General features: G+C 49.5%; 58 protein-coding genes (2 of these 58 cut by a window edge). 23 read left to right on the top strand and 35 right to left on the bottom strand.

The annotated features are described in order from the left end of the window. Together K300_RS0108125 and K300_RS0108120 are read left to right on the top strand one after the other, a co-directional pair. Positions 1–796, top strand: partial view of a flagellar assembly protein A gene (locus K300_RS0108125; protein WP_022851173.1) — the 3' portion only. 743 nt of this gene lie to the left of the window's left edge; the window shows 796 of its 1,539 coding nt (coding positions 744–1,539); its start codon lies beyond the left edge, outside the window; the stop codon is at positions 794–796. Between the two features lie 7 nt (positions 797–803). Further along, positions 804–1,205: a SoxR reducing system RseC family protein gene (locus tag K300_RS0108120; protein ID WP_022851172.1), complete on the top strand. Its 402-nt coding sequence runs from the start codon at positions 804–806 to the stop codon at positions 1,203–1,205. A 2-nt stretch (positions 1,206–1,207) separates the two neighbouring features. Here the strand turns inward: K300_RS0108120 and hisD are convergent, their stop codons facing one another. Genes hisD through K300_RS0108105 form a run of 3 tightly spaced genes read right to left on the bottom strand, consistent with a single transcriptional unit; the run spans position 1,208 to position 5,893 of the window. Continuing rightward, positions 1,208–2,470 carry a histidinol dehydrogenase gene (gene hisD, locus K300_RS0108115; RefSeq protein WP_022851171.1) on the bottom strand — a complete coding sequence of 421 codons (1,263 nt, stop codon included), beginning with the start codon at positions 2,468–2,470 and terminating at the stop codon, positions 1,208–1,210. Beyond that, on the bottom strand, positions 2,460–3,521 hold the full coding sequence (locus tag K300_RS0108110) for a sensor domain-containing diguanylate cyclase (protein WP_022851170.1): 1,062 nt from the start codon (positions 3,519–3,521) through the stop codon (positions 2,460–2,462). The genes hisD and K300_RS0108110 overlap by 11 nt, the downstream gene beginning before the upstream one ends. Further along, a complete protein-coding gene (locus tag K300_RS0108105) occupies positions 3,521–5,893 on the bottom strand; it encodes a DNA polymerase (RefSeq protein ID WP_022851169.1) in 2,373 nt (790 codons plus the stop codon). The genes K300_RS0108110 and K300_RS0108105 overlap by 1 nt, the downstream gene beginning before the upstream one ends. Before the next feature lie 182 nt (positions 5,894–6,075). On the opposite strand from K300_RS0108105, the gene K300_RS0108100 reads away from it, so the two are divergent. Beyond that, a complete protein-coding gene (locus K300_RS0108100) occupies positions 6,076–7,176 on the top strand; it encodes a branched-chain amino acid aminotransferase (protein ID WP_022851168.1) in 1,101 nt (366 codons plus the stop codon). Positions 7,177–7,650: 474 nt separating this feature from the next. Here the strand turns inward: K300_RS0108100 and K300_RS0108095 are convergent, their stop codons facing one another. Next, entirely contained in the window at positions 7,651–8,637 is a 987-nt protein-coding gene (locus K300_RS0108095; RefSeq protein WP_022851167.1) for an NAD(P)H-dependent glycerol-3-phosphate dehydrogenase, read from the bottom strand. A 91-nt stretch (positions 8,638–8,728) separates the two neighbouring features. On the opposite strand from K300_RS0108095, the gene K300_RS0108090 reads away from it, so the two are divergent. Together K300_RS0108090 and K300_RS0108085 are read left to right on the top strand one after the other, a co-directional pair. Continuing rightward, positions 8,729–9,010, top strand: a complete 282-nt coding sequence (locus K300_RS0108090; RefSeq protein WP_022851166.1) for a late competence development ComFB family protein — start codon at positions 8,729–8,731, stop codon at positions 9,008–9,010. A gap of 25 nt (positions 9,011–9,035) precedes the next feature. Continuing rightward, positions 9,036–9,521 (top strand): hypothetical protein, encoded by a 486-nt coding sequence (locus K300_RS0108085; protein ID WP_022851165.1) that lies wholly within the window; start codon positions 9,036–9,038, stop codon positions 9,519–9,521. On the opposite strand, the gene K300_RS0108080 is transcribed toward K300_RS0108085, so the two are convergent. Further along, positions 9,511–9,849: an ArsR/SmtB family transcription factor gene (locus tag K300_RS0108080; protein WP_022851164.1), complete on the bottom strand. Its 339-nt coding sequence runs from the start codon at positions 9,847–9,849 to the stop codon at positions 9,511–9,513. The genes K300_RS0108085 and K300_RS0108080 overlap by 11 nt on opposite strands. A gap of 329 nt (positions 9,850–10,178) precedes the next feature. Between K300_RS0108080 and K300_RS0108075 the strand changes: the two genes are divergently transcribed. Further along, positions 10,179–10,604, top strand: a complete 426-nt coding sequence (locus tag K300_RS0108075) for an arsenate reductase ArsC (protein ID WP_022851163.1) — start codon at positions 10,179–10,181, stop codon at positions 10,602–10,604. On the opposite strand, the gene glgA is transcribed toward K300_RS0108075, so the two are convergent. The 4 genes from glgA to K300_RS0108055 form a co-directional block, all read right to left on the bottom strand. Next, the gene (glgA, locus tag K300_RS0108070) at positions 10,601–12,040 is read right to left on the bottom strand and encodes a glycogen synthase GlgA (protein ID WP_022851162.1); all 1,440 of its coding nucleotides are present in this window, start codon (positions 12,038–12,040) and stop codon (positions 10,601–10,603) included. The genes K300_RS0108075 and glgA overlap by 4 nt on opposite strands. Before the next feature lie 48 nt (positions 12,041–12,088). Further along, positions 12,089–12,967 (bottom strand): Mrp/NBP35 family ATP-binding protein, encoded by an 879-nt coding sequence (locus tag K300_RS0108065; protein ID WP_022851161.1) that lies wholly within the window; start codon positions 12,965–12,967, stop codon positions 12,089–12,091. 77 nt (positions 12,968–13,044) lie between these two features. Then, complete coding sequence (locus K300_RS15070) at positions 13,045–14,082, bottom strand: permease (protein WP_022851160.1); 1,038 nt, start codon at positions 14,080–14,082, stop codon at positions 13,045–13,047. Then, on the bottom strand, positions 14,079–14,447 hold the full coding sequence (locus tag K300_RS0108055) for an ArsR/SmtB family transcription factor (protein WP_022851159.1): 369 nt from the start codon (positions 14,445–14,447) through the stop codon (positions 14,079–14,081). The genes K300_RS15070 and K300_RS0108055 overlap by 4 nt, the downstream gene beginning before the upstream one ends. 249 nt (positions 14,448–14,696) lie before the next feature. On the opposite strand from K300_RS0108055, the gene K300_RS0108050 reads away from it, so the two are divergent. Then, the gene (locus K300_RS0108050) at positions 14,697–15,095 is read left to right on the top strand and encodes a response regulator transcription factor (protein WP_022851158.1); all 399 of its coding nucleotides are present in this window, start codon (positions 14,697–14,699) and stop codon (positions 15,093–15,095) included. Here K300_RS0108050 and thiS read toward each other — a convergent pair. Genes thiS through K300_RS0108035 form a run of 3 tightly spaced genes read right to left on the bottom strand, consistent with a single transcriptional unit; the run spans position 15,092 to position 17,813 of the window. Continuing rightward, entirely contained in the window at positions 15,092–15,292 is a 201-nt protein-coding gene (thiS, locus tag K300_RS0108045; RefSeq protein ID WP_022851157.1) for a sulfur carrier protein ThiS, read from the bottom strand. The genes K300_RS0108050 and thiS overlap by 4 nt on opposite strands. Then, positions 15,289–16,107 carry a sulfur carrier protein ThiS adenylyltransferase ThiF gene (thiF, locus tag K300_RS0108040; RefSeq protein WP_022851156.1) on the bottom strand — a complete coding sequence of 273 codons (819 nt, stop codon included), beginning with the start codon at positions 16,105–16,107 and terminating at the stop codon, positions 15,289–15,291. The genes thiS and thiF overlap by 4 nt, the downstream gene beginning before the upstream one ends. Further along, positions 16,107–17,813: a ComEC/Rec2 family competence protein gene (locus K300_RS0108035; RefSeq protein WP_022851155.1), complete on the bottom strand. Its 1,707-nt coding sequence runs from the start codon at positions 17,811–17,813 to the stop codon at positions 16,107–16,109. The genes thiF and K300_RS0108035 overlap by 1 nt, the downstream gene beginning before the upstream one ends. A 56-nt stretch (positions 17,814–17,869) precedes the next feature. Between K300_RS0108035 and K300_RS0108030 the strand changes: the two genes are divergently transcribed. Both K300_RS0108030 and thiD read left to right on the top strand, forming a co-directional pair. Further along, the gene (locus tag K300_RS0108030) at positions 17,870–21,430 is read left to right on the top strand and encodes a DNA polymerase III subunit alpha (RefSeq protein ID WP_022851154.1); all 3,561 of its coding nucleotides are present in this window, start codon (positions 17,870–17,872) and stop codon (positions 21,428–21,430) included. Then, entirely contained in the window at positions 21,427–22,224 is a 798-nt protein-coding gene (gene thiD / locus K300_RS0108025; protein WP_022851153.1) for a bifunctional hydroxymethylpyrimidine kinase/phosphomethylpyrimidine kinase, read from the top strand. Before K300_RS0108030 ends, thiD begins: the two co-directional genes overlap by 4 nt. On the opposite strand, the gene K300_RS0108020 is transcribed toward thiD, so the two are convergent. From K300_RS0108020 to rpmH, 8 genes are all read right to left on the bottom strand, one after another. Then, positions 22,194–22,427: a hypothetical protein gene (locus tag K300_RS0108020; RefSeq protein WP_022851152.1), complete on the bottom strand. Its 234-nt coding sequence runs from the start codon at positions 22,425–22,427 to the stop codon at positions 22,194–22,196. The genes thiD and K300_RS0108020 overlap by 31 nt on opposite strands. A gap of 149 nt (positions 22,428–22,576) precedes the next feature. Next, positions 22,577–23,221, bottom strand: coding sequence for a fructose-6-phosphate aldolase (fsa, locus tag K300_RS0108015; RefSeq protein WP_022851151.1), 645 nt, complete (start codon positions 23,219–23,221; stop codon positions 22,577–22,579). Next, positions 23,218–23,463 carry a YHS domain-containing protein gene (locus K300_RS0108010; RefSeq protein WP_022851150.1) on the bottom strand — a complete coding sequence of 82 codons (246 nt, stop codon included), beginning with the start codon at positions 23,461–23,463 and terminating at the stop codon, positions 23,218–23,220. Before K300_RS0108010 ends, fsa begins: the two co-directional genes overlap by 4 nt. Continuing rightward, complete coding sequence (gene jag / locus K300_RS15065; protein WP_022851149.1) at positions 23,460–24,155, bottom strand: RNA-binding cell elongation regulator Jag/EloR; 696 nt, start codon at positions 24,153–24,155, stop codon at positions 23,460–23,462. The genes K300_RS0108010 and jag overlap by 4 nt, the downstream gene beginning before the upstream one ends. 7 nt (positions 24,156–24,162) lie before the next feature. Beyond that, on the bottom strand, positions 24,163–25,701 hold the full coding sequence (gene yidC / locus K300_RS0108000; RefSeq protein ID WP_022851148.1) for a membrane protein insertase YidC: 1,539 nt from the start codon (positions 25,699–25,701) through the stop codon (positions 24,163–24,165). A 26-nt stretch (positions 25,702–25,727) separates the two neighbouring features. Further along, positions 25,728–25,970 (bottom strand): membrane protein insertion efficiency factor YidD, encoded by a 243-nt coding sequence (gene yidD / locus K300_RS16570; RefSeq protein WP_081646929.1) that lies wholly within the window; start codon positions 25,968–25,970, stop codon positions 25,728–25,730. Then, positions 25,873–26,274, bottom strand: coding sequence for a ribonuclease P protein component (rnpA, locus tag K300_RS16185; protein ID WP_022851147.1), 402 nt, complete (start codon positions 26,272–26,274; stop codon positions 25,873–25,875). The genes yidD and rnpA overlap by 98 nt, the downstream gene beginning before the upstream one ends. 18 nt (positions 26,275–26,292) lie before the next feature. Further along, positions 26,293–26,427, bottom strand: coding sequence for a 50S ribosomal protein L34 (rpmH, locus tag K300_RS0107990; RefSeq protein WP_026836363.1), 135 nt, complete (start codon positions 26,425–26,427; stop codon positions 26,293–26,295). Positions 26,428–26,736: 309 nt separating this feature from the next. Between rpmH and rplU the strand changes: the two genes are divergently transcribed. From rplU to K300_RS16565, 7 genes are all read left to right on the top strand, one after another. Next, positions 26,737–27,051, top strand: coding sequence for a 50S ribosomal protein L21 (gene rplU / locus K300_RS0107985; protein WP_022851145.1), 315 nt, complete (start codon positions 26,737–26,739; stop codon positions 27,049–27,051). A 15-nt stretch (positions 27,052–27,066) separates the two neighbouring features. Continuing rightward, entirely contained in the window at positions 27,067–27,336 is a 270-nt protein-coding gene (gene rpmA, locus K300_RS0107980; protein WP_022851144.1) for a 50S ribosomal protein L27, read from the top strand. A 277-nt stretch (positions 27,337–27,613) separates the two neighbouring features. Further along, complete coding sequence (locus K300_RS0107975) at positions 27,614–29,029, top strand: DUF4139 domain-containing protein (protein ID WP_022851143.1); 1,416 nt, start codon at positions 27,614–27,616, stop codon at positions 29,027–29,029. Further along, the gene (obgE, locus tag K300_RS0107970) at positions 29,026–30,054 is read left to right on the top strand and encodes a GTPase ObgE (protein WP_022851142.1); all 1,029 of its coding nucleotides are present in this window, start codon (positions 29,026–29,028) and stop codon (positions 30,052–30,054) included. Before K300_RS0107975 ends, obgE begins: the two co-directional genes overlap by 4 nt. Next, positions 30,038–30,478 carry a DciA family protein gene (locus K300_RS0107965; RefSeq protein ID WP_022851141.1) on the top strand — a complete coding sequence of 147 codons (441 nt, stop codon included), beginning with the start codon at positions 30,038–30,040 and terminating at the stop codon, positions 30,476–30,478. Before obgE ends, K300_RS0107965 begins: the two co-directional genes overlap by 17 nt. Positions 30,479–30,524: 46 nt before the next feature. Then, a complete protein-coding gene (gene def / locus K300_RS0107960) occupies positions 30,525–31,052 on the top strand; it encodes a peptide deformylase (protein ID WP_022851140.1) in 528 nt (175 codons plus the stop codon). A gap of 29 nt (positions 31,053–31,081) precedes the next feature. Continuing rightward, positions 31,082–31,222: a CcmD family protein gene (locus tag K300_RS16565; RefSeq protein WP_022851139.1), complete on the top strand. Its 141-nt coding sequence runs from the start codon at positions 31,082–31,084 to the stop codon at positions 31,220–31,222. A 1,110-nt stretch (positions 31,223–32,332) separates the two neighbouring features. On the opposite strand, the gene csrA is transcribed toward K300_RS16565, so the two are convergent. From csrA to K300_RS16560, 14 genes are all read right to left on the bottom strand, one after another. Further along, positions 32,333–32,560, bottom strand: coding sequence for a carbon storage regulator CsrA (gene csrA / locus K300_RS0107950; protein WP_022851138.1), 228 nt, complete (start codon positions 32,558–32,560; stop codon positions 32,333–32,335). After that, a complete protein-coding gene (fliW, locus tag K300_RS0107945; RefSeq protein WP_022851137.1) occupies positions 32,560–33,042 on the bottom strand; it encodes a flagellar assembly protein FliW in 483 nt (160 codons plus the stop codon). The genes csrA and fliW overlap by 1 nt, the downstream gene beginning before the upstream one ends. A gap of 23 nt (positions 33,043–33,065) precedes the next feature. Continuing rightward, on the bottom strand, positions 33,066–37,280 hold the full coding sequence (locus K300_RS0107940; RefSeq protein WP_022851136.1) for a flagellin N-terminal helical domain-containing protein: 4,215 nt from the start codon (positions 37,278–37,280) through the stop codon (positions 33,066–33,068). Between the two features lie 27 nt (positions 37,281–37,307). Beyond that, on the bottom strand, positions 37,308–39,062 hold the full coding sequence (flgK, locus tag K300_RS0107935; RefSeq protein WP_022851135.1) for a flagellar hook-associated protein FlgK: 1,755 nt from the start codon (positions 39,060–39,062) through the stop codon (positions 37,308–37,310). A 9-nt stretch (positions 39,063–39,071) separates the two neighbouring features. Beyond that, positions 39,072–39,554, bottom strand: a complete 483-nt coding sequence (gene flgN, locus K300_RS0107930; RefSeq protein WP_022851134.1) for a flagellar export chaperone FlgN — start codon at positions 39,552–39,554, stop codon at positions 39,072–39,074. Positions 39,555–39,604: 50 nt separating this feature from the next. After that, positions 39,605–39,907: a flagellar biosynthesis anti-sigma factor FlgM gene (flgM, locus tag K300_RS0107925; RefSeq protein ID WP_022851133.1), complete on the bottom strand. Its 303-nt coding sequence runs from the start codon at positions 39,905–39,907 to the stop codon at positions 39,605–39,607. Between the two features lie 111 nt (positions 39,908–40,018). Beyond that, on the bottom strand, positions 40,019–40,426 hold the full coding sequence (locus K300_RS16180) for a rod-binding protein (RefSeq protein WP_022851132.1): 408 nt from the start codon (positions 40,424–40,426) through the stop codon (positions 40,019–40,021). Beyond that, positions 40,426–41,511: a flagellar basal body P-ring protein FlgI gene (locus tag K300_RS0107915; protein ID WP_022851131.1), complete on the bottom strand. Its 1,086-nt coding sequence runs from the start codon at positions 41,509–41,511 to the stop codon at positions 40,426–40,428. Before K300_RS0107915 ends, K300_RS16180 begins: the two co-directional genes overlap by 1 nt. A gap of 12 nt (positions 41,512–41,523) precedes the next feature. Next, positions 41,524–42,285: a flagellar basal body L-ring protein FlgH gene (locus K300_RS0107910; RefSeq protein ID WP_238320643.1), complete on the bottom strand. Its 762-nt coding sequence runs from the start codon at positions 42,283–42,285 to the stop codon at positions 41,524–41,526. A gap of 245 nt (positions 42,286–42,530) precedes the next feature. Beyond that, positions 42,531–43,424 carry a flagellar basal body P-ring formation chaperone FlgA gene (gene flgA, locus K300_RS16175; RefSeq protein ID WP_022851129.1) on the bottom strand — a complete coding sequence of 298 codons (894 nt, stop codon included), beginning with the start codon at positions 43,422–43,424 and terminating at the stop codon, positions 42,531–42,533. Positions 43,425–43,429: 5 nt separating this feature from the next. After that, positions 43,430–44,218: a flagellar basal-body rod protein FlgG gene (flgG, locus tag K300_RS0107900; RefSeq protein ID WP_022851128.1), complete on the bottom strand. Its 789-nt coding sequence runs from the start codon at positions 44,216–44,218 to the stop codon at positions 43,430–43,432. Between the two features lie 11 nt (positions 44,219–44,229). Then, positions 44,230–44,991, bottom strand: coding sequence for a flagellar basal-body rod protein FlgF (flgF, locus tag K300_RS0107895; RefSeq protein ID WP_022851127.1), 762 nt, complete (start codon positions 44,989–44,991; stop codon positions 44,230–44,232). Between the two features lies 1 nt (position 44,992). Beyond that, positions 44,993–45,841 carry a hypothetical protein gene (locus K300_RS0107890; RefSeq protein WP_022851126.1) on the bottom strand — a complete coding sequence of 283 codons (849 nt, stop codon included), beginning with the start codon at positions 45,839–45,841 and terminating at the stop codon, positions 44,993–44,995. Positions 45,842–46,010: 169 nt separating this feature from the next. Further along, positions 46,011–46,259, bottom strand: coding sequence for a flagellin (locus K300_RS16560; RefSeq protein ID WP_081646927.1), 249 nt, complete (start codon positions 46,257–46,259; stop codon positions 46,011–46,013). 184 nt (positions 46,260–46,443) lie between these two features. Here K300_RS16560 and katG point away from each other — a divergent pair, with 184 nt between their 5' ends. From katG to K300_RS15035, 7 genes are all read left to right on the top strand, one after another. Next, complete coding sequence (gene katG, locus K300_RS0107880) at positions 46,444–48,630, top strand: catalase/peroxidase HPI (protein WP_022851124.1); 2,187 nt, start codon at positions 46,444–46,446, stop codon at positions 48,628–48,630. A 218-nt stretch (positions 48,631–48,848) separates the two neighbouring features. Further along, positions 48,849–49,556: a LytR/AlgR family response regulator transcription factor gene (locus K300_RS0107875; protein ID WP_022851123.1), complete on the top strand. Its 708-nt coding sequence runs from the start codon at positions 48,849–48,851 to the stop codon at positions 49,554–49,556. A gap of 117 nt (positions 49,557–49,673) precedes the next feature. After that, the gene (gene cooS / locus K300_RS0107870) at positions 49,674–51,584 is read left to right on the top strand and encodes an anaerobic carbon-monoxide dehydrogenase catalytic subunit (RefSeq protein WP_022851122.1); all 1,911 of its coding nucleotides are present in this window, start codon (positions 49,674–49,676) and stop codon (positions 51,582–51,584) included. Between the two features lie 10 nt (positions 51,585–51,594). Then, the gene (locus K300_RS15045; RefSeq protein WP_022851121.1) at positions 51,595–52,434 is read left to right on the top strand and encodes an ATP-binding protein; all 840 of its coding nucleotides are present in this window, start codon (positions 51,595–51,597) and stop codon (positions 52,432–52,434) included. Beyond that, a complete protein-coding gene (locus tag K300_RS0107860) occupies positions 52,431–53,018 on the top strand; it encodes a 4Fe-4S dicluster domain-containing protein (RefSeq protein ID WP_022851120.1) in 588 nt (195 codons plus the stop codon). Before K300_RS15045 ends, K300_RS0107860 begins: the two co-directional genes overlap by 4 nt. A 1-nt stretch (position 53,019) precedes the next feature. Then, positions 53,020–54,240, top strand: coding sequence for an NAD(P)/FAD-dependent oxidoreductase (locus K300_RS15040; RefSeq protein ID WP_022851119.1), 1,221 nt, complete (start codon positions 53,020–53,022; stop codon positions 54,238–54,240). 174 nt (positions 54,241–54,414) lie between these two features. Beyond that, positions 54,415–56,817 carry a bifunctional diguanylate cyclase/phosphodiesterase gene (locus K300_RS15035; RefSeq protein WP_022851118.1) on the top strand — a complete coding sequence of 801 codons (2,403 nt, stop codon included), beginning with the start codon at positions 54,415–54,417 and terminating at the stop codon, positions 56,815–56,817. 58 nt (positions 56,818–56,875) lie between these two features. On the opposite strand, the gene K300_RS0107845 is transcribed toward K300_RS15035, so the two are convergent. Further along, a protein-coding gene (locus K300_RS0107845) for an alkaline phosphatase family protein (protein WP_022851117.1) crosses the window boundary here: on the bottom strand, positions 56,876–57,258 show its 3' end. It continues 403 nt past the right edge of the window; only the last 383 of its 786 coding nucleotides appear in the window; the start codon falls outside the window, past its right edge — the gene reads right to left on this strand; it ends in the stop codon at positions 56,876–56,878.

Genomic DNA, 57,258 nt, shown 5'->3' with positions numbered 1-57,258 from the left:
TGTCGATCTCTCCGTGGGTAATGTGGAGTTCAGCGAGACTGTGATAATCCATGGCGATGTTCTGCCCGGTTTCCATGTCAAAGGGAGGGATATCAGGGTATTCGGCATTGTGCGTGATGCTGTGCTTGAGGCGGCGGAGGATATCTTCGTTAAGGTTGGAATCAAGGGTGGCAACAGCCGTATCAGTGCCGGACGTAACGTTACTTCGGGGTATATTGAGAACGCCCATGTCTGCGCAGGTGGAGATATTGAGATACTTCGCCACTGCTACAACTCCACATTAACAGCCGGCAGGGGGATCTATGCCACGGGGAGCAAATGTGTTGTATGCGGTGGACACTATTCCGCCTTTGAGTGCTTCGAGGCTAAGTGTATAGGCGCCCGGAGTGTTTCAGGTTTCACCATAGAGGTGGGGATACGACAGGGGCTGGAGGAGCAGGTTCAGGCGTTGATGAAGAACAAGGAGGAGCTCGGCGAGCTTCTGCGTGATGCGGATGGACGGATAAAGGAGCTTGCGGCGAAGAATAATCGAATCCATGAGAATCCAGGGCTCAAGCGTGTTATCTCCGCAAGGAAGCTTCTCCTCTCAAGATACGAAGGGATGAGCGACAGGGTCGCAGAAGCAATTGAGGAATCGCTTCACCCTCAGCCGTATATTGCGGCTCTTGATACTATTCACGAGGGTGTGAGTCTCAGGATATATGGAACAGAGCTTAGGTTATCTAGCAATATGAAAAAGGCACGTTTTTACTTTGACAAAGATAAACAGGGGATTATGTTTACTGATCATGAATAACAGCTTAATGACCCATAAGGGAACAGTAATAGAAGAGGACAAAGGTAAGGGTGCACTCATTGAGGTTTACCGTGATTCCGGTTGCGGATCCTGCACAGAGAAGCATTCCTGCGCCATGAACGAGAGCGGATCGGTTACATTCCGCATCAAGGACATCTCCCTCAGAGAGGGTGATACCGTTAATGTGGAGATCACAAAGAAGGAGTTTTACCGCTCGGTGGGGCTGGCCTATATACTGCCTGTGGCTGTAATGCTTGTTGTGGCTATAGCTCTGGACAGTATACTGGAGGGCAACCCCAGCGGCGAGATTATAACCGCCGGATTCACTCTATTCTCCCTCGCCGCCTATTTCTTCATCCTCTGGAAGTATCTTGGCAAGAAGGAGACCACCCGCTTTACGGTGAAGTAGACCTACTTCCTTCTTGAAGTTGCCGAGTTGCGGTGGGCGATGAGTTCCTCATGCTCTGCGAGGGTGACGATGGCGTCCATATCCTCCATGAGCTGTTCACGGCTGTAGTAGAGGATACTGGATCTTTTGATAAAATCGTAGGCCCCTAGGGGTGAGAAGAACCTTGCCGTTCCCCCTGTGGGGAGCACATGGTTGGGCCCTGCGATATAGTCCCCGACAGGCTCCGGAGTATTCTCACCGAGGAATATTGCGCCCGCATGCTTTATCTTGAGCATAAGCTCCATCGGTGCGGATACGAATAGCTCAAGGTGTTCCGGTGCGATGGAGTTGGAAAGCTCTGCCGCCTCGTCCATATCATCAACGACGATAACTGCCCCGTAATTCTCGATGGACTTCCTTGCTATATCCTTCTTGGGAAGCTCATTCAGCCTCGTATGGACACATTTCTCAATCTCTTTTGCTAGCGCTTCATCGTCCGTTACGGCGATGGAGCTGGCGAGCTCGTCATGCTCCGCCTGGGACAGCATATCGGCAGCCACCTTATCCGGATCCGCAGAGGAATCCGCTATGATAAGGATCTCGCTGGGTCCCGCTATCATGTCTATGTCCACACGTCCGAAAACGAGCTTCTTAGCAAGGGCAACGTAAATATTACCGGGGCCGACTATCTTGTCGACCCTGGGGATCGTTTCGGTTCCGTAGGCGAGGGCGGCCACTGCCTGGGCTCCCCCTGTGCAGAAACCTCTTGTTACTCCAGCTATATGAGCCGCCGCAAGTACAACGGGGTTTACACTGCCCCCTGTAGCGGGGGTGGTCATAACAATATCCTTAACACCCGCAACCTTTGCCGGAAGGACGTTCATCAAGACGCTGGAGGGGTAAACCGCCTTGCCCCCCGGAACGTATACCCCCACCTTTTCCAGAGGGGTTACCTTCTGGCCGAGGAATGTGCCGGGGGATTTCTCGTACATCCATGTCTTTTCGAGCTGGCGGGAGTGGAAATCGGTGATATTGTCTCTGGCCTTTATGAGTGCTTTCTTCAGCTCCGGATCAAGATTTTTGGCCGCATCCTCCATCTCTTCCGGCGTTATCTCAAGCTTGCCTGAGTAACCGTCGAATCTCTCGGAGAGCCTTCTAAGCTCGTCATCACCGTTTTTTCTTACATTCTCTATTATTTCCATAACAGCAGGTAGATACTGTTCATCGAAGCTCTCATCCCTGCCAAGAATCTTTTCAAGTTTTTTATCGTCTCTTCTAATTATCATCTTTAAGCTTAAACCTTCCTTTGCCGCTGCGCTTGGAGTCGTATAGCCTTGTATCTGCGATTCGAACGAGGTTTTCGGCATCACTGGTCTTTTCTGCATCGCCGGGTACAGATGCGCTGCCTCCGCTTATGCCAACCCGGCCGTGATAGCCGTGTTTTTCAAAGACCTCCGTGGCCACCCCCTCTATCTTCTTTACAACCATGTTGAGGTTTATGTTCTCTGTGTCGGGAACGATTATGTAGAACTCATCCCCGCCGAAGCGTCCGACTATGTCGCTTGCTCTTAGATTATCGCGTAAGCCGTCCGCAAGATCACGGATTACCCGGTCACCGGTGAGGTGCCCCTCTGAATCATTAATGGTTTTGAAGTTGTCTATGTCAAGCATTATGAAATGAAACCCGTTGCCGTAGCGTTCATACTGGTTAAGGAGCCGTTTTATCAGCTCCGCCATAGCCATCTTGTTCTGGCATCCGGTAAGGAAGTCTGTTCTGGCCTGACGGTAGATAACCTCGGTGCTGTACATCTTTTTAAGGGCCACCATAACGACAAAGGAGAGCTCACGGAGGAAGTCCACCGAGGCGCCGTCTCCGAAGCGTGTTTTGTCCGAGCTGTACAGGTTAAGGCTTCCGATGATGCGCCCTTCGTCAACGATGGGGGCGATAAGGTATGAGCCCATCTGTTCATAAAAGTTGAACTCGCTTATGACGTTCATTACATCCTTGCCGTAATAGGGCCTTGTTTCGAGGAAGAAATACTTGAAAACCTTTTCGGGGTAGAAGACAACCTTGTTTGTATAGTTGTCCGTTTCTCTGTCGAAATCGAGGATATCGCTGTTAAGAAAGAGCACCGCTGACTCAATGTCGAATATCTCCTCAAGATAGGCAATCGGCTTCTCTATAAGATCAGCTATACTGTTGGAGAGGAGAAAGGAGTATTCGATAACCCTGAAACCGCTGTGTTTCGCTTCGTTCTCACGCACACGCTCAATCAGGCTGTTTATCTCATCCTTGAGTTCTCTGTTTTCTTTGATGATATTTTCAAGTCTTCCCATTACTTCAGTTCTCCGAGGTTTTTTTCTGTGGATCCGTTTACCACAAGGGGAACGTCCAGTTCGATGACTGATTCCATTATAGAGATAATTTTCTCCTCAAATTTATCGGCCAAGTCTGAATTAACTTCAAAAACAAGTTCGTCATGGAGTTGAAGAACGAGGTGTGCGTCCAGTTCCTCTTCCTTGATATACTCATCGCACCGTAGCATGGCAAGCTTTATGATATCCGCCGCCGAGCCCTGCATACGGGTGTTTGTGGCCACTCGCTCGCCACGCATGGCAACTGTGCGGTTCCGGCTCTGTATATCGGTAATGAAGCGTTTACGCCCCAGAATTGTTTCCGCATAGCCGTTTTTTTTGGTTGATTCGGTGGTTTTTGCGATGAAATCCTTAACTCCGCTGTATTTCTCGAAGTAGCGGTCTATGAACTTCTGCGCCTCCTTGGGGCTTACCCCTGTATCACGGGAGAGGCCGTAGGCGGAGAGGCCGTATATAATTCCGAAGTTAACAGCCTTGGCAAGCCTCCGGCTGTTTGAATCCACATCCTCCTCATCCATTCCGAAGACGAGGGAGGCTGTCTGGGTATGGATATCAAGCCCTTCCTTATAAGCCTTTATGAGGGTTTCATCTCCGGTAAGATGGGCGAGTATGCGAAGCTCGATCTGGGAGTAGTCGAAGGAGGCGAAAACGTATCCATCCTCCGGTGTGAAGGCGGAGCGTATCGCCTTTGCGTGCTCACCCTTCTGGGGGATGTTCTGCATGTTCGGGTGGTTGGAGGATAGCCTCCCTGTGGCTGTGCCTGTCTGCTTGAACTCCGTATGCACACGCCCGGTATCTTTGCTTATGTAGTCTATGAGGGGCTTGGTATATGTGGATACAAGCTTGTTGAGTTCCCTGTAATGGAGGATGTTGTCTATGGTTTCTGTGTGATCGGGATTGTATGCCTTCATCTCCCGCAGTGCCTCTTCGGAGGTGGAGTAGCCCGTTTTCGTTTTCTTTGTGGGTTTTATGCCCAGCTCATCAAAGAGAAATGCGGAGAGCTGCTTTGGTGAGTTCAGGTTTATGTCGTGGCCCACTGTATCGGTGAGCGAGCTTTTCAGCTCCTCCAGCTCCTTTTCGAGCCTGTTGGTGACCTCTTCGAGCTTCTCCGCCTCAAGGCGTATGCCCTTATGCTCCATCTCCGCCAGTATGCGGGCAATGGGGAGCTCGAGGGTTTCGTAGAGCTCGTTCAGATCGTTGTCGCTAAGGGATCTCTCCTCTGCCTTGAATGAGTTGAGGCATTTAGTTACGAACTCGCCTGCGGGCTCATCCTTCTGGGGGCGAAGCCCTCCGCCGTCGGGGTCGTTCATCCAGCTTATTAGCATCAGATCACGAACGCCTTCGGGTATCTCGCCTGTTTTTCGGTATATATTTTTAATATCGTAGCACTTTTCTGTTGCTTCCGGTGCTTTGGTCTCGGTGTAGTGCTTGTCGTCCGCAGCATAGAAACTGCCGTTTATGCAGACGGTTATCGCAGGCTTTTCCACATCCCCTTCGCTGAGAGACTCGCTCTCCTTTACCTCGCCGAAGAGCCGTTCCTGTATGGTTCTGAGCTCAAGCTCCGAAAGCTTTGATGCCAGAGCATCGTCATCCTTATCAGGGGAGGGGATTTTAAGATCCTCAACACGGCGGAGCGTGGCGAGGTCACGGCTCAGATACGCCTTCTCTTTATCATTCTCCAGCTTCTCTTTGAGCTTACCCTTTATACTGTCTATATTTTCATACACTCCGTCGAGATCGCCATGTTCCAGCAAGAGTTTAACGGCTGTTTTCGGGCCGACACCCTGAACGCCGGGGATGTTGTCCGATGTGTCGCCGGCTAGTGCGAGCATATCGAGTATCTTAGATGGGGGTATGCCGAATTTCTCCTCAACCTTCCCCTCGTCAATCGGTTCATGAGCGGAGGGATCGTAGAGCTTAACCCTCTTTGCGGCGAGCTGGTGGAGGTCCTTATCCTTTGTGGCGAGGTATACCTCCATCTCCGTATCGGTGAGGGTGAACATAACATCGTCCGCCTCGTACCCCTCAACGGAGAGCATAGGTATACCCATCATAGGTATCAGCTCACGCAGTGCTTCAAGCTGGGGTATCATGTCCTCGGGCATTCTTTCCCTGGTGGCCTTGTAGTCCTCAACCAGTTCATCGCGCCATGTTTTCCCCTTTGCATCGAATACAACGATGGTCTCCTCCGGCTTAAGCCTGTCTTGGATGGAGATAAGGAACTGGAGGAATCCGTGGATAACCGCAGTGGGGAATCCAGTGCTGTTCGTAAGCGGGGGGGATTTGTGAAATGTTCTGTATGCTATATAGTTACCGTCGATTACAAGTCGCATAAAAAAATACCTGCTTTTTGGCAGTATTGTAAAATATATCACTTGATTTGTATACGGCTTTAAATTAAACAGGGTTTTATGCTATTGACATTCTAGCTGAGTTTAATTAGACTATAGTAAGTTAAGGGAGCTTTAAACCGCAAGAGGCGGTAGGCTTAATACTAATCATATCGGAGTAGTTTATGGAGATATCACTAAACCTCAAGAATGAATCGGAAAGGAGAACGGAGCAGTTCGTTCCCGAGGGTCCTTTGAGTTTCGGCCAGCTCAGGACGGATCATATGTTCATCGCAGAGTATAAGGGTGGTGAGTGGCAGGATGCTCGCATAGTGCCCTACCAGAATTTTTCCATTGCTCCCGGTGCGATTGTCCTTCATTACTCCCAGGAAGTCTTTGAGGGTGCGAAGGCATTCCTCCATGATGACGGCGAGATATACACGTGCCGCTTCGAAAAGAATGCCCAGAGGATGAACCGCTCCTCCGCAGTGGTGTGTATGCCCGAGATACCTGTGGAGATGCAGATGGAAGCGGTTGAGGCTCTTATTGATGTGGATAGGCTCTGGTGTCCCGTTCAGGACGGCGCATCAATGTATATCCGCCCCTTTGTTTTCGGAACACAGGATATGCTCGGCGTTAAACCCAGCGATTCGTATATATTCTCGGTGATACTCTCACCCAGCGGTCCTTATTATCCCAAAGGATTCAGCGAGCCTGTGAAGCTCCTTATCACAGACCGTTTCCACAGAGCCGCCCCCGGTGGAACAGGTGCATCCAAAACAGGCGGAAACTATGCCGCGTCCATGCGTGCAGGAGAATACGCCTACAGCAAGGGTGCCAATCAGGTGCTTTACCTCGATACCACAAATACCTATATCGAGGAATGCGGCGCCATGAACCACTTCCACGTTATGAAGGATGGAACGGTCGTTATCCCCGAATTCACCGATACGATCCTCCGCTCAATTACCTCTGAAAGCGTTATGGAGCTTGCACCCGAACTGGGGATCAAGGTTGTGCAGGAGAAGGTCAGGATAGATGACTTCATCAAAGGCGTGGAGAACGGAGATATTGTCGAGGCCGGCGGCTTTGGAACTGCGGCCGTTATCTCTGCGGTCGGAACATACCTCTTCGAAGACGGACGTGAGATCACAGTCGGAGATGGACAGATTGGTCCCGTAAGCCGGAAGATCTACGATGCCTACACGGGTATCCAGAGAGGGCTCCGTGAGGACAGCCTCAACTGGCTCCGCAAGGTCGACAGGCGATTCGTCTACGATTTATAGAAAAGACTTAAGGGGAACTTTTTAGGGAACAAAGTTCCCCTTAACAACCCCTCAAAAACTCCTTTATCTTTATCTATCTGAATAATTTTCCATCCATGAAATCTTATGCTAATCACACCTTTGAGGTTGATACGCAACAGGCTTCCATGGTGAGGTTGATACGCAACAGGCTTCCATGGATGGAAGCCCTGAAGGCGAAACTAAATTGAATTGTATTCAATTTATGTAGCCGAAAGTACGAGAGGGCAGGGTTTCCCTGCCCGAACAACGATGGAATTTCCATGGATGGGAAATTCCATAGATAAAATAAAGACAGCCCTGAAGGCAAAACTAAATTGAATTGTATTCAATTTATGTAGCCGAAAGTACGAGAGGGCAAAGTTTCTTTGCCCGAACAACAATGGAATTTCCATGGATGGTAAATTCCATAGATAAAATGATGGTAAAGCTAAGCTCCCTGCGTCTATATTAAAATTACTCTTCCCTGAGCGGGCGCTCCATGAGTGCCATAACGGAGTCTTTGGGATTTTTCCCTTCATAGATAACCTGATAGACTTCGTTGGTTATGGGCATTTCGATCCCGTGTTTAATGGACATTTCATAGGCCGCTTTGGCGGTGTAGACCCCTTCTGCCACCATATTCATTTTCCCGGTGATATCGTCGATGGTGTGCCCTTCGGCGAGCTTCAGGCCCACCTGACGGTTACGGCTGAGATCCCCTGTACATGTGAGCACCAGGTCCCCCATGCCGGAGAGGCCCATGAAGGTTTCCGCCTTGCCGCCGAGTGCGACGCCGAGTCTTGCTATCTCTGCCAGTCCACGTGTAATGATGCCGGCCCTTGCGTTATGCCCGAAGCCGAGTCCGTCCGATGCTCCGGCAGCGAGTGCGATAACGTTTTTCATTGCTCCGCCTGTTTCAACTCCAATGACGTCGTCGGTGTAGTAGCATCTGAATGCCGGTGTGGAGAGTGCCTCCTGCCAGCGCTTTGCCATTTCTTTGTCTGGATTTGCAATGCTCACAGCCGTTGGCTTTCCGGCGGCTACCTCCTTTGCAAAGGAGGGTCCTGAAAGTATGCTGTAGTCCGCCTCGGCGGCCTCTTCCAGCATGGTTACAACGAGCTTCCCCGTTGATATCTCGATTCCCTTTGTGGCGATGATTATATGTTTCCCTTTGAGAACTTCTGCATTCTCCATGGCGAGCATTCTTGAGAACTGAGTGGGAACTGCCCAGAGAATGCTGTCTGTGTCGATTTTGCTGATATTGTTGAATGTGTCGCCGCTTACAGTATCGGGGAGCCTGTTTCCGGGGAGGAATAGGCAGTTTTCGTGCTTCTCATTTATGCAGTCTGCAACCTCCTGCTCAAGGCTGTAGATAGTTACTTCATATCCGTTTGAACCGAGCTGGGAGGCGAGTGCGGTGCCCCAGCTCCCGGCGCCTATTACGGCTATTTTATCTTGCATGGCTGATCTCCGGGTGATATATCTTATTATAGCGCCATGCCTCAAAGGGAGGCATCAGCGGAGTATTAACTACCGAATAGTAAGGGGAATTATGAGCAAAATCAACTACTATGACGTCGAGGCGATCCGCAACATAAACGAAAAAAGGGTGTGGGACATGCTCCCCTTCTTCCTTGAGAGAAATCCACACCTCTGCACATGCGGTAACTGTGTTCTTGATATTGTCGCCATCGCCCTGAACAACCTGAAGCCTGTTTATCAGGTATATGAGGAGAGTGTGGATTTGGCCAGGGACAAGGTCAGCGATGAGGAGATCTACCGCCAGCTAACCAACGGTGCCAGAATCGTCCACGAAAACCCAAGGCATTCTTGAGGTTTTCCTGAGAGAGGGGGGCTAATTGAAAAAACTTTTCTGTATAGTTATCACACTTGCCGTGGCAGTATCCGTATACGCTTCGGATTTTACGAGATTCTTTCCATACCTCATAGATATAGAAGGCTGGATGGCTGCCGATGCACAGGGTGGAGTTATAGAGCTTCCTGAGGGTGAGAGGATAGTTACAGCTTCAAGAGACTACATGAAGAGATCATCCAGGCTCCGTGTTATGGTTATGGATGGGAGTGCGGCTGTGTGGAAAGCTGTGCAGGAGGATGGTGCTGATAATGTAACATCTGTGGGGACTATCGAAGGTTTCTCTGTATACAAGACAATAAATCCATCTGCAAAAGCGGGTTATATTGTTGTGCCCTTGATGCGCAACTATAGTGGCGGTGGTGTTTCAAGGATTGCCACCTTTGAGTTTAGCGGCCTGGGTGAGGGAGAAGCAGAGGATACAGCCTCAATGTTTGACTGGCAGGGGATGGCCGATAATGTCAGTTTTTAAAGCATACGTCCTTTGACACTTCATTAACCTTCTTGCGGTCGTTCAGGAAAGTTTCGTCATTCTCAAGATGCTTCTCAATGGTATCAAGGATATCGTTAACTAGGAGTGTCTCCTCGCAGGAAGAATATACAACCCAGCGCCCGTCCTTTTTATCCTTAATGATTCCTGCACTTTTCATGACCTTAAGATGGGATGAAATGGTCGATAGAGCGATATCAAGGATAGCGTCAATCTCGCATACACACATAGGGCGAACACGCAGCATCATGGCGATTCTTGCTCTGTTTTCATCGGCAAGAGCTTTAATAATTTCAACGGTCTGTTTCAAACCCGCCTCCAAAATTAAAAGTATTCTATACTCCTGCAAGTAAAGTGACGGTTAATAAAATATACTTTACGATGGTAGAGTATAAATATACGATATACTATATCAGCAATAGAATGTCAGAAAGTAGGCGTTTTGTCGATATATTTAAGTAGCTTTTTACAAAGATGATGAAAAGTTAGGTTTTAACAAAGACCTCTGAACAGAATAGGTCCGAAGTGATAACTGTTTATGACAGATGTTCATCTAAATGCATGATTTTGAGTTGCGGGCATTCAATGATCTGTTAAGGTTCAGGGTGAATCTATTGACAAGCCCGATAAGGAGAAATTGTGAAGAAAGTGTTATTTGTGTGTATTCATAACTCGGCAAGAAGCCAGATGGCGGAAGCCTTTGTTAATGAATATTCAGACGGAAGCCTTAGGGCTGAAAGTGCGGGGCTCGAACCGGGGAAGATGAATCCCTACGTTGTTAAGGTTATGAAGGAGAAGGAAATCGATATTTCAAAGAACTCCTGCGACTCCGTTCAGGATTTTCTGAAAGAGGGGCGAGAGTATGACTATGTCGTCACCGTATGCGATGAGGCCTCTGCAGAGACCTGTCCAGTTTTTCCCGGAGGGGGAGAGAAGGAGCATTGGGGATTCAAGGACCCCTCGTCCTTCGGTGGCATTGAAGAGGAGAAGCTCACCTTCACACGTAACATCAGAGACGCCATTGAGGAGAAGGTGAGGGAATTTTTGGGACGTGTGCAGGCCTAGCTCAGCATCCTGTAGAGTCTGAGGTATTCCTCGGCGGATCTGTCCCAGCTGAAATCCTGCTCCATGCCCGCTATCTGCATTTTCTTGATATGATCCGGCCGGTCGTAGTACGTGCTCACAGCCCAGCCGATCGTGTCGTAGAGTGCTCTTGTGTCGATATTGTTGAACTTGAAGCCTGTTCCTGAGCCGTCCGTCTCGTTGTAGTTTACTACCGTATCCGCAAGCCCCCCTGTGTTGCGTACAACGGGTATCGTTCCATAGTTCAGGCTGTACATCTGGTTAAGCCCGCAAGGCTCATAGTGGGAGGGCATGACAAAGAAGTCTGCGCCGGCCTCCACAAGGTGGGCGAGTTCTTCGCTGTAGCCTATATAGCTTCCGGCACGCCACGGATGGTTTTCGGAGAGTGAGCCGAAGTGCCTCTCCATCTCAGAATCTCCGCTACCCACGACCACAAACTGCACCTCCATATCACGAAGAACATCCTCGATGGCTCCGCCTAGCAGGTCGAGCCCCTTTTGGGCGGCGAATCTCCCCACAAATCCGAATAGGGCGGTGTTGTCCTTTTCCTCCAGATGGAATCGCTTCTGCAGTTCACGCTTGCTGTGGATCTTGTCGTCTATGGTTTCTGCTGAGTAGTTTTTGGGGATGTACGTATCCTTTGCGGGGTTCCATACGTCTGTATCAATGCCGTTGAGGATGCCGTGGAGATCGTATCTCCTATATTCGAGAAGGAGATGGAGCCCGCTACCTCCAATAGGCCCCTGAATCTCCCTTGCGTAGGTGGGGCTGACGGTGGTTATTTTTCCGGCACTTGCGAGTCCGCCTTTCAGAAAGTTTAAGCCGCCGAAATCCTCGAAGTATTCGTGGTAGAAATGCTCAGGCTTTATGGCGGCATACTCCATGACGTCTGCGCCGAACTTCCCCTGGTAGCCAATGTTGTGGATGGTGAGGACCGAGCCTGCACCATCAAAGGAGAAGGCATCGTCGAAACGGACGTAATAGGGTGCGAGTGCCGTTTGCCAGTCGTTTGCGTGGACGATATCGGGGATGAAGTTCAGATCCCGGCTCAGCTGGAGCGCAGCCCTTGTGAAGAATGCAAAACGGTATGCGTTGTCTGGGTATTCGCCAGCGGGTGTGTGGTAGATGCCTGGTCTGTTGAAATATTTCGAAAACTCTATGAAGTAGAATTCAACACCGTCCGCCTCAGTCTTGTGGACGCTGTACCATTCCTCGCAGTTACCCATATGAACACATGCGCTCTCCATAAAGGGCTCAATCTTGTGCTTATCCCTGTCTATAGAGCTGTATAGAGGCATAACCGCTTTCACAGTTTCACCTTTTTCGGCCAGCGCCTTGGGGAGAGATGAGCTGACATCGGCAAGTCCGCCGGTTTTTGCGAAGGGTGCGATCTCGCTGCTCAGAAATAGTATCTTCATAGATTCCGCTCCTATAAAAAAGGGGAGCCTTTTTAGCTCCCCCGTTTATTACTCTGCTTTTATTGTTCTATCCAGAACGCCTTCGGCGACCTTCTTGAGCGCCTTGGCGACCTCCGAATCGGAGTTCTCCAGAACATAGGGCTTGCCCTCGTCACCCCTTTCCACCACAGCGGGATCCATGGGAACTCTGCCGAGGAAGGGAACCTCAAGCTCCAGAGCCGCCTTTTCGCCGCCTCCGGTCTTGAATACGTTAACAATCTCTCCGCAGTGGGGGCAGAGCATGCCGCTCATATTCTCTACTATACCATAAACGGGAATATTTAGCTTTGCACTGAAGTTAACAGACTTCCTCGAATCGAGCAACGCCACATCCTGGGGTGTGGTTACGATTACAGCTCCGTCGATATCGCCGATAACGTGGGCTGTGCTGAGGGGCTCGTCACCCGTACCAGGGGGAAGGTCTACTATAAGAAAATCGAGCTCTCCCCATGAAACATCGCTGATGAACTGCTGGATCATGCTGTGCTTGAGGGAGGCCCTCCATATGATGGCATCATCATCGTTCTGTATAAGAAAGCCGACGGACATAACCTTGAGGCCTTCGATGGGCTCGAAGGGGAGTATGCCGTCCTCATCGCTCTGGGCCCCTTTCTTTGTAATACCAAGCATCTTGGGGATGTTGGGGCCGTGGATGTCCGCATCAAGGATGCCGACCTTATAGCCTAGAGAGTTAAGCATAGCCGCAAGGCTTACACTTACGGTGGATTTACCTACCCCACCTTTTCCGCTCATTACCATTATCTTGTATTTGATCCGAGAGAGTCTTTTCTTTATCATCTCATCGGTGTGCTGCTGCTTCTCATCCGTATCGCATGAGTTGGCAGAACCGCAGCTATTGCAGCTAGAGCCGCTGTCGCAACTGCTCATGATTGCTTCCTCCGTACTGATTAAAATTTGCTACAGAACTGAATATATAGAAGACGGCGGCTTAATGCCAGAAAAAATCAGTTCTGAGAGCATTCACAGTCTCCATACCCGCATTTTGAACCATCGTTCTTTTTTAGGGATGGTATCAGTGCGAGAATGATCAGAATAAGAAGGGCTGTCCATGAAACATATGCGGGCATTTCAAAGCTTTTTTCAGCTGCCGCCGCTGTGATGGTGGTGAAACCGAAGCTGAAAAATATAATATCTGTTATAATCCCTGCGGCAAAGGTACATACGGCAATGGCGCCAAGATAAAGGGCTGTACCTTTCTTGCCGAGTATACCCGCCACGATCCCCAGGGAAGCGAGGTTAGTTGCAGGGCCTGCAAGCATGAAGACAAGTGCGGTTCCGGGGCTCATCCCCTTTGCCATCATGGCCGCTGCTATGGGTGTGGAGGCGGAGGAGCAGATGTAAAGCCCCATGCTGATTACCATTATACCGAGCATACCCGCAACACCTCCGCCAAACAGTGTGTCCATAAAGCTTGGAGGAACAACGGCGGATATTATGCCCGCCAGAAGGAGACCCGCTCCGAACCATGGAACAAGCTCCGGCCATAGGTCTGTGAAGGCGTATCGCTGGCCACCCATGAAGGATGTTTTCTCGAAGGCCTCGTTCTCTGCCGGGGCGACCTTTGCCTCTTGCTCGTCATCCCTCTGAACAAGCCCTGCTGCAATGGCTGTGAAAAGGGCCGCAATGGGGCGTGCTATGGTCATAAAGGGTCCCATGAGCACCCATGTAAGGGCTATGCTGTCGATACTGGTTTCCGGCGTTGAAACGAGAAAGGAAGCTGTGGGGCCTTTGCCGGCTCCCTGTTTGCGCAATGATGCCGCAGTGGGTGCCACGCCGCATGAACACAGGGGGAGAGGTATCCCTATCAGGGATGAGCGCACGACGGGGGCAAGCCCTTTGCCGCTAAGGTATTTTGAGGCGGTTGACGGGCTGAAAAAGCTCTTTATGAAGCCCCCGGCCGCAAGGCCGAGCATCATGTAAACAGAGGTTTCTAGGGCTATATCAAGGGTTTCTTTACCTATATTTGTCAGTAGTTCAATCATCTGTGCCTCACATGCTCAAGACATACGTCTATGAGCGAGCTGACATGTTCGTCATCCAGGGAATAGTATATCATCTGCTTGTCACGCCTCTGCTTTATGAGCCGCATATCCTTAAGTTTGCGTAGCTGGTGGCTTGTGGCGGACTCGCTGATGCCGAGAAATGCTGAGATATCGCATACACACATCTCTCCACCCTGCAAAGCGTAAAGGAGTTTAAGGCGTGTGGGATCCCCCAGAGCCTTGAATGTGGATGAGATATCGTCCAGCTCCCGTTCCCCAAGGGCATCTTTCAGGGCTTCTTCGAGCCTTTTTTCGTTGACAAATTTAACACTGCATGTAATATTTTCATGGTCGCTTATCTGCATACCTGTACAGATACGCAGTAACGCTGGATTAGTCAAGGGTTTTCTGTTGTAAAATTTTTTGGTGTTTTATTGTCCGGCGATATATAGTAGTATTTGATGATACCCAAATGGGGAGCTTGTGCGATTAACGTGTCTCTCCCATGTTTCTGTTATGCGGGTAGATATTTGCATACACAGAGCCACAGCAGCATTTGCTTTAAGGGTCATACAATAGATATACTTTATCTGATGATTAAACCGGAGCCTTGGATGACGGACAAACTCAAAAGCGAGCTGGAAAAGCTCAAAGGTCTTTCTGTTCTTTATGTGGAGGATGACATAAACGTGCGTGAATCACTCCTGCGCTTCCTCCGCAGACGTTTCGACAATATTCACTACGCCAAGGACGGTAAAGAGGGGCTCGCCCAGTATATGGAGCATAAGCCCGATATCGTTATCACAGATATCCAGATGCCGATGATGGACGGACTTGAGATGGCCTCCCGTATCATGCAGGATAACCCTGAGGTTAAGATCATCGTTACAACGGCATTCAACGAGGAGCCCTTCCTTGAAAGGGCCGGCAAGCTGGGAATCGAGCATTACATTAAAAAGCCCGTGCTTAAGGATGACCTCGTTAGCTCTCTCCTTGAGTGTGTGGGGAGTTAACCTCCACCCACGAAGTTGATTATCTCTACGCTGTCACCCTCTTTTACGAAGGTTTCTTCGAAGCTGTCCCTCGGAGGTATATCACCGTTCAGCTCAATAACCACCCTCTCCGGCGAGAGTGAATAGGATTCTATAAGCTCTTTTATGTTCATGCCTTCTTCAATGTCAGTTTCTTTTCCGTTTACCTTTACCTTCAATCCAGTTCCTCCGGTTTGAAATTTCCCAGCAGGTAGCGAACCGCCAGGTTTGCCTGTATATTAGCCGCCGCCGCAACACGGCTCGCCATGAGGCCTATCCCCACATCCGTTCCATTTTCGAAATCGCCTATGATAACTATGTTCCTCCCCAGCCTTTTGCGCTTAAAGAGGAGGGTGTCCTCGTAACCCGCGATACCGGAGGCCGCTATGATAAGGGTCTCCGGCAGGGATGCGGAACAACCTTGTATAAGCTCAGTCTTAAACTCCGCCTTGTCCAGCGCCTCAATGACAACATCGCACCCCTCAAATACTTCCCCAGCATTCTCCGAGGTAAGGAAGACATCCTTGAAAACATATTCGGAATAGGGGTTTATCCTCTCGATACTCTCCCATAGGGCATCGGTCTTTTTCTTTCCTATCTGGTCTATATAGTAATGCTGGCGGTTTATGTTTGCGGGGGTAACAATGTCGAAATCCACCATCACAAGGGAGCCGACCCCCATTCGGGCAAGGGATACAGCCGCATTGGAACCGAGACCGCCAAGGCCGGCTATACCTATCTTTGAGCGCTTCAGCTTGTTATGCACTCCCGGGGTGTGGCGTGACATAAGAAGCGCCTCAAGCTCATCGGGATCGGGCATTTCTCCTCTTTTGATGAGGTGCACATGCTCTCCACCCCTTAGCTCATAATCGTCAGTGATCCAGTGCCCGTTTACTATAATAATATCTGCATCGGGCTTTATCTCATCCCTTAGCGAGAAAGCTGTGGTTTCCGTCAAAATATTATGGAGCCGTTCATTAACATGGATCTTCATCATCCCCCCCTGAAGGAGACTGAGCCTGTTTCCTTCAATTCGGTTATATTATCAGATGAACAGTCGTTTTTGTAAATGAAGTAATGGGTATTTTTATCCAGCTTATCGCATTTCAGCGTGTTCGAGCGTGTCATATACACAATTCCCCTGGAGCAGTCTGTATTGTTAAGACAGAGGCCTGCGTAATCCGTTCCTTCTTTTTTTACGGTGAGCAGTGTGTTACTTCCGCCGTATATGCTTATGTCGCCGTAATCAAAATCACGCCCCCCCTTGTGAGCCACAAAGGGTAAAAAGGAGAATACGAAGGAACCGTAGGAGCCGGAGAAGTATACCTCCCGTCTATCCTCCATGTTATGGACAAAGCCTCTGTATGAGCCCACATCGGGGAAATGCAGCCCTTGGGGAACGCTTTGGGGAAGTAGTGGGAGTATGAGTACAACGCCCGCAAGGAGGGGGTATCTGGTTCTTGTTACAGCGATAAGATACGCCGCCGACAGGGCAAACACCCCGATGCCTATGTTTTTAAGGGTGAACATGAAGCCGGTGTATTCTGCAAGTGTTGTGACGAGCCCCATATGGAATGATTCTATGAGAGCGAGAGGCTCGGCTGATATGGCCGGGAAAAAGATGCCTGCAATGCCGGCGGCGAGGTGGAAATATGTCACCGGAACATCGGCAAGTGTGTTTACGATACCCGCAGGGTTCACAGAACCGAAGAGGAGCATGGCTATGGGGAGGGTGAAGGATGATGCCATGATACCCACCCTCAGAAGCTGGAGCGCACCCCCTCCCCCTTTGAAGCTGAGCATGCTTATACCGTATACCGCAGAGAAGGAGAGGAGGAAGGAGGGGCTTATTATGGAGCGTGGCGCTATGAGGAGTATCATTCCGCCGGTGAACATGGTGAGCTTGGTGAGGTTTGCCCTGTAATCGATGAACATTGCCCATATGAATGCCGATGCGAAGAGGACGGCCCGCATAACTGGCACCTTGAAGCCCGCCATGGGGAGATAACAGAGGAGGAGAATGGAGGAGGCCCCCATGGAGAACTTCTTTGGTAGAAATGCGAAAAGCATTATGCACACAGCCGCCACAAGCCCCACGTGCATTCCGGATATGGCGAGCATATGACTCAAGCCCGCCTTGAGGAATGTATCCCTCGTCTCCGAGGTTATGTATCTTCTGTCCCCTAGAAGTATTGCCTGTGTGAGCTTAAGCCTTCCGCCGGAGAGGGAGTAGAGACGCTCGCTCAACTCCGACCTGTACTCTAGGATGGATGAAACAACGGGTATCTTCAGAACGGCATAAACCTTATTCTCCTTGAGATACCCCGGAGCAAGCCTCTCCCCAAGGGGCTTTGCGGCCTCTCTGTAGGGGGTTCGTGCAAATTTGCCGATTATGAGCTCCCCCGGTTTGTAGTGTATATCCGGCGGTGTGAGATATGTCCCCCTGTTTGTATTCCAAAGGTTCACACTCTTCCCCGATGGTTTTTCATCGGTGACTATCAGGCAGAATGTGGAAAAAAGAATGAAAAAAACTGCAAATATTGCCGTTATGATATAAGCCTTGCCCCGCAGGAAAATCAGCAGAATCAGGGGGGCTGCGAGCAGCTGGGCGATCGTGTAAGTAGCTGTTGCAAAAGCGTATGCAATGGCGCATAGGAGGAAGGCTTCAGTCTTGCGGGCTTTGAGTTTATCTGATAGCATATCAAAAAATAGATATTATTTTACCATTTGCATAGCATTTCTTTTACGGAGTTCTCATGGGTCAGAAAGAATTTGTTCATTTACATTTACATACACAGTATTCACTCCTCGATGGTGCCATTAATGTCGGCGATCTTATGTCAAAGCTTAAGGAACAGGGTGTTAAGTCCGTAGCGATCACCGACCACGGAACGATGCACGGAATAGTCGATTTCTATAAGCAGGCACTCGCCAACGGGATTAAGCCTATCCTCGGCTGCGAGGTTTATGTGGCGCCGGACAGCCGATTCAACAAGGAGTACGCAAAGGGTGAGGACAGGAATAACCACCTCGTCCTACTCGCCAGAAACAATACGGGGCTTCGCAATCTGCAGTACCTCGTAACAAAGGCACAGTTCGAAGGGTTCCACTATAAGCCGAGGATCGACCGTGAGCTTCTGGAGCAATATTCAGAGGGGCTCATAGGACTCTCCGCCTGCCTTGCCGGTGAGATACCCCGGGCTATCATGCGGGGGGACGATGAACACGCCGTTCACGTTGCAGAGGAGTACAGGCGTATCCTGGGTGAGGGCAACTTCTATCTTGAGGTGCAGAGCAACGGCCTTGATGAGCAGGTTATGGTGAACCGGAAGGTAATCGGCATGGCCAAAGAGCTCGGTATCCCCCTCGTTGCCACCAACGACTGCCACTATCTGGAGAAGGGTGATCACGTATCCCATCAGGTACTTATATGCATACAGACCGGAACGACCATCTACGAAGAGAACAAGATGGAGATCCACACCGACCAGCTATGGGTTAAATCACCGGAGGAGATGTGGGAGGCCTTCGGCGAAGAGATCCCCGAAGCGCTTACCAACACCGTTGAGATAGCCGAAAGGTGCAACACCTCCATAGAGTTCGGCAACCTTCACCTCCCCGTATACGAGGTTCCCGAGGGGTATACCCTCCCCAGCTACCTTGAGCACCTTGCCCGTGAAGGACTGCGTGAGAAGCTAGCGGATGTGGATGAGAGCCTCCACGAAAAATACTACGAAAGGCTGAAGATCGAGCTGGATGTAATCGAGATGAAGGGGTTCCCCGGCTATTTCCTTATCGTTTGGGACTTCATGAACTACTCCCGCCGGAACAATATTCCCGTCGGACCCGGCAGGGGATCGGGTGCCGGTTCTCTGGTCGCCTATGTTCTTGGCATTACGGATATTGATCCGATCCGCTTCAATCTCCTCTTCGAGCGTTTCCTGAACCCCGAGCGGGAGAGCATGCCCGACTTCGATATCGATTTCTGCATGGATAAGCGGGGGGACGTTATCAACTACGTCCGTGAAAAGTACGGTGATGAGCGTGTTTCCCAGATCATCACCTTCGGCTCACTCCTCGGTCGTGGTAGCGTGCGTGACGTGGGTCGTGTCCTTGAGGTCCCCCTCAAGGATGTGGACAAGCTGGCAAAGAATATACCCGAAGCACCGGGGATGACCATACGAAAGGCACTCAAGCAGGACCCCACCCTTGAGGACTCCTTCAAGGAGGTTGAGAAGGGGGGAGAGATTCTCCGCCACGCAGTGAAGCTTGAGGGTCTGCTGAGAAACACAGGGATGCACGCCGCCGGAATAGTTATCGGAGACCGCCCCCTTGAGGACTACGTCCCCCTTTGTAAGGGGCAGAACGGGGAGGTTATCTCCCAGTTTGAGAAGGACACCCTCGAAGAGGTGGGGCTTATCAAGTTCGACTTCCTCGGGCTTAAGAACCTCACAATCATCGATTACGCAGTCCAGAATATCAAAAGTACCAAGGGGATCGAGATAGATATCCAGAAGCTCCCCATGGATGATAAAAAGTCATACGAGCTACTTTGCCGTGGTGACACCACAGGAGTATTCCAGCTTGAAAGCGAGGGGATGAAAAACCTGCTCAAGAAGCTGAAGCCCACCTGTATCGAGGATGTTATCGCCCTTGTGGCGCTGTACCGTCCCGGTCCCATCGGCTCTGGAATGCTCGACTCCTTCGTTATGAGAAAGCATGGCGAAGAGAGGATAGACTACCCCCTCGACGAACTTAAACCTATACTTGAGGAGACCTACGGAATCATCGTCTATCAGGAACAGGTTATGCAGATCGCCCAGATTGTCGGCGGTTACTCCCTTGGTAATGCGGATATCCTCCGCCGTGCCATGGGTAAGAAGAAAGCGGAGCTTATGCAGAAGCATAAGGAGATCTTCATCAACGGCGACAAAGAGATGGGCGTTGAGGGTGCCATAAAGAGAGGTTTCACCGAAGCGAAGGCGGAGGAGCTCTTCGACTTGATGGAGAAGTTCGCCGCATACGGCTTCAACAAAAGCCATTCTGCGGCCTACGCCTATGTTGCATATCAGACTGCCTACCTCAAGGCGAACTATCCCGTGGAGTATATGGCCGCTCTCCTATCCTGCGAACTGGACAAAGGTGACAAGGTGGTCACCTTCATCGAGGAATGCGAACGTATGGGAATCGATGTTCTTCCTCCGGATATAAACAGATCCATTAAAGACTTCCGTATATATGAAAGCTCCATACGTTTCGGTATGGGAGCCATTAAGAACGTTGGTTTCGGAGCCATCGACTGCATCGTCAGGGAACGTTCCGAAAACGGCGAGTTCCGGAGCATATACGAGTTTTGCGAGCGAGTGGATACCCATCAGGCGAACAAGAAGGTTCTTGAATCCCTCATAAAGGCGGGGGCCTTCGACTGCCTCGGCAAGAACCGCAGGCAACATCTGCAAGTGCTGGAGCCCGCCATGGAAGAGGGGCACCGAAAGCGTAAGATGAAGGAGCAGGGGATACTCTCCATCGAGGAATTCCTCGCCGATGACACCGAAGAGGATGAAGCGGCGGATGAGTCCTTCCCCGATGTGGAGGAGATGCCGGAGAACGAGCTTCTGCAGTTTGAGAAAGAGGTTCTCGGCTTCTACGTTACAAACCACCCCCTTGCCACATTCAGCAACGTTCTGGATACGTTCACAAAACCGGTAAGCGAGCTTCTCACCTCCGATGACGACACCTTTGCCATCGCCGGGGGGATCGTGAAGAACGTTAAGAATCATATTACAAAAACGAAGCAGGAACGTATGGCCTTCGTCACCCTTGAGGATATGCACGGCGAACTTGATGTCCTTGTTTTCCCCAAAACCTACGCCGAATGCAGACGCTACCTTGAGGAGGACAACATCATCGTTGTTCAGGGGAGGATAAGCGTTAAGGATGAGCGCACCAGCTTTATCGCAGAGGAGATATATAACGTGGATGAAACCCTTGCAAAGCTCAGCGACAGGATAACCATAAAAGTTAATCCCGTCGGTTTCACACCGGACAGGATCATGAAGCTCAAGGATATATTCAAGCGCAACGCAGGCACTGTTCCTGTGATGCTTGAGGTAGAGATGCCCTCGAAATACTCTGTTACGATGAAGATTGGACAGGATTTCGGTGTTAAGCCGAGCTTCGCATTCTTCAAGGAGATAGAAGAGATGTTCGGCGAGAAGAGATTCAGCATAGAAAGGAAGCACATAGAGAGCAAGAACGGCAACGGCAAACGGCGCTGGAAGAACGGAAACGGCAAGGCGGCCGGAGGTGCGGCATGAAGAAGGCGTTGACCATAGCCGGCTCCGATTCCGGCGGCGGGGCAGGTATACAGGCGGATCTTAAATCTTTCAGCGCAAACGGCGCATTCGGTATGAGCGTTATAACAGCGCTTACAGCACAGAATACCCTCGGAGTGACAGGTGTCTACGAGATCCCGACAGACTTTATCGAACAGCAGATTGATGCCGTATTTGCCGATATGGGTGCGGACGCCGTTAAGACAGGGATGCTATCATCGCCGGAGATCGTCGCCTGTGTTGCAAAGTCACTCAAAAAGCATGGTGTGGAAAACCTGGTTGTGGACCCTGTCATGGTGGCAAAGGGTGGGAGTCCACTGTTGAAGGATGAGGCTGTTGAGACGGTCAAAAGCGAGCTGATCCCTCTGGCTAAGGTCATAACGCCAAACATCCCCGAGGCGGAGGTTCTTCTGGGACGCAGGTTAGAAGATGCGCATCTGGAAGATGCAGCCGCAGAGCTTCTAGAGCTCGGGTGCCGCTCCGTTATACTGAAAGGGGGGCACGGTGAGGGTGAATACAGTAATGATATCTACTATGACGGGGAGAACCTTGTTATCCTGAAGGCGGAGAGAAAGTCTACCAAAAATACCCATGGAACCGGGTGCACCTTCGCAAGTGCTGTGGCCGCATGGCTTGCCCGAGGTAAAGGGGGACCTGAAGCGGCGGCGGAGGCGAAGAGCTATATAACCAACGCCATCGCCGGAGCGGATTCACTCAATATCGGCTCCGGGCACGGTCCGGTGGATCACTTCTTCATGCTGGAAAGGGATAAGTAGTCCTCACCCGTTACGTAATCACCCGGATCGGGAAGCTCCTCTGTGTCGCTCTCCCTTTTATCAACAATCTCCATGAGGGTTTCGGCCATGCGGTTCTTGTCTGCAACGGCTTCGCCGAAGGCCTTGAAGTCGAAGTTTAATTTCTCATCCTTTGCGGTCTGTATGAAATGATAACTGCCGTTCGTCTCTGTTACGGAATACATGGCGTATCCTCCTGTAACTATAGAATCGGCAGAACCGGAAAACCTTAATGAATTAAAACGAAAAAAGACCGGAAAACCCCTTCGGGTATCCGGCCCTTATATTATATTAATATGTTTTGCCCTAAGCTCAGAGCTCAAGCATATTCAGCTTACTGATTAGCCTTGTTCCAGTCCTCAAGGAATTTATCGATGCCGATATCCGTGAGGGGGTGCTTCATCATCTGCATAAGCACCTTGAAGGGGATTGTTGCTACGTCGATACCAACCTCTGCACATCTTCTGACATGCTCGGTGTGGCGTATGCTTGCGGCGATGATCTCCGCTTCGTAATCGTAGTTGAGCACAACGTCCTGGCACTGGCTGACTATCTCGATGCCGTCGTGGCCGATATCATCCAGCCTGCCTGCAAAGGGGCTTATGAAAGCGGCGCCGGCCTTTGCCGCGAGGAGTGCCTGATTGGGTGAGAAAACAAGGGTTACGTTAACGTCGATACCCTCTGCGGCAAGCATGCTGGTTGCCTTGATGCCGTCTTTGGTGAAGGGAACCTTTACAACGATATACTCGTTGATTGCGGCGAGTTCTTTACCCTCTGCCACCATTCCTTCCCAGTCGAGGGCAATAACCTCTGCGCTAACGGGTCCGTGGACGATCTCGCAGATCTCCTTTACGGTTGCTTTGAAATCCCTTCCTTCCTTAGCTATGAGGGAAGGATTGGTGGTTACGCCTTCGATAACGCCGATATCCGCCGCTTCTCTAATTTCGTCTATGTTTGCTGTATCAAGAAAAATCTTCATGAATTACCCCGCTTTTCTTCGATGAACTTGTCCATATTCTCCTTCGTGGAGAAATAGTATACTTTGTCGTGGTACTTTACCTTGAACTCGGTATCCTTATCGACATAAACACCGTCGATCGGATCCTGTTCCAGCTCCACTGCGCTGTTCTCATCCTTCCCTTTAACCTCGGGGGGCTTGTTCTTGAACAGTTTGAAGGTGACAAACCCCAGAAGGGCCACCACAGCTAGTTTAAGTATCACTTCTTTTCAGCTCCCTGCTGTTGCTGCTGTCTGTTTGCATCCCTGTTCTGTCTCGGTCTTCTTGAGCGTTTGTCAGGGATTATAAGAATCTCTTTAACGTTGCCGTCCCCTTTGCTTCTGGTGCTTATACCGTTGATCTTCTTAAGAGCCACGTGTATCTCCTTTCGGATCATGGTCACCATGGGGGGCAGCTTTGCCGTACGTCCGGTACGGACTGCGTTCTTGGCCATCTTTATCGCCTTGTCCTTGAACTGCTGAACCGTCCTGAAACGATAGTCCTCAACATCAACGATAAAGCTGTAGTCGCTTTTTTCCTCTGTGCGCAACATCTTATCAAGAAGATACTGGAACGCATCAAGCGTCTGCGCTGTTTTTCCTATGAGCAGGCTGGAATCGGGAGAAACAACGTTAAGAACGATATCCTTGCCGTGCTCCTTTATCTCTATGTTGTAATCTGTGAAGCCCGCTTTTTCAAGCATCTCTGAAAGGAGAAGCTTTGATTTTCTTTTAAGATACTCAAGGTCGTTGAACGTAACACGTACAACAGCATCCTTTTTCCCTATGCCCAGGAAGCCCTTGGAGCCGGCTTCAACGGTTTCGTAGTCGATGAAATCCCTTGATATATCCTTTTCATGCAGGAACTGATTAACCGCCTCTTCTGCTGTCCTGCCTTGTATTTCAAATACTCTCATTGTCTCCTCAGTCTAGTTTTTTATTGATAAAATACTGCTGTGCGATGGAGAGAACGTTGTTAGTCAGCCAGTAGATAACGAGTCCCGAAGGGAACTGTAAAAATAGGAAGGTAAAGATTACCGGCATGAGCATAAAAACCTTCTGCTGCATCGGGTCGCCTGTTTGGGGACTCATCCTCTGCTGAAGAAACATTGTTACACCCATAAGTATGGGGGTTATGTAGTAGGGATCCTTCAGCGAAAGGTCTGTAAGGTGGAAAATGAATGGTGAACCCTTAAGCTCAATGGAAAGGAGAAGCGTACGGTACAGAGCGAAGAACACGGGGATCTGAACAATAATAGGCAGACATCCGCCAAAGGGGTTTGCGCCCTCCTGCTTGTAAAGATCCATAACAGCAGCATTCATCTTCTGCTTGTCGTCCTTATACTTCTCCTTAAGCTCTTGCATCTTCGGCTGAAGCTTCTGCATCTTCTTCATGGAAACCATACTCTTCTGAGTAAGAGGGAAAGTAATGAGCTTGATGATCATGGTGAGTATGATGATAGCAACACCGTAGTTGCTCACATAGTCGTAAACGAAGTTCAGCAGTTTAAGCATGGGGATTGCAAGGAAGGAGAAGAAGCCGTAGTTGATGCTTTTCTCGAGGTTGCTTCCTATCTCTTTGAGCACTCCGTATTTCTTGGGTCCGATGTAAAGGTCGTATTCAAAGCTTTGCCTTGAATCAGGGTTAACAATAACCCTTTGGGAGCCTTTGATAACAGCAGAGTTTCCGGATTTCAGCAGCTTGCCGTCTGCAAAGTCGCCGAGTGCGGCGAAGAGGAAGTATTTGGAAGTGTAACCCAGCCATTCGGGTGTTGAGTAAACCTCGGGTTCATCAACATCGTCAGCCTTTTCCTTCCTTATCTTCTTGCCGTCAAAGAGCATGGGTCCCTGGAAGATGTAGCGGCTATCCTCAATTCCCTTACCGAGTCCGGGGCCGATCTGCACATCCACGGGGTATTCGATGCTCTTATCACCGGAGTTTGTGATATCAACGGAGGCCTTTATGAGATAAGAGTTCTTCTCGATCTCGTATCTTTTCGTTACTAGGGTGTCTTTCTGCTGTGCAGTGAAAGTGAGAACCGTTTTATCGCCAGTTTCTATCTTTTTGCCTTTGTAGGCTGTGGAAACGGGGATGCCGGCACGCATATAATCGACGATGCCGTTACCGAAAATTATCTCGATGGGCTTGTCGTTATACTGCTGTATCTCTGCGTTCAGAATGTTACCACTGGTTTCATTAAATGTAAGAAGCAGATCAGCTGTTTTAACCTCAATGGTGCTTTGGGGTTTAACGGGCTCTGTGGCTTCGTTGAACTTAAGGGGCTTGCTCCCCTCCACTGCAGGGTGCTTCTCTGCGGGCTGAGCATCGTTGTCAGCTTGAGCTGTCTGCTCCTGCTGGGTACTTTCATTGTCGGCCACTGGTGTTTCGGGTGCAAAAAATGTCTGGAATATGATCAGTACGAGCGCACTGAGAGCAATGGCCAGCATGGTTCTCTTATCCATAACGAAAAAAGTCCTCCGGTGTGCTGCTATTTAACGGGGTCGTGCCCCCCTTTAGAGAGGGGGTTGCATCTGAGAATTCTCCAAACGGCAAGAACTGTTCCGAGCATGATACCTTTCTTCCGTATCGCCTCAACGGCGTATTCGGAACAGCTTGGATAGAATCTGCATCTATTACCGAGAATCGGTGAGACTGCTTTCTGGTATAGCCTTATCAGCGCCACCAGCGGTGCACCCGCTCCGTATTTTCTCCAAAAGCCCGAGAGCTTCATCTTCAATCTCTTTATAAGATGCCTTTCCTGCCGGGGGCAAGGCTCTGAAAACAAGATCGAATCCAGCGGGTGTGAGATCCTTGCTGTTGCGGCAGATCTCTTTGAAGTATCTTTTGATTCTGTTTCGGACAACCGCTCTTGGGCTGACCTTTTTACCCGCTATGAACCCGTATCTGTTTTGTTCTTCGGCAGAAGGGGCATAGTATATTGCCAAGCATCTGCCAAAGATCCTTTTACGTCTGATAACACGCTGATAATCAGTGTTGTTTCTTAGCCGTTCGGATTTTCTCAGCCTGCGGTCCATTAGTCCCGCGGCTCTGTGTTAGATAGCCAGGCGCTTGCGTCCTTTGGCGCGCCTTCTTTTAATTGCAATTTGTCCGCCTTTAGTTTTCATGCGGGCTCTGAAGCCTTGCTTGCGCTTTTTCTTCAGATTACTGGGTTTTCTCATTGTCAGCATCTGTGCCATATTTGGATCCTCCAACTTTAGTCGGTCGAGCCAGAGATTATATAGAGCGGTATTAAGGATGTCAATATTTATCACAAAAATATGATCTATCTTTCCTTACCGATCAGCGCTTTAAGTATTATTTGATCTTTTTGGAATATGTCTATATATAATGTAGTGATCAAGGTATTGGAGCTAAAGTTTGGAACTATTGAGAAATAGCTGATTTTTTCTGTTGACGTGATTGTTAGAAATTTATATACTTTCGTTCCTTTTGAGTAGGGAAGAATACTTATATATATAGTTTGAGAGGTATAGAAGATGTTTGCTGTAATTAAGCAGGGAGCCCGCCAGTTCACCGTTAAGAAGGGTGATGTAATCACCGTGGACAGGCTTGAGGCTGAGACAGAAAGCGTATACGAGATAAAGGACGTTCTCGCCGTTTCCGGCGACAACGGACTCAAGGTAGGCACCCCCGTTGTAGAGGGTGCGGTTGTGAAGGCCAAGGTTCTTGACCATGCCAAGGATAAGAAGATCCTTGTTTATAAGAGAAAGCCCAGAAAGGACTACAAGAAGCGTTACGGCCACCGTTCACACATAACACAGCTCGAAATAACAGACATAACTGCTGGCTAGTAAGGAGGCGAATCTATGGCTCATAAAAAAGCGGGCGGAAGTACCAGAAACGGAAGAGACAGTAATTCTAAACGCCTCGGCGTTAAAAGATATGACGGACAGTTTGTATCCGCTGGCAGTATCATCATCCGCCAGAGAGGAACAAAGTATAAGCCGGGTAAAAACATCGGCCGCGGTAAGGACGATACCCTTTTCGCTCTTGTGGAAGGAACTGTAAAGTTCCAAGACAGGGGAACTATGGGTAAGTACGTCAATATTGTGGAAGAGGTTTCCGCAGAAGCTTAACTGCACGCAAACAGATTTTTTATATAATAGATAAGCCCGCTGTACATATGTATGGCGGGCTTTATTCTTTACATGATCACATTCTAAATTATTCACTAGTATTGTATTTCGTGCTGAAGCACGGCTTACTTTTGTTGCCTAGCCTGTTAACCTTAAATCCCCATAGTTTTGTTGTAATACCACTATCTCCAATAAGAAAAGCACGCTTTGCACCCCTTCATGGAAATATTCCTGAATTAATTGTATGATTGGATCATTAATTATTAAGGGGTGATCTATGCGCAGTGTACTTATATTACTTATTTCAGCTGTGGCGTTCTGTGCGTACGCCGATGTTCATATATACTCCAGCTCTGCCGTTGTCTTGAGGGATATTAAGCCAGGAACATCTTTCTTCTGGGGTTACAACGAACCTGGAGCTGAGTGTCTTGACGGATATGGCCTGAGGGCCGTTTACGAGTCTGAGCCTCCGGAAGACTGTGCACCATGCGAGAAGGCGGCAGAGGCGGAGGCTATGTACACCCTTTTGATGAAAGCATCGGCTGAGAAATCCGCCGCAGAGGCGGTTGTGCGAAATATAGACAACGTATCCCTATCTGCGGATGACCCTGAGCTTGTGCTCGGCAATATGATGAAATATCAGAACGCACTCAGTGAGAGCAGTATGCTTGAGGCGGAACGAAGAGAAAGTTATAACCGGCTGATGGAAGAGCTTCGGATTATAACCTCTGTCAGCAAGGGTGAGCCGGAGCCATACACGATTACGGCTGGTGAATGCAGTCGGGCTGAGTTTACTGTTCAGGGTATCATGTCGAAGTACGAGAACTTTCTGGATGTTAACGAAGATGGAAACGGTGAAGCGGGTCTGCGTGTACGGCTGACTAACCGAAGCGGTTTTGACATTAAGGGCGAGGACAGCATCCTCTTTGATGGCGATAGAGAGGCAGCACTGAGGATTCCCGCATTCCGCAGATGGGTGGTACGCCCCATAGAGCGACCCCATGAGGCTGAGCGTATGTTACAGACAGAAAGCGCAGATTTTGCCGTCAAGCGTAGTGCTGTTAACGCACCTTCAGTGCCTGAACCGGTACGAGAAGGTGACTATATATTCCGCATACCCTCCCTGACCCTGCCCTCGGATGGTGTCGAAAAGGCCTTTGTACTCGACAGCGCAGAGGTTGAGGCTGACTACCGTTTGGCGGTTTACCCCTACGACAGCCCTCGTGTGTACAGAGAGACATCCTTTACGCCACCATTTGAGATATACGGCGATCTGTGGCGTGTTCATTTCGGCAAGGAACGGTTCAGTCGCATAAGGGCACGTTTTGATGAAGGTGAGCTGATTCTTCCCCTGGGTCACGATAAAACTGTTATAGTGCAGAGGGGCTCACTCCCCGGAAAGCGTGAGGGGGATGGATTCTTCGGTGGCAAAAAGAAGCTCAGCCGTGGATATTTTATCGAGTTGTCAAACACATCTTCCGATAATAAGGAAGTTGTGGTAATAGACCGTGTTCCTGTTTCTGCTGACGACAGGGTATCGGTACGGAATATAAGCATCTCCGGAACCGATGCAGTTCCCGATGATGATGGCAGGATAGAGTTCACCGCACCCCTGGAAGCAGGGGAGACCAAAAGGTACGAGGTTACCTTTGAGATAACAGCGGATAAAGATATGGATGTGAATATACGATGAAATTTGTTGATAGTGTTAAGATCGATGTGCGTGCAGGTGCAGGGGGGAACGGATGTATGAGCTTCCGCCGTGAAAAGTTTGTGCCCAGAGGGGGCCCGGACGGAGGAAACGGTGGAAGGGGCGGAAACGTTGTCCTTGAGGGTGACGATTCCCGTCATACCCTCCTTGATCTGAGTTACAGAGCCCAGTATCAGGCTGAAAGAGGGATCCACGGCAAGGGTAAGGACATGAACGGCCGAGCCGGTGAGGATCTTATAATAAAGGTTCCCGTAGGGACCCTTGTTTACGATGTTGAAACGAACGACCTGGTTGCCGATGTAACCCAGAAGGGTGAGCAGGTTATCGTTGCCAAAGGTGGACGAGGGGGGCGCGGAAATACAGCCTTTGTGAGCCCCACCCATAGAGCACCGAGGCAGTGCGAACCGGGGAATGACGGTGAAAAAAGGCTGCTTCGTCTTGAACTCAAGCTCATCGCAGATGTCGGTATTATAGGGATGCCCAACGCCGGCAAGTCCACCTTCATCTCCACAGTTTCTGCGGCGAGGCCGAAGGTTGCGGACTACCCCTTCACCACCCTTGTCCCGAGTCTGGGTGTTGTGAAGAGCGACTACGGCGAGCCCTTTGTGCTTGCGGATATGCCGGGATTGATAGAGGGCGCCCATGAGGGTGTCGGTCTTGGGACCAGATTCCTTCGTCACATTGAGCGTACCAGAGTCCTGCTCCATTTCGTTGATGCCTCGGATGAGGTTTCCATGAAGGAGCGGTATGACACGATACAGAACGAACTCTCCCGTTACGGTAAAGGTATCGCAGATAAACGCAAGCTTGTGGCCGCCACAAAGATAGACAGCGCCCACCCCGAAAATCTGGAGGAGTTTGAAGCCTACATGGATGAGCTGGGAATAAAGCTCTTTAAGGTTTCAAGCGTTGCCGGAAACGGTGTTAAAGAGCTTACTGATGCAATCGCCGGTATTATCAAAGAGACGGGAAGGGCCGAAGAGCTGGAGAATGAAGAAAGTCTCTGAACTGATTGAGGGAAGGCTTGCAGAAAACTCACGGGAGTATTACGTTCTCGCCAGAGCATGGCGTGAGGCTGTGGGTCCAGCCGTATCAGATGCGGCGATGCCTGTAAAGATGGAGGGTGCAACCCTCATCGTTGGCGTAAGTGATCAGATGTGGCTCACCGAGCTGACCTTCATGAAGCAGGATGTCCTTGAACAGCTAGCGGAAATAGGGATGAATGCGGAGGATATCCGCTTTGTTTTTCGCCCTAAGAAGCATAAAGAGGAAAAAAGACCCAAGCCCTCCAGAAATCCCACCGACAGGGAACTGAAGGCGGCGAAGGATATCTGCGCCGTAATTGAAGACGACAGGATCAGACAGAGCGCAGAGAGGGCAATGGAGGCGTATTTCACACAGTATTCCTTTGAGGAGTTTCTGAAACGTTGAAATATTCCCCCTCTTATATTATTTTAATTTAAAAAGGAGTGGATCAGTGGTTTTACAGATAAGAACATTCCCCGATGAGGTGCTCCGCAGGGAGAATCTGCCCGTAGAGGTTGTGGATGAAGAGATACGCACACTTTTGGATAATATGGCAGAGACCATGTATGAGAACATGGGTGTAGGCCTTGCGGCGCCCCAGGTTGGTGTGAATAAAAGAGTTATTGTGGTTGACATCTCAGCAGGCGAAGAGCCGGACGGCCTCATGAAGCTTGTTAACCCACAGATTGTAGATTTCGGTGAGGAAACTGTCCTCGGTGAGGAGGGATGCCTCAGCATACCCGGAGAGTACGAGCCCGTTACAAGGCCGGATAAGGTTACTGTGAAGGCGCTCAATGAGGATGGCGAAGAGCTTGTTATTGAGGCTGATGGCTTTCTGGCAAGGGCTCTGCAGCATGAGATGGACCACCTCGAAGGGGTTCTTTTCCTGGATAGACTCTCTATGCTTAAGCGTGAGTCCATGAAGAAGCGGATTAAGAAGAGAATCGAAGCGGGCGATTACGCCGTTACAAGAAAATAATCAAATGAATATAAAAGGAGACTGATGATATGGGCAGTGTTGAATATCTATTTGCAGCGTATGCAGTAATTTGGGTTTTGCTTGGCGGATACCTTATCAAGCTCGGTATGAAAACGGGTGAACTCTCCCGCAGGCTGGAAACCATTGAAGATGAAAAAGGGGGAGACTAAACAGCCTCTACCTATCGATTAGATTCCACTAAAAACGCATCTTTATTTATCTGAATAATTTCCATGGATGGGTGACTATTTAAATAGACTAGAATGGGTTTTTGAGGGGTGTGGGGAACTTTGTTCCCTAAAAAGTTCCCTGCGATCTTTTGCTTTCATACTCTTATTAGAAATAATTAGTGGCTTATTTCGAATGTTATTATTTATAGAAAAGACTTAAGGGGAAATTTTTAGGGAAAACTTTCCCCTTAGAATCCCCTTAAAAACCCATTTTGGAATTTTTTAAAGGTTGAAGCGAATAAAGCCAACACGGAAGTAAGCGAAACGAAGGCTTTGCCAAGCGTAGCGGCAGGGAAATTCTCAGGATGATGAATTTCCCTGAATTAATTAGGCTTCGTGCTAAAGCACGCCATACTTTTCTAAAAAGTATGTGGCGCGAAAGCGCAAAACAAAGGGATTTGTGACTAATTTCGGATTTAATTATGTAAAGAATAAGACTAAGGGGAAATTTTTAGGGAAAACTTTCCCCTTAGGATCCCCTTAAAAACCCATTTTGATAATTATTTTAATGATTGATGTGTAGTACGCTTTCATCCATGAAATCTTATGATAATCAAGCATTTATGTTTGATATAATAAAGCCAACATAGATGTTGGCTCTGAAGGCGTAGTAGAATTGGGCTCTGCACAATTCACGCAGCCGGAAGTACGAGAGGGCAAGGTTTCCTTGCCCGAACAGCGATGGAATTTCCATGGATGGTAAATTCCATACATAAAATAAAGACTAAGGGGGAATTTTTAGGGAAAACTTTCCCCTTAGAATCCCCTTAAAAACTCCTTTATCTATCTGAATAATTTTCCATCCATGGAAATTATTCTGCCGTTCGAAGAAAGAGACTTCCTTCTCACTTACGCAAGCGAGCTTTCGTCCATGAAATCTTATGCTAATCATACAAATATGGTTGCTACTCAACAGGCTTCCATGGATGGAAGCCCTGAAGGCGGAGTTAAATTGAATTCTATTCAATTTATGTAGCCGGAAGTAAGCAAAGCGAAGGCTTTGCCGAGTGTAGCGGCAGGGAAATTTAATGGATTAAATAATAAGGCGGGCTACTTCTGATTCTTGAAGAAATCCACAATAGACACGAGGTTCTCCTCGCTGGCGGCCTGGATGTTTTCATCCTTGATCGCCTCGTATATCTCCTTTCGATGGACAGAAACGTCCTTCGGGGCATCAATCCCCAGCTTGACGTTTCTGCCCGAGACTTCAACGATACGAATCTCGATGTTGTCTCCGATAATTATACTCTCGTTAGACTTCCTTGATAAGACAAGCATTACTTTTCCTTGTTGACGAATAACGGTGCCTTAATCTGCCACCTGTCATCCTCAAGTATAACCTGTTTCGCAAGTTTTTTCTCTGTATTTAGTAAAATGGGAGCTCTGAGGTTAACCGTAGCCTCCTTAGGGTTGCTGGGAACAACAACGATGGAGAGGAGTTTGATATTCTCCTCGTTCTCTTCTGCGCCAAGTATCTTAAACTCTCTCTTATTGAGTTTTGGCTTATAGTCCGTATGGAATATCTGCGGCTCAATGAGGATGAAGCATACGTTTGAATCCTCCACCGACTGAAGCCAGAGGAAAGGGTATGAGTCCTCCTTTGAAATCAGTAGGAAATCAGAGAGATCGGGGAACCCGAGTATCGGTGAGGAGAGGGTGATAACATCCTCTTCGCCGTATTCAATCTCGCCCAGTTTTTTTGATACGAGTTTATTTCTTTCCATTGTAACCTCTTTGCTCTTTGCAAGGTTGGTCTGCATATCTCACCTCTTAGTATGTCTCATCAAAGGAAATTAAGGAGCGACATCGTCATCACCCTGGCCGAAGTATTCAGAGCCGTTTCATAGGCCTGCATCGCCATCTTGTATTCCATGATGGCTTCGGTCTGATCCTCGGGCTTGGAGCCGAGGAACTCGGCCTTTATCTCCTCATTGGTGGTGGTGAGGGTAGTGTGGAAGTTTACCACGGAATCGACCCTGTTCTGCCTTGTTCCCACCGTTGTGAGGGACTGGTGAATCTGAGTTTCCCCTCTGTCCAGAATGGGTACTTCGTGTTCTATACCTGAGCCCACCGCCGAGGTGTACGTATCCGTAGCGTAGAGGTAGCCGGGGTCGTAATGGTTATATACCCCGTCGGTTACGTAGTATTTCTCGTTGGCGGTGTCCATGGTGTATGAACCCACAAGTTCGCCGTTCTGGCCGGTGACCTTGATCTTCGCTTCGGTTCCAGCTTTGTAGAACCCCATAGTTCCGTCGTAGTCACCTGAGACATGGAAATCGTTAACAGCTCCTCCGTATACGAAGGATATCCGTCCGTCTCCTCTTTTCTCCGCCTGGATATCAGGAGCGAGACCGGCATCGCCGAGTTCCGTATTTATCTCTGCTATAAGTTCGTCCACATTTGCATAATCTTTAGCTTCCACACTGATAGATGTACGTTTTTCTGTTCCGTCGTTGTAGAAGAATGTTAGGGTACGCTCGGCCTGGTTCGCATCTGCCAGAAACAGGTTCGCATCCTCGTGGCCATCGATACTCTGGGCATCACGGATATCGTAGAAGCCGAGGGTTGTGTCTGTCTCGTTCGGATCCGCCGAAGCAGCGGGGTTTCCTGATACGAATATCTGGGATATTGTTCCTCCAGCGTTGAAGGTTATTCTGCCTTCCGCATTCGCTGTTGCTGTTACTCCGGCGGGGAGTCCGGCACCGTTTATCGCCGCCAGAAGGTCCGTCATGGTTGCGTATTCGCCTGAGGGGTCTGCCGGGACGTTGATGGTCGAGTTGTTCCAAGTATCGGTGGCGCTGTCGTAGTAGTTAAGGTCAAGAACCTTCGGCTGGGCAAAGTTAAGCTGTGCCGCTTTTGCTCCGGTATTTGCAGAGTTCTCCAGGTTGAACATGTATGCTGTCTGCTCGTTCAGGGGAACCATGCTTATCTCATGGGTTCCGGAGCCGGAGTTTATTACAAGCTTACCGTTATCGTTGTATCCCCTAACATCAAGATCGGAGAGGTCCGGATCCTGATTGATAGTCCTGATGATGCTGTCGGTTATTACCTCTGAGGGGAGGAAGTTGTCGAAACCGAGCTCTTCGTTTACGTCACCAGCCACAACAACATCACTCACTGTTCCGCCGGGGGAGAGTGTCAGGGTTCCGTCCGGGTTATCCGAGGCCACTACACCGGCGGGGAGGTTGGGGTGTGCATTAATCGCTGCCGCAACTGCCGCCGCATCCGCATAGTTTCCTGCGGGAACCGTAACCCTTGCCGAGCTCCATACGCCGCTGTCCTGATAGTATATATCAAGGTGAGAGTCATCGTTAATTGCGAGTTCGGTGGGCTCAGCACCCGTAGTGGGGTTTGTGAGCGAATCGAAGATGTTGTCTCTACCGATGGAGATATTCTTCTTTGTAACCTCGTTTCCGTCTCTTATATAGAGATCGAAGTCGAGATCCGCATTGGGGATATACTTAACCGGTTCGGTATCAACCTTGAGCTCCCTCTGGATATACATCTCTGTGAGGTCGTTGGTTGTCTGCACCTCATAGGTGAGAAGGTCGTTATAGTTACCACGGAACTCTCCGTCGAAATAGGGTACGGCTGTGGAGTTGAGGCTGTCGTCCCTCCATGCGCTGGGGGCTCCGATGCCTGATTCGGGGATGTTAAGGTTGAGTGCATCGTAGAGATTATTCAGCGAACGGAAAACGTCCACATTCGAGCCGTCCTCAATGATGTTTATATCGCCGAAGCTGAGGTTTGTCTTCGATGTCATATCCACAGAGAAACTTGTGGTGGTCTCGATCTGTCCAAGGGTTATGAAAACACCCTGGGTAAGTTCGATGGGTTCACCGGAGTAGCCGTCTCTGGCCACGGTATCCTCATGGATAAGGTTGCCGTTCTTATCGTGTACTGTGAGAAGAAGCTTGTCGAAGTCGGCAGGGTCTGCGGGGTCTGCGGCTTCGTATTCCATGTTGATGGACCAGCGGTCATCGATGGTTCCCTCGTATTTGCCGGAGAGTACCATATTCTTCTCAAGCATGGGGTATCCTATGCCTGTGTTGCTCTCGTTTATTCCGAAGCTGAGCCTGCTGTCTCCACTTCTGAGATCCGTGATCTTGAATTTTCCATTATCAAGGGATGCGTCCACAGCGTTATCGTAGAGATCCTCAACGAATTCTAGGAGATCGCTCACCCTCTTTTCGTTTCCAGAGGGGTAGTCCGAGTCTCTGGGGGTGGAGAACTGGTAGTCATCCGCTCCGCCCGCCGCTGATACCCTTGTGGCCAGATATGTATCGTTGCCTGAGTTCATGTTGTGCATGGTGAACTTGAGCTCGTAGAGGGGTGCTCCACCGGTGTCGGTTACATCTGCGGTAACCTCAAAGGCGAAGCCTGCATCCTTGATTCCCTGATTAATGCTGTCTTCGATATCCTGTGCGGTATCTGCAGCGTTTACCGTGAAGGTTACGCTTTCGCCGTTTATGAATATTTCGTGGTTTCCGGGGCTGAGATCCGCACGGTTATCGGGGCCGCCGCTTCCGCTTTCATCCTTGTAAACCGTTGTTACGGCCTGGTTGAATTCTTCGTAGTATAGCTCAAAGGTGGTGTCTTTGCCGGTTGCGGAGTAGCTGAAATCACCCTGAGTCATGGGTGTGGGATCGTGGAAGCCCAGGGTGCTGTGGGCGGCTCCGGCAAGCTCTATCTTGACGTTGTCGCCGCTCTTCTTGCTCATGAACATAACACGGTCGCCGTCGTTAACGGCGGTTATCTCATCGCCGAGCCCGTAGTTTTCAAGATCACGGTTTATTTCGAAGATAACCTCTTCTATGTCAGAGTAGCCCTTCTGCTCCATCTGGATATCGAAAACCTCATCGGCGTAGCGGAGTTGAACAAGCCTTTCGTCATCTGTGGTTTCGCTCATATCGAGCTCAACGTTGGCAGGAGCGAGAAGCCTTGCCGTTCCGATCTTATATCCGTTGTGGTCCGTTCCGCTGATGTTTATATAGTCCGCAATGTTTGCGTTGGAGCCGTCTATGTCCGAGAGGTACGTTGTCTCCGTTATATGAAGATCGTTTGTTGTATTTGTGACCGTACCTCTAAGGGTACGGTAGGTCTCCATGAAGGTTTCTCTCCCCGTCATGTTGATGGAAACGTCCTGATTGTAGCCTATCTTTGTACTTACAACGCCGTCATCCCCCTTGTAGCGGATATCTCCGCCGGGTTTGAAGTTGAAGTCGAGGGTGAGGGTTCTCCCTTCCATATCCTTCTCAGGAAGCTTGATGCCAACACCCCTTCCGGTGTTCATCACCATACCTTCCTGATACTTCATGCTCATCTCGTAGTATGTGTTGTTACCGTTACCAGCGGACTCATCGGCGCCGTTGGTGTCCACGAGCATGGTTTTATTGTTGCTGTCCTTCATGGTGAGCTTAGCTATGCCGTTGGTTACGGTTACCTGTATCCTGTATGAGTCCTCGGGTAGTTCGGGCATATCTGAGTACAGCTTTCTCACGAAGGCTTCGCCGCCGTCCTGGTTTGATACAACACTGCTGACCTCTGCGGGGTCATCTGTGAAGGGCTCTGTCTGGGTTTCGTATCCGGAGAAGATGTACCTTCCCATGTAGTTTGCGTTGCCGATATCCACCATGGAATCGAGAACGTTCTTGACGTCCCCGGCGAGTGCTTTTCTGGATGTTGCGTTCTGGCTGTCGTTAAGACCGTATACGGCGTACTCGTTAAGGGCATCGGATATGATGCTTGAGGCCCTCTGGAGTTCGTTGTCCTCGTTTGTTATCCATGTGAGCGCATTCTCTGCGTTGCGCTTGAACTGATCCATTTCGTCTATCTGGCGCTGGATACTGAGTGCGGAGACGTAGTTTACCGGATTCTGCTCCGGTGTGAGGAGGTTTCTTCCCTTGTTGACAGATTGCTGTCCGTCCGCAACGCTGTTGAGGTTTTTCTGGATACCGTCCAGATACCTCATTGTCATGAAATTAAACGTTATTCTCATGCCGTTCTCCCAGCATATGTTATGCTATTATCTTCCCACAAGGCCTAAGCCGTTTATAAGCTTCTCGAGCATGGAGTCCACAGTGGTTATGAAGCGTGCGCTTGCCTCGTAGCTTCTCTGGAAGCGGAGGAGGAGTGTGAGTTCCTCGTCCATGGAAACGCCCTTAACCCCTTCGAGCTTAAGTTCCATCTCATCGAGGGCGTTCTGTTTTGTCTCCACGAAAATGTCCACCTTGTGCTTGTCGCTGCCGATCCCAGAAACGAAGTATCCGTAAAATTCATCGATAGTTACGCTTTCACCCTCGAATACTTCCTTGAACTTGAGGTCGGCTATATCCTTTGCAATCTCGTTGTCGCCGTCCGCTCCTGTGCGTCCGGTGGCTATGTAGAGGTTGTTGTCCTGTATAAGATCCGCTATTTCGATATCCTCGGCGCCTGTTCCTTTGAAGTAGGAGTTTATACCTGCGCCCACGAGGAAGTTTGATGTATCGTCGGTGAAGGCGAAGGAGTAGCCAGCCTCGGAGTATATCTTCACAGTGTTGTTGAGCGAGAGGGAGGCCTGTATCTTGCCTCCGGAGACATCGCCGTCCGCTGCGGATATCTTCGCAATGACGTTGTTGAGGTTGTCCTTCGTTGGGTCGATATCGATATCGTAGTTGTCTACGGGGTCTCCGCTGCTGTCGTATACAGTTATACGGAAGGTTCCCTTGTTTACATCCACAGGGAATGCTCCCGCATCCTCCCCCATGACGAAGGAGGGGTTGGGTACTCCGTTTGTGGAGGTGATCTGATTTAGTCGTATAACACCCTGACCGAGGGAGTGGATGCGGTTTGTCTCGTTTATGAGTGTGCTGGCGAGCTCGTCCAGTTCGTCCTTATAGCCCGCTATGGTCTCATCCCTGGTTTCGAATTCCGCACCGAGCTTGCCGCCGGTAATCTGAGAGGAGATGTCGATCTCACCCTTTATGCTTTCGCTGGTACCCCATTTTACGGAAACTTTGTTGTCCTGCTCTGTGTCCCTCTCTGCGTATAGCTTGAAACTCTCATTCTCGTCCACAAGGGCGTTTCCGCCGACGTATACCGCGATCTGGGTATTCTCACGCTCATAGACGTTTACGTTTACAAGCTCGGAAAGCTCCTTAAGGAGTGCATCCCGCTGGTCACGATAGTCGTTTGCATGTGCATCAGTTGCTTCCACAACGGCGATCTGTTTGTTGAGGTACGTTATATTGTCAGAGATCTGGTTAATCTGGTTAACGTATTCGGTTATATTGTAGTCCGATTCCTTTTGGATGGCGGAGAGGGCATCGTAGCCGTCGTGTATCTTCTGGGTAAGTGTTTCCGTGGTTTCCACGAGTGTCTGCCGCTTAACGAGTGCCTCTTCGGATTCATCGGGCGGGTTGTTCGCTACATCACTCCATGCGTTGAAGTAGTCACGCAGTGCCTCGCCGAGTCCGGACCCGTCCTCAAGTTCGTTGAAGTAGACCTTCGCCTTTTCCAGACCTGTCTGGAGGGTTTTGTAGTATTCAAGCTCCGCATTCTCTTCACGTACGCTTGAGGCGAGGAGTTCGTCATAAACCCTGTTGATATCCTCAACGGTAACGCCCCGGCCGAACATGTTCTGGCTGTATAATGCCGGCGACTGCGTGTCGAGGCTCACTGTCTGGCGTGAGTAGCCGTCGGTGTTGACGTTTGCTATGTTGTGTCCGCTAACATCGATACCCGCCTGGGCGGCCATGAGGCCTGAGATACCGGATGAAAGCATTCCGTATATATTGGACATGGTGTCCTCCTAGCCTCTTCTGTCAATGATAGAGGTGGTTCCTTTGGCGGGTTTGCTTGTTCCGCCATAGGTTTTGGTGCTTGTTATGCCGAGTCTGTCGAAGAACTCGGAGACAAGACCGATATTGGTTCGATAGATTATCTTGAGTGCGAGGTTCTCATCGTTCAGTTTGGAAACGAGATTACTCAGTCTCTCACGTACGGACTGAAGGCGTGAGCGCTGCTCCTCGTCTTGGCAGGTTTCAATTATATCTGAAAGGGTTATGTCCTCGATTCCGAGTTCGAGGGAGAGCTTCTTGATGGAGGTTTTTCTTGCCTCCTCCAGAACCTTCTCCTTATACAGAACGGTATCCTTGCGCTTGGTGAGTTCGATGGTATCGTCCACGTTCCAGCGTGTTACGGCCTCTTTCTCAAGGGCCATGATCTCTATAAGCTCAGAATACAGACTGCACTGCGATTCGAGTATTTCAACGAGGTTTTCGATCTTTCCCATCCCATTACCTCCGGGTGAAGTAATGAGACGCCGTTGATATGCAGGGTTATTTAGAAGATATCGTCGATGGCGGCGTTAACAACCTTTTCGGCAACCTGACGGCCGGATACGTTGTAGTTTCCGCTTTCGATCTTCTCCCTGATTTCATTAACAAGCTCGGTTCTGACTTCGGGAGAGTCTTTGAGCTGCTTGGTGAGTGTGGAGGCGGTCCTTGCCTGGGAAGATATACTTATGGTATCCTTCTCTGCAGCTGAGGATGCGGAACCGTTCTGGGCAGCCTTCTTCTTCTCTGCCTTCTGGTTCTGCTCTGTCTTGTCGAGTTTTAGGTTGTTAAACCTGTCTTCAATCCTCATTTGGTAGTTCCTCCTGGTTCATTATCCTTATCGACACGAACCTGATTTACTTTAGCAGTATTTGCTCTCCCGCGCCAGTCCAAACTGTGTGGAGTCAGCGTCTCTGCTATACTAACTAGCAACGTTAATGCCAGTCCCTTTTTTGTCTTCGATCTTGTAATTACCGCTGTTATATTGCTTTTTCAGATCGGTATTCTTTTCTTCATGGAAATTGTTTCCCTGATCGCTCTGTGGAAGATATTTCTTCATCTGCTCAAAGAGCATGTCGCCAAGCCCTCCGGTACCCATCTCGGCACTGGTCTTTGCAAGCTCTTCATCGAGCATGTCTGTAAATATCTCCTCGCCCCTCCCCTTGGGGACAAGGTCGGATTCCATGGTGGTTTTACGCATAGATTTGAACATCTGATGGAGAAAGAGGGATTCGAACTGGCTGCACGCTTCCTTGAGCTTCTTTTCCGCCTCTCCGCCTGCGCCGCCTAAGCTTTCGGCGAGGCGTGCACTTGATACCGCCTCTATCATTACATCACCTCCAGATCGCCGTGGAGGGCGCCTGCTGCCTTGATGGCCTGCAGGACTGAAATGAGATCCCTGGGGGTTACACCGATGGAGTTGAGCGCCTTTACAAGGTCGCTGATGCTCACTCCCTCGGGGACAATCATAAGGTTACTGTCCTCTTCGGTTACCTCTATATCAGTGTTCTGGGTTTCGTTTTCCTCTTCGGGATTCAGCAGGTTGCGCTCCGCTTCCACAGTGCTTGATATGGTTATGGTAAGGTTCCCATGGGATACGGCGACGGTACTGAGCCTTACATCCGAACCCATTACGATGGTTCCCGTTCTTTCGTCCACAACCACCTTCGCCTGGCTGGCGGGGTTTATCTGTATACTCAGTACGGTGTCGAGGAAGTCGTAGAAGCTCTCCCTGAATACCTCGGGTATATCCACACGGAGGCTTGTGGGGCTCTGGATGCTCGCCACCTCTGCGCCTATGTATGCGTTTATGGCTGATTTGGCCTTCACAACATTCGAAAGGTTATAGTCATCAAAGGCCAGATTGAAATGGTCCGTGTTCATCTTGAATGATACGGACTGCTCAACGAGACCTCCGTTTGGGATCATCCCCACGGTTGGGTGGTTCTTCGTGGCGCTTGCACCTCCGGCGGAGACGTTCATTCCGCCCACTGATATAGGCCCCTGAGCCACGGCGTATACCTCTCCGTTAGCTCCGGAGAGGGGTGTCATAAGGAGTGTGCCCCCTTCGAGGCTGTTTGCATCACCTATAGAGGAGACTACAACATCTATCTTGCTCCCCGGCTTTGCAAAGGGGGGGAGCTTGGCGGTTACCATAACGGCGGCAACGTTCTTTACCTTAACCTGATCCTTGTCCACCGTTATACCCATCCTCTCGAGCATGTTTACCATGGACTGTATGGTGAACTGGGTCCCTGTTTTGTCACCCGTTCCATTGAGGCCCACGATGAGGCCGTAGCCGAGGATCTGGTTATCCCGTATACCCTCAACGGATGTGAGATCCCTTATCTTGACATTCCCCCATGAAGCGGAGGCTGTGAGAAGTATTATGAGTATTACGAATGCCTTTCTCATGCTTTTATCCCCTTAGAACGGCCAGAGCCAGCCGATCATGCTTCCGAGCCATCCTTTCTTGTTTGCATCTGTTAGGATGCCTTTGCCCTTGTAGCTTATTCTGGCATCGGCGATGGCTGTGGAGGCTACGGTGTTGTCCGCATTTATATCCTTCTGTCTTATAATCCCGGTTACGGTGATAGTCTGCTTCTCCTGATCCACGAGTATCTCCCTGTGTCCTTCGATTACAAGGTTTCCGCTGGGGAGCACCTGGATAACACGGGCCGCTATTGTTGCGGATACTGTGTCGGACTTGCTCTTGTTCCCTGCACCCTCGAAGGAGCTGGATGTGGAGGTATCAAGCTCGGGGTTGAAGTTTTTCCCTGTACCGAGGAAGTTGCCCATGCCCAGGTTTGTGGGAAGACCGAGCAGGCTTGTCAGGGCGGAGTTGTGCGAACCGGAGCGTGATGTTGATGTTGAGTTTGAGTTGGATGCGGAGGAGGATTCGGTTATCTCTACGATGATGATGTCCCCCACCTGCCTCGCCTTGTAGTCGAGGAATAGTGTTCCCTTGCTCCCCACACTGCTCCAAAGGGAGGGTGTGGGCTGTTTATCCTTCATCTGGAGGTGATAATCTTCCAGGTCCTTTCTGTATGAGCTTCCCATCGCCTCCGGTTCCATCTCGGGCTTTTTTGAGCATCCCGTAAGAACTATGGCGGATATGGCCGCTGTGAGGAGGATCAGTTTCGCTGCGCCGTTCATTCTGTCCATTGCTGCACCTCTTGATCTGTTCATTTCACGGGTGTTTTAGCTAGAAGTGTGCCAAAAGCTAATTAAGCGGGGTCAGTCCCCCATAAGCAAGGATGAGGGATACCCCGGTCATCAGGGTATCCCTTTGGAAAGAAGGGGCGGGGGAATTTATTTCCTCGCCGCCCCCGGAGGAGAAAAAAATATTGGGTAAAGAAAACCTTCCTTCATGATGGAAAAAGCTTCCTTAAAGAAAACGTTATATTATGCTTTGATGCGTCGGCTTCAGCGGTTTAGAAGTTGGCTTTTGCGATCCTGCCCCCCATAAACTCTGCTGTAACTATGCGTCCACTTTCTATATTTCTTACCTTAACAAGCTTGCCTTCGATTGCATCGTCCATGAGAGTTCCCTTGGTTTCGATGCGAAGTGTTCCTGATTCGTAAACGAGCCTTACGGAACTCCCCTGTGCGAGGTCGGGCTTGTTCTTGAGCATATCCTTTGTGATCGTTCTGCCTTCGCCGATATTTCTGTCTGCCACGAGGCCTGTGGGCTCATAGACGAGATCCCCGCGAACTCTGGACATATCCACCAGCTCGTATTCCACGCTTTCCTTGAGGGTTTCCCCTTTTCTTACCCTGTCCGTAGTGACAAGGGCTTTAACGTATCCTTTAACGTAGGCGGAGAAGGATATCTTTCGGAATCCGTTATCTATGTATCCGTGTACAGTGCCCACTCTGGGGTTGTTCAACTCCATGGTGAAGTCGCCGCCCGGAGCTGTGCTCAGGTTTCTGGGGAGGCGGATCTTCTCGATCTCAAGCTCAGCATCGGGGAACTCTGCGGAGAGCTTACCAATGAGCCTGTCCTTTACGTCCTCTTCCATAACGGGTTCTCCGTTTCTCACAAAGACAGCCTCGCCGGGTCTTGCGTTTATGCCGTATCTGTTTATGAGGTGTTTGGACATCTGCACGCTTATCTTCCGCTCCTCGCCGTAGTTCAGGCCGCAGTAGATCTTGTCGTCTATCCCCAGAGTGGGGAAGATATGATCCATTCGGACGCATTCGTCATCGATGCGGATGATGTTTGCGCTGTATGCGGAAAGGGTGGACCAAAGCATAAGGAATACAAAAAGAACAGCCGTGGCGATGATCTTGAGTGCGAAGTTTGCAGAACCGTTTCCTCTTCTCATATCAATTACCTCTTGAGATTGTTTACTATCTGGAGCATCTCGTCTCCGGTCTGGACAGCCTTTGAGTTGATCTCATAGGCTCTCTGGCCGGTGATCATATTCACCATCTCCTCCACAAGGTTTATGTTGCTCATCTCCAGAATATTCTGGGCGAGGGGACCGAAGCCGTCGTCGCCGGGCTGGCCCACTTGGGGGTCGCCGCTGGAGCCTGTGGCGGTGTAGAGGTTTTTTCCTATGGCATGCAGGCCGGAGGGATTGATGAAGCGGGCAAGCTCTATGACGCCGAGCTCAACTGGTGCCTCTTCGCCGGGGAGGAAAACGCTTACCGTGCCGTCCTCCGCAAAGGATACCTCCGTTGCATTTTCGGGGATCGCAATGGCGGGCTCCACAAGGTAACCATTGGGGGTTGTGAGGTTGCCGTTGCTGTCGATCTTGAAGGCTCCTGCTCTTGTGTAGCCGATGTCACCGTTGGGGAGCTGGATCTGGAAGAAGCCGTCACCTTCGATGGCTACGTCCAGCGTGTTTCCGGTGTACTGGAAGTTACCCTGGGAGAATACCTTCTCCACCGCATTCACCTTGGTTCCGAGGCCAACCTCGATACCAGTGGGGTGAACAAGCCCTGTGGCGGTTATGGCGCCTGCTCTTCTGGTTTCCTGATATATAAGATCCTCGAAGAGGGCTCTGGATTTCTTGAAACCTGCGTTGTTCACGTTCGCAAGGTTGTTCGATATTACATCGATATTAGTCTGCTGCGCCGTCATTCCTGTGGCAGCAGTCCATAGTGTTCGCATCATAATGAGCCTCCCTAGGCGTACTTGCCGACGTTATTTATAACGTTACTGTTGAGCTGGTCTATCGTCTGGACCACCTTCTGGTATGTTTCAAATCCTCTTGATGCTTCAATCATCCTCGTCATCTCCCGAACGGCGTTTACGTTGCTCATCTCAAGATAGCCGTTGATAACGCCGGGGTTATCCGATTCTTCGGGGATGGTGTTCACAGCGGCGTAGAGATTGTGCCCCACCTTCTGGAGGTTTTCTGTATCCTCAAACTGGGCTATGCCGAGCTGGGTCACTGCGGCGCCGTCTGCGAGTATCGTACCGTCCTCTGCCACGGTGAAGTTTTCCGGCAGGACGATGGGCTGGGGCGCCTCTTCCACATTGGATAAAACAGGGTGACCCGAAGCTGTTACAAGCTCGTTATTCTCGTTTATGGTGAACTGGCCCGCCCTTGTGTAGCGGATGCCGTAGGGTGTATCCACTGTGAAGAATGCGTTTTCATCGGAGAGGGCGAAATCGAGCTTGTTGCCTGTCTCCTTGATGTAGCCCATCTCGAAATCCGTTGATTCTTCAGCGAGTTTAACGGTGGAATTCATCGCCTTGTTGTAGTCCGTTGAGCGGATAAAGTCCTGGGGGAATTCTTCCTCGTGGGGTATGTATTCGTTGAATACGGGAACATCCTTCTTGTATCCGGCGGTGTTAACGTTTGCCAGGTTATTGGATATGGTTTCCACACGTTTTTCCTGCATCATCAGGCCACTGGTTGCGACATAAAGTCCGTTCAGCATTCTATTTCTCCTCCGCCTCGGCCTCTGCCTGGGCCTTTCTTTCAGCCTCCAGCAGTTTTGCTCTTCTTTTTTCTTCCTTTATCCTGCGTTTCGTTTCCTTCTTAAGGATCTTGTCCATATCCTTTTTATCCCCGCGCTCTTTCTTGGCGAGGTAGTACTTTTCGATACGCTCCTCTGTTCGTTCCCAGAATGTTACCGGCTTACCGTATGCCTTTGGGAGTGCCTCGGCGAAGATGTTTCCCAGCCCCTTCATAGTGAGGTAGCGAACGGGCTTTGCATCCTTTCTGGGGAAGTACCAGAAGTTCTCATCGGATTCGCTCTTAAGCTTTATCATGCTGATGAAAACGGGGGTGTCGGAACGGTCCATTATGGAGAGAACCACCATGGAGGAGTTCTCCGCATAGGAGCGTTCGGCGGACTCACGAACCTCTGTGGTAACGATGTAGTCTGCGTTCTGTATGTAATTTGTAACCCTTCCTATTCCCGTTACTGCGAAGTAGTTTTTCACCATTCGCCCCATCGGCTCGTTGAACTCGGTTCCGCTAGGACTGCTCATGCGGGCTGGAATTACGAAGTAGGTCTTCCCCTCGTCTATTGTCTCCAGCGAACGGGCATAGAACTTCTCGGTCTGTTCTTTGGTTTTGTCGTAAAGGAGTGAGGAAAAGTTGGAGTTTATCTCTATGGTGGCAAGGGCATAGAGAAGGCCGGAACCCGGTGTTACCAGAAGTTCATAGAACCTCCCCGCACCCGCCTCTATGTCTTTGGCGAATCGTGGGGGATTCATCGGTGTCTCGAATGTGCATCCCGCAAATATCAGTAAGCTTACTAACAGGGGAAATATTTTCTTCATCCCGGCCTCCGTTTGAGTGTACTAATCAAGAAGTGTGCCAAGACGAGGTGTGTGTATGATGTAGATAATAAAAAAGCTCTTTTTGTTAGGTGTTAACGGCATTATGCTTATTAGACGCAAAAAACCCCGCCTGTTACAGCGGGGCTTTGAGATTACTGTTCATGAGTCTTTAACCCAGAAGCTGTAGAGCAAGCTGGGGGAGTGCATTTGCCTGGGAGAGCATGGCAACGTTTGCCTGGGAGAGGATCTGGCTCTGGGTGAAGCCTGCCATCTCGGAGGCTATATCCAGATCACGTATCCTTGATTCCGCCGCAGTCAGGTTTTCTCTGGCGGTATCAAGGCCGACGCTCTTTCTGGAGTGAGCATCGGTGTTGTCAACGGTTACGAAGCTGTTTTCACCCTCCTGGGTATTTGATATGGAGACTCCGTTTTAAGAAAACGTATATAAAAAACGGGTATAAAAAAGAACTATTCGATAGAGCAGAGGCATTTAGCAAAAAGGAAACAAAAATTTAGGATAAAATTTATCATTCCAGCATTGTTATGATATAATATCAATTACGGGGCAAATACGCCCTGCATAAATAATCCGGAGGTACAATGTGAGTGAAGAGAAAAAGTGCCCGGTGACGGGCAAGGTAGATAGACCCACAGCTTCGAAGGGGACAACAAATAAGGACTGGTGGCCGAACAAACTTAATCTCAAGATCCTTAGCCAGAACTCGGAGAAGGTCGATCCCATGGGCGAGGATTTCGACTATGCGGAGGAGTTTAGCAAGCTTGATCTTGAGGCGGTTAAGAAGGATCTTTTTGATCTTATGACCACTTCGCAGGATTGGTGGCCCGCAGATTACGGCCATTACGGCGGTCTTTTTATACGCATGGCGTGGCACAGCGCCGGAACATACAGGGTTGGCGACGGCAGAGGGGGAGGCGGAACCGGCAATCAGCGTTTCGCACCCCTCAACAGCTGGCCGGACAACGCAAACCTTGATAAGGCAAGAAGGCTCCTTTGGCCTATAAAGAAGAAGTACGGCAGGAGCATATCATGGGCGGATCTTATGATCCTTGCCGGAAACTGCGCCATAGAATCCATGGGGCTCAAGCCCTTCGGCTTTGGTGGAGGAAGGGAGGATATCTGGGAGCCCGAAGAGGATGTTTACTGGGGTACCGAGGTGGAATGGCTTGGAGATGACCGTTACTCCGGTGAACGTGATCTTGATAATCCCCTCGCCGCAGTTCAGATGGGGCTTATATACGTGAACCCCGAAGGGCCTAACGGTGAGCCGAATGTGCTTGCCTCTGCGAAGGATGTTAGAGACACCTTCGCCCGTATGGCCATGAATGATGAAGAGACCGTTGCCCTCGTGGCGGGTGGACACACCTTCGGTAAATGCCACGGGGCTGGTGATGCTGCGAAGGTCGGGCCTGAGCCGGAGGCGGCTCCCGTTGAGGAGATGGGGCTCGGCTGGATAAGTTCCCACGGCAGCGGAAAGGGTGATGATACCATAACAAGCGGCATAGAGGGTGCATGGACGCCTAATCCGATCAAATGGGATATGGGCTACTTCGATATGCTCTTCGGCTACGACTGGAATCTTGAGAAAAGCCCCGCCGGAGCATATCAGTGGGCACCTGTTAACCCTGCGGAGAAGAATCTCGCACCAGCCGCCCACGACCCTTCGAAGAAGGTTAAGACGATGATGACAACGGCGGATCTCACTCTGCGGATGGATCCCGCCTATGAAAAGATATCAAGAAGGTTCTATGAAAACCCCGAAGAGTTTGCCGATGCCTTTGCAAGGGCATGGTTTAAGCTCACCCACAGGGATATGGGCCCCAAGTCAAGGTATCTGGGGCCGGATGTTCCCGAGGAGGACCTTATCTGGCAGGATCCGATCCCTGCGCTTGATCATGAGGTAGTGGATGAGAAGGATATCGCCCAGCTCAAGGGGAAGATACTTGAAACGGGGCTGTCCGTATCTGAACTGGTATATACTGCCTGGTCCTCCGCATCTACTTTCAGAGGCTCGGACTTCAAGGGTGGTGCGAACGGTGCACGGATTATGCTCGAGCCGATGAAGAACTGGGAGGCGAACGAACCTGTAAGGCTTGAGAAGATTCTTGAGGTGCTTAAAGGGATACATGAAGAGTTTAACGGCTCCGGGAAGAAGGTTTCCATGGCCGACCTGATCGTGCTCGGCGGTTGCGCAGGTGTTGAAAAAGCGGCTAAGGATGCTGGCTTCGACGTTACTGTTCCCTTTACCCCCGGACGGATGGATACAACTCAAGAACTCACCGATGCGGACTCATTTCAGGTGCTCGAGCCCCATGCGGACGGATTCCGTAACTATCAGAAGAAGAAATACTCTGTGACCCCCGAGGAGATGCTCGTGGATAAGGCACAGCTCCTTACCCTCACCGCTCCTGAGATGACCGTTCTCATCGGTGGTATGCGTATGCTTGGTGCAAACTACAAGGGTGCTGAGCACGGCGTCTTTACGGAGAGGCCCGGGGTGCTCTCCAACGATTTCTTCGTGAACATCCTTGATATGGGGACTATCTGGAAGCCCTCCGCCGATGATGAAAACATTTTCGAAGGGCGTGATAGAACCAGTGGAAAGCTTAAGTGGACCGCTACTAGGGTGGATCTTATATTCGGTTCAAACTCCGAGTTGAGAGCTCTCTCCGAGGTCTATGCCTGCGATGATTCCATGGAGAAATTCGTGAACGACTTCATCAAAGCATGGGATAAGGTTATGAATCTGGACCGCTTCGAGCTGAACTAGAAACTCATAAAGCATCGTATAGTCAATAAAGGAGGGGAGGTGTTCGCATCTCCCCTTTTTGATATGCGACACTTAATCAAAAGGTAAGCTAGGTTTCAAATCAGGCTATATTCTGTGCATTTTAACGCTTCTTTCCTGGTTATTTCCGGTCATACTCCGGTGCGGCTTTATCTATGTGATTCCTTATGCTTGTGCTATAATCTGGTTTCAGGTGCTATATGGTTAATGTTTCGGACGGTATTCAATTCCTTGAGAAGATGGAGCCGGGGGTTATTATCTTCAATGAAGATATGCTTATAACCTCGGCGAACAGGATATTTCTACGCCAATTTCCTCTTTTTACTGAGGAGAGTATTATCGGTCAGGATATAATGGCGATCCACACCGAGGACTCAATAAAAAGGATCCGCTCGTTCATAGAACATCTGAATGAGAGCCGCCAGCAGATAGTTACCCAGATAAAGTCCGATTCAATGGCAGATTCTGAAAAATACTACATGATAAGGCTCATGAGCCTTATCACGGGGAGCGGAAAACGTTCCTACTGCCTGCTGAGCTACGACATCACCGGACTGATAACAAATAAGCACAAGAAACTGGTTAAAATGCCCGCATACAGCGGTGATGATATCTTCCTTATCGATCTTGGGGATGTTCTATACTTTTCCGCAGACAACATATACACAAGGTTTTATACCGAAGATAAGGAATATTACGCATTCTTTATGATCTCCGAGATAGAAGAGAAGCTCCCCTCCCAGAGTTTTTACCGTATTCACCGCAGTCATATCATAAACCTTGATGCCATCGAAAAGGTTTCAAAGAAGGGGGGCGGACTTACCGTTAAGCTCCGTTCCGTAGATGAACCCTTTTCCGTAGGCCGCTCCAGAGTTAAAACCTTCCTTGAAATAATGGGACTCAAGTAGTCCTGTTTGTTCGCAATAATATACAGCATTTCATTAATCTCTTTCGGCGGGTCACAAATTTGTGTTTGTGAATAATAGAATGCCGTTTAAAATAGGGGGATTACTCAGGAGGGTGCTATGAAAAACGATAAAAGAAGTGTGGATCCGGCTGCTCAGCAGGTATTTAATGTAATGGACAGTCAGGGGTACGATAACGCATGGAGCCGGCTTGAAAAACAAAAGCCCCAGTGTGGTTACGGTGAGCTCGGTGTCTGTTGTAAGATATGCGTCATGGGCCCGTGCCGTATTGATCCATTCGGCGGCGAGCCCTCTAGGGGTGTCTGCGGAGCGGATGCAGATACAATAGTTGCAAGAAATGTTTTGAGAATGATAGCCGTGGGGGCTTCGGCCCATTCGGATCACGGAAGAAGACCCGCCATACTCCTGCGTGAGGTGGCCGAGGGTAAGAATACAGACTACAAGATCACCGATGCGGAGAAGCTCAAAGGTGTTGCTCAGAAGATCGGTGTTTATGACAGCGGCGACAGTATCCTTGAGATGGCTGGAAAGGTTGCAGAGGTTGCCCTTGACTGCTTCAGCAGACAGAAAGAGGGGTGTATACCCTTCGCCGATGCCTATCTGCCCAAAAAACGTCAGGAGAGGTTTGAAAAACTGGAGAAGATGTTCACTGACGAGATGGGTATGACCATCGGCGTTCTCCCCAGAAATATAGACAGGGAGGCGGTTGATATCCTCCAGCGAACTCACTTCGGCACAGACCACGATCCTCTTTCGCTCCTTATGCAGGGTGTTCGATGTTCACTTTCCGACGGATGGGGGGGCTCGCTCATAGCTACGGAGCTTCAGGATATACTGTTCGGCACGCCCACGGTAAAATCGGTTCAGGCCAACCTTGGCGTTATCGATGAGGATTATGTCAATATAGTTGTCTCCGGCCACGAACCCATACTTTCGGCAAAGATCGTTGAGATCGCCATGTCCAAGGCTATGAAAGAGTACGCAGTTTCCAAGGGTGCCAAGGGTGTTAACGTTGTCGGAATGTGCTGTACAGGTAATGAGATACTTATGAGACAGGGTGTCTCCATAGCGGGGAATGAACTCCACCAGGAGCTTGCCGTTATGACTGGTGCCGTTGAAGCGGTTGTTGTAGATGTACAGTGTATATTCCCCTCCCTTGCTGATCTCAGCAAGTGCTTCCACACCCAGTTCATATCAACGAGTGACCAGGCAAAATTCCCCGGAGCAAAACACATACAGTTTGTTGAAGAGAATGCGGACAGGATCGCCGAGGATGTTATCCGTTCGGCGGTGGATGTCTTCCCCCAGAGGAATAAACAGAAGGTACATATTCCCAAAACCAAATCAAATGCCATAGTCGGTTTCAGCGTAGAGGAGATTCTTAAGGCATTGGGCGGCACACCCCAGCCCCTTATAGATGCCATTGCAGGGGGAAGCATAAAAGGAGTTGTAGGCGTTGTGGGATGTAACAACGTTAAGATAACACAGGACTCCTATCATCTCTCCCTCACCAGTGAACTTCTAAAGAGGGATATACTTGTCATCGGAACAGGATGCTGGGCCATTGCCGCAGCCAAGGCCGGGTTTATGAATATGGATATACTAAGCGAGACATCCCCCAATCTGCGAGGTGTTTGTGAGTCCCTAGGCATACCCCCTGTTCTTCATATGGGCTCATGTGTGGACTGCTCCAGAATGCTTGTCCTTGCCGGGGCCCTTGCCGACACCCTCGGGGTTGACGTGGATCAGCTCCCCCTTGTGGGCTCTGCACCCGAATGGACGACGGAGAAGGCGGTATCCATCGGAACCTATTTCGTCGCAAGCGGCATACCCGTTCATCTCTGGCCTGCTCCTCCGGTTCTCGGAAGTGCAACGGTTACAAAGATGCTCACCGACGATATTAACGGACTTCTCGGCGCGGCCTTCTTTGTTGAGGGTGATCCTGTGGCAGCGGCGGATAAGATGGAAGAGATGATAATCGAAAAACGCAAAGCTCTTGGGCTTTCATAAGGGGGAAAGAATGGATAATGAGAGCTTACGGGTTGTTATAACAGGAAAAGGGGGTGCGGGGAAGACCACGGTAACATCCTCCCTCGCTCACCTCATGAGTGAAACTGGGAAGAAGGTTCTTGTGGTGGACGAAGACCCGCAGATGAACCTCCCCTATACCCTGGGCATGTCCCAGGAAGCAGGGGCTCAGATAGTTCCGCTGAACAAGAATTTCGACTACATAGAGGAGAAAACGGGGGCCAGACCCAAGGGGAACTGGGGGGCTTACTTCCGTATGAATCCTCCTGTGGAGGACGTTATCGACAGGTTCGGCATTAAGATGAAGGATAACCTGACACTCCTGGTTATGGGTACCGTGCAGAAAGCCGCTGCAGGGTGTCTCTGTCCCGAAAATGCCCTTCTTGATGCCGTTGTGAGCTATGTGGGTGTCCGTACAAACGAGGTGATACTCATGGACACACAAGCCGGTGTTGAACATTTCGGCAGGGCTCTGTCCGAAGGTTTTGAGCATTGTCTGGTTATCACCGACGATACATACAGCTCTATGAGCGTTGCGGTACTTACCTTGAAGCTTGCCCGTGAGATAGGGATTAAGAATGTACATCTTGTTTTCAACCGTACTTCCCCGAATTCTGCAAAAACCGCAAGGCTTGAGGAGATGCTGGGGGGGAACATTGAGGACAGCTTCGACAGCGTTTTCTATATCCCCTACGACGAGATAATCCGAGAAACCGAGCCGGATATATCCGGAGTTATTAAGGATCCGGAGCAGAGCTTTACCAAATCGCTCAAATCCATAGCCGAAACCCTTGGGGAGCTTACAGGGGCAGAGGCGGGGAGACAGCAATGAAAAAGATATTCGTAACTTATGAGAAATGTGTGGGATGCAAGCACTGCGAGCTGAACTGCGCAGTTGAGCATCACCCGAGCAAGGATCTCTTCTCCATGGTTGGTGATAAAAAGACACAGGTTAACGTTAATGTCGTTAAAGTAGGGGAGTACACCTTCCCGGTATCCTGCCGACACTGCGAGCCTGCATACTGTATGGATGCCTGCCCCTCTGGCGCTATCTCGAGGGATAAGGAGACCAATGCGGTTACGATAGATGCATATATGTGCAAGGCATGCGCCATGTGTGCCATGGTGTGCCCCTTTGATGCCATCTCCTTCAAGGAAACCCATGAATCGAAATTCGGGCGTGATGTTGCATACAAATGCGATCTATGCGTAAGCAGACTGGAAGAGGATGAGAAGCCCGCCTGTGTCACAGCATGCAAAACAGGAGCCCTTGAGTTCAGAGATATGGAAGAACTCCGCATAGACAAGGCTAAGAAAGACCTTCGAAACTACATCCTCGGAGAGGAAGCCATACCGGAAAACATCAAGCTTTACAGAGAGGTGAGCAAGCAGAGAGACAACTCGGTGGGGGAATAGTATGCGTATCGTCACAGTAGGCACAGGCATGGCTGCCACAGAGTTCGTCTCCACATTGCGGGAGGAGGGCTCAAGGGACGAAGTTCTTATGATAACTCCGGAAAGATTCGCCCCGTACTCTCCTTGCAGTATGCCTTTCTTCCTTGCGGGGGAGCCCTTGGAGACAGTTTACTGGAAGGGGGAAGACTTCTTCGAAAACCATGGAACAGAGGCGTTGCTGGGTGAATCAGTAACCGAGATAGATACCACTAAACAGACCCTCCTCACCAGCGGGGGGAGGAGCATAGGTTATGATAAGCTTTTCTTCTCCACAGGCTCCAAAAGCTGGTATCCCAAGCCGGATATGCTTGAATATGTGGGAGTGTTCGGGTTTAAAAGCCTTACGGATCTCACTGAGATCGACAGTTATATCAGGGAGCAGGGGTGCAAAAGAGCGGTTGTCTTCGGCGGAGGGTTCATAGGCGTGGACGCTGCGCTCTCCCTTTGGCACAGGGGACTTGACGTCACCATAGTACACAGGAACAACAGGCTCCTCTCTCAGATGACGGATGAGGAGGGGGGAAAGTTTGCCACAGCGAAGATAGAGGAGAAGACGGGGATATCCGTTAAGCTAAAGAATGTTGTGGAAGAGGTTAAGGATAACGCAGGCCAGGTTAAAAGCGTTGTGCTGACCGACGGAACGGAGATAGATACCGATCTTCTTATAATCACAGTCGGCGTGTCTCCAAATTCCGAAGCCCTTACGGGTGACGACGGGGGCGTTAGCGTTGATGAATGCCTCAGATACTCCTCGAATGTTTACTGTGCCGGTGATGTGGCTCTCACATCGCATATGGTTACGGGAGAGCAAAAGATATACGCCACATACCCCAACGCCCGTAGCCAGGCCAGAAATGCGGCCTTGAGTATTATGTACGGTGACGAGGCATTTGAGGGATCTGTAAATACCAACGTTCTTAAAAAGCATATAGATTTTCCAATTATTGCTGCGGGGCTTTTCGAGGGTGAAAACTGTACATATTCCGATGCGGAGGTTTTCCGCCGGCTGTATCTTAAGGATGGAAAAATACACGGATATCAGATTGTTGGGGATACACTACTCTCGGGTTATGTCTATAACCTGTATATCTCCCAAACAGAGCTCAACGATGATTTTCTCGATGCCTTTATGAGGAATGATAATAAGTATTACTATAAGATGATAACAGGTGTTATCCACTAGCGGACTACTGCATGACTTGGTATCAGCTAGTTAAATAGGGAGTTGTCTATCGAGATATAGCCTTTATCAATTCGCAGAGTTAATGGTTGCCTTTACATAGGCAAAAATGATGAACTGTTGATAAAAACCCCGGAGTGCACTATGATCGGGTAGTATAAATTAATGGTGGCTCTGATGATTAACGATATCAATATCCATAAGTTTGTGTTCATGTCTCTGAGCGAGCTCGATCTTCCTATCTTCATTGTTGATGATGCCGGAGGGATAGTTTACGCAAATAATGCTGCAACAGAATATACAGGGTACAGCAATGGCGAGCTACTCTCTATGGGGGTCTGCGACATCGACCTTTACCATTCTTCATCTGAGCGGTTTTCCAAACATTGGAAATACATGCTCTCCGACGATTTCAAAAAGGTTAAATCATTTGAAACGGTTCACAGGACAGCGTCAGGTGAGGCGGTTCCGGTAGAGGTTATCCCCTCCTTCTTTGAATATCAAGGGCGCCTATTCAGCACCACCATCGTCCGTAATATTAAACTCCAAAAGGAATACAAAGATGAGATAGAGCTGTTTAAGGCAGTTATGAATGAATCCCATGATATGGTTTTCATCGTAAGGATGTCCGATTCATTTCTGGAATATGCTAATAAAACGGCCATAAATAAATCAGGTTATACCCTTGATGAAATGAGAGAAATTGGCATAGATTCCTTCCGTATTTCTGATAACAATGACTATGATGAGCACTCCAGACAGCTGGCCGAAAAAGGTTCCATGGTGGATTATGCAAAGCTGAAACGCAAAGACGGAACCATGTTCCCCATTGAGGCAAGGCTCAGGGTTGTGGATTATAAGGAGGAAAGCTACAACATTGCGATTATATCAGATATCTCTGAAAAGGTAGAGAGGAACAACGAACTCAACGATATTAACGAAAAGCTGGACAAGCTTGTTAAGAAGAGGACCTTAGAGCTAACAGACAGTCTGTCCATCCTCGAAAGCTATATGCAGGCCATCGACCACAGTAGCATAGTCAGCAGGACTGATCATAACGGACGTATTACTTATGTTAACGATATTTTCTGCGAGGTCTCTGGTTATTCAAAAAATGAGGCCGTTGGGAACAAGCATAACATCAACAGGCATCCGGATAACACCGATGCATTTTACAACGGGCTTTGGAGCACAATAAATTCAAAGAAACCATGGAAAGGGGTTATGAAGAACCTTGCCAAGGATGGTTCTGACTATTATATGAACCTTGTGATCCTCCCTATTCAGAATAGCAGGGGGGAGATACTTGAATTTATCGGAGTCGGAAGTGATATAACCGAGCTTGTAAACCAGAAAGAGAAGTATAAGAATCTTTTATTCTATGATTCTCTGTCCGGACTCGGCAACAGAAATAAGCTCCTGTCAGATATCGGTTCCAGCGGATATATCGCCCTCGGGTTCATTGATATAAACAGCTTTAATACAATAAATGATTTCTACGGCATTGAGTTCGGAGATGTACTGCTTTATGAGTTCGCCTGCTTTTTAAAGGGATATTTCCCGGAAGAGTACGAGCTATACAGGCTTCACGGCGATCAGTTTGCAGTGCTGACGGATAAGCTTAACAAGGCTGAGCTTGTGGATAAGCTTAAGTCTGCGATAAAATATTTTTCGGAGAATACTTTCAGGGTTGAGGATAAGAATCTTACGATATCATTGACCTCTGCGGTTTCTTCGGAGGCTAATCGTCTTGCTTACTCCACCTGTGATCTGGCTGTGAGGTATGCGAAGAAGCACGGTCAAGACCTTGTTGAGTATTCAGAAGAGCTTGGAATCGAGAAGGGGTTGTCAGAGAATATAGAGAATGCGGCGCTTCTGCAGAGATCCTTTGCGGATAACAGGGTTTTGCTTCATTATCAGCCCATATACAACTCTGAAAATGACATAATCAACAAGTATGAATGTCTCGTCAGGATTAAAACCGAGGAGGGGGGAATCCTTTCCCCGTTCAGCTTCCTTGAGGCTGCTAAGGTATCCAGGCTCTACAGCAGGCTCTCCCAGATTATAATCAAGAAAGCTTTTCAGACCGCTGCGAAGCATCCCGAGTTGACTTTCAGCGTGAATATAGGTGTTGATGATATCGTTGACAAAACAACGAGGAAACTGATTTTTAAAGAGCTTAACTCCATGGGAGGACACAATATTATCTTTGAGATTGTGGAGTCGGAGGAAATCAGGAGTGATGAGAATGTTATGAGTTTCCTCTCCAAGGTCAAGGAGATGGGGGCAAGGATTGCCATAGACGACTTCGGAACAGGATACTCAAACTTCGGGTATCTTGTTAATATAAATGCGGATTATATTAAGATTGACGGTTCGCTCATATCAAAAATTAATGAGAGTAAAAGCACATACAACATTGTTAAGCTTATTATTGAGTTTGCAAAACTGCATGATATGAAAACAATAGCAGAGTTTGTGTCCGATGAGCACATCTACCGGAGCTTGAAGGAGCTGGGCATCGATTTCATGCAGGGGTACTACATAGGCAAGCCGGGCGAGTTATTTGAGATTAGTTGATTTTTTTTAGAGACCTGCATCCTGCCTTCGCAGTTTGTCATGAAAACCAGGCATATTTTTACCTGATATAGATACTTTCGATGTATTGCTTAAGGTTGCTGATTTTTAATGTGTCTGGCGTTAGTTCAGGTGGATGGCCGCTATTTGAGTATACGATCAGAGGTCTTTTTGCATCCTCAGGATGCTTCGAACCGTGTATTTTTCCATGTCCGGCATGATCCGATGTGATAACCAGAAGATAGGAGCTGCCTTTTGAGAGTTTATTGAAAAACATAGCCAGCATTTCATCAATGAAGTTGAATTCGTCAAGATAATCATCGGAAAGCCACCCGCTTTCCGGACCTGCGAAGTCAAGCCCGCTGATATGAAGGAATATGAATTGTTTTTTATTAATATCCAAGGTCTTGACTGCTTTTTCTATGGCATTGAATTTAGAGTATA

Origin of the sequence: Limisalsivibrio acetivorans (assembly GCF_000421105.1) — a bacterium.
GTDB classification, from domain to species: domain Bacteria; phylum Chrysiogenota; class Deferribacteres; order Deferribacterales; family Geovibrionaceae; genus Limisalsivibrio; species Limisalsivibrio acetivorans.
Note: the sequence above shows the minus strand (reverse complement) of the source record. Positions and strands in the feature narration are given on the sequence as shown.

Coding starts and splice junctions, on each gene's coding strand:
- csrA (WP_022851138.1), bottom strand. CDS start 32,560: ATGCTTGTCTTATCAAGGAAGTCTAACGAGAGTATAATTATCGGAGAC.
- K300_RS0108120 (WP_022851172.1), top strand. CDS start 804: ATGACCCATAAGGGAACAGTAATAGAAGAGGACAAAGGTAAGGGTGCA.
- jag (WP_022851149.1), bottom strand. CDS start 24,155: ATGAGAGTATTTGAAATACAAGGCAGGACAGCAGAAGAGGCGGTTAAT.
- K300_RS0108110 (WP_022851170.1), bottom strand. CDS start 3,521: ATGGGAAGACTTGAAAATATCATCAAAGAAAACAGAGAACTCAAGGAT.
- K300_RS0107915 (WP_022851131.1), bottom strand. CDS start 41,511: ATGAGAAAGGCATTCGTAATACTCATAATACTTCTCACAGCCTCCGCT.
- K300_RS0107890 (WP_022851126.1), bottom strand. CDS start 45,841: ATGAAGAAAATATTTCCCCTGTTAGTAAGCTTACTGATATTTGCGGGA.
- flgF (WP_022851127.1), bottom strand. CDS start 44,991: ATGCTGAACGGACTTTATGTCGCAACCAGTGGCCTGATGATGCAGGAA.
- K300_RS0108095 (WP_022851167.1), bottom strand. CDS start 8,637: ATGCAAGATAAAATAGCCGTAATAGGCGCCGGGAGCTGGGGCACCGCA.
- flgN (WP_022851134.1), bottom strand. CDS start 39,554: ATGGGAAAGATCGAAAACCTCGTTGAAATACTCGAATCGCAGTGCAGT.
- K300_RS0107875 (WP_022851123.1), top strand. CDS start 48,849: ATGGTTAATGTTTCGGACGGTATTCAATTCCTTGAGAAGATGGAGCCG.
- fliW (WP_022851137.1), bottom strand. CDS start 33,042: ATGCAGACCAACCTTGCAAAGAGCAAAGAGGTTACAATGGAAAGAAAT.
- rpmH (WP_026836363.1), bottom strand. CDS start 26,427: ATGCTGACAATGAGAAAACCCAGTAATCTGAAGAAAAAGCGCAAGCAA.
- K300_RS16565 (WP_022851139.1), top strand. CDS start 31,082: ATGGGCAGTGTTGAATATCTATTTGCAGCGTATGCAGTAATTTGGGTT.
- flgK (WP_022851135.1), bottom strand. CDS start 39,062: ATGTCCAATATATACGGAATGCTTTCATCCGGTATCTCAGGCCTCATG.
- obgE (WP_022851142.1), top strand. CDS start 29,026: ATGAAATTTGTTGATAGTGTTAAGATCGATGTGCGTGCAGGTGCAGGG.
- flgG (WP_022851128.1), bottom strand. CDS start 44,218: ATGATGCGAACACTATGGACTGCTGCCACAGGAATGACGGCGCAGCAG.
- cooS (WP_022851122.1), top strand. CDS start 49,674: ATGAAAAACGATAAAAGAAGTGTGGATCCGGCTGCTCAGCAGGTATTT.
- K300_RS15045 (WP_022851121.1), top strand. CDS start 51,595: ATGGATAATGAGAGCTTACGGGTTGTTATAACAGGAAAAGGGGGTGCG.
- K300_RS0108055 (WP_022851159.1), bottom strand. CDS start 14,447: ATGCAGATAAGCGACCATGAAAATATTACATGCAGTGTTAAATTTGTC.
- K300_RS0108090 (WP_022851166.1), top strand. CDS start 8,729: ATGAGCAAAATCAACTACTATGACGTCGAGGCGATCCGCAACATAAAC.
- K300_RS0108050 (WP_022851158.1), top strand. CDS start 14,697: ATGACGGACAAACTCAAAAGCGAGCTGGAAAAGCTCAAAGGTCTTTCT.
- K300_RS15070 (WP_022851160.1), bottom strand. CDS start 14,082: ATGATTGAACTACTGACAAATATAGGTAAAGAAACCCTTGATATAGCC.
- K300_RS16180 (WP_022851132.1), bottom strand. CDS start 40,426: ATGATAGAGGCGGTATCAAGTGCACGCCTCGCCGAAAGCTTAGGCGGC.
- K300_RS0108020 (WP_022851152.1), bottom strand. CDS start 22,427: ATGTATTCCGTAACAGAGACGAACGGCAGTTATCATTTCATACAGACC.
- rnpA (WP_022851147.1), bottom strand. CDS start 26,274: ATGGACCGCAGGCTGAGAAAATCCGAACGGCTAAGAAACAACACTGAT.
- K300_RS15035 (WP_022851118.1), top strand. CDS start 54,415: ATGATTAACGATATCAATATCCATAAGTTTGTGTTCATGTCTCTGAGC.
- K300_RS15040 (WP_022851119.1), top strand. CDS start 53,020: ATGCGTATCGTCACAGTAGGCACAGGCATGGCTGCCACAGAGTTCGTC.
- yidD (WP_081646929.1), bottom strand. CDS start 25,970: ATGAAGCTCTCGGGCTTTTGGAGAAAATACGGAGCGGGTGCACCGCTG.
- K300_RS0108035 (WP_022851155.1), bottom strand. CDS start 17,813: ATGCTATCAGATAAACTCAAAGCCCGCAAGACTGAAGCCTTCCTCCTA.
- flgM (WP_022851133.1), bottom strand. CDS start 39,907: ATGAGGATTGAAGACAGGTTTAACAACCTAAAACTCGACAAGACAGAG.
- K300_RS0108030 (WP_022851154.1), top strand. CDS start 17,870: ATGGGTCAGAAAGAATTTGTTCATTTACATTTACATACACAGTATTCA.
- K300_RS0107860 (WP_022851120.1), top strand. CDS start 52,431: ATGAAAAAGATATTCGTAACTTATGAGAAATGTGTGGGATGCAAGCAC.
- glgA (WP_022851162.1), bottom strand. CDS start 12,040: ATGAAGATACTATTTCTGAGCAGCGAGATCGCACCCTTCGCAAAAACC.
- thiF (WP_022851156.1), bottom strand. CDS start 16,107: ATGAAGATCCATGTTAATGAACGGCTCCATAATATTTTGACGGAAACC.
- yidC (WP_022851148.1), bottom strand. CDS start 25,701: ATGGATAAGAGAACCATGCTGGCCATTGCTCTCAGTGCGCTCGTACTG.
- K300_RS0107940 (WP_022851136.1), bottom strand. CDS start 37,280: ATGAGAATAACGTTTAATTTCATGACAATGAGGTATCTGGACGGTATC.
- K300_RS0108065 (WP_022851161.1), bottom strand. CDS start 12,967: ATGAGCAGTTGCGACAGCGGCTCTAGCTGCAATAGCTGCGGTTCTGCC.
- hisD (WP_022851171.1), bottom strand. CDS start 2,470: ATGATAATTAGAAGAGACGATAAAAAACTTGAAAAGATTCTTGGCAGG.
- K300_RS0107965 (WP_022851141.1), top strand. CDS start 30,038: ATGAAGAAAGTCTCTGAACTGATTGAGGGAAGGCTTGCAGAAAACTCA.
- flgA (WP_022851129.1), bottom strand. CDS start 43,424: ATGAGAAGAGGAAACGGTTCTGCAAACTTCGCACTCAAGATCATCGCC.
- fsa (WP_022851151.1), bottom strand. CDS start 23,221: ATGAAGATTTTTCTTGATACAGCAAACATAGACGAAATTAGAGAAGCG.
- K300_RS0108105 (WP_022851169.1), bottom strand. CDS start 5,893: ATGCGACTTGTAATCGACGGTAACTATATAGCATACAGAACATTTCAC.
- K300_RS0107975 (WP_022851143.1), top strand. CDS start 27,614: ATGCGCAGTGTACTTATATTACTTATTTCAGCTGTGGCGTTCTGTGCG.
- K300_RS0107910 (WP_238320643.1), bottom strand. CDS start 42,285: ATGAACAGATCAAGAGGTGCAGCAATGGACAGAATGAACGGCGCAGCG.
- thiD (WP_022851153.1), top strand. CDS start 21,427: ATGAAGAAGGCGTTGACCATAGCCGGCTCCGATTCCGGCGGCGGGGCA.
- rpmA (WP_022851144.1), top strand. CDS start 27,067: ATGGCTCATAAAAAAGCGGGCGGAAGTACCAGAAACGGAAGAGACAGT.
- K300_RS0108100 (WP_022851168.1), top strand. CDS start 6,076: ATGGAGATATCACTAAACCTCAAGAATGAATCGGAAAGGAGAACGGAG.
- rplU (WP_022851145.1), top strand. CDS start 26,737: ATGTTTGCTGTAATTAAGCAGGGAGCCCGCCAGTTCACCGTTAAGAAG.